We start from the raw sequence: 57,671 nt of genomic DNA, 5'->3' as shown, positions 1-57,671 counted from the left end.
GGGGGACGCTGGACGCCGAAGTGCGGCGGGTACTGGTCCGGCTGCTGCAACGCCGGTTCCTGTCGGCGGACAAGCACCCCGCGCAATGGCGGACGCTGCTGGAGAATCAGCAGCTCGTCGAGTCGCGCCTACACGATCTTTTCGTCCGGCTGGTGGTCGACCACGAACGCGGTATCGCCTACAAACAGCAGGTGCGTTCGGCGGAACTGGATGTGCCGATCCTGTTGCGGGACGACCCGTACAACCGGGCCGAGACGCTGGTGCTGGTGCATCTGCGCACAGTGTTCCAGCAGGAACGGGTCGCGGGTGAGGTCTCGGCGCGGGTCGATATCGAAGAGCTGGAGCAGACGGTACTGACCTACTTCGACCCCGACGACACCAATATGGCCCGGGGACAGCAGGAGATCCGGAGCGCGGTGACTCGGCTGGCCAAGGAAGGGCTGATGGAGGAGGAGACCACCGGCCGGTACCGGATCACGCCGCTGGTGGAGGTCGTGATGAGTACGGAGAAACTGAGTGAATTGAGCCGCTGGCTGCGGGAACGAAACGACGGCCCGGACCGCGGTGCCCGCGAGGAGGTCGCGCCGTGACCATGATCGACACGCTGTTCGGGCTGGTTCCCGAGGCGTCCCGCGGGCAACAGTGGGTGGCGCAGGATCTGCAATTGGTGAACTGGGGCGGATACGACGGTCACCACCGGGTGCGGTTCGCGCCCGGGGCGACCCTGCTGTGCGGAGAGTCCGGCTCGGGCAAATCGACCCTGATGGACTCCTATATCGCGTTGATCATGCCGCATACGATGCCGTTCAACGGTGCTTCCAACGGCGGTGTCGTGGGCCGTCCGCGTGGCAAGGACCAGCGCAACATCCTGTCGTATGCGCGGGGCAAACTCGACGAATCGCGCACCGGGGGTGAGACGAAAGCCCGGGTGCTGCGCGGCGACGGCCGCGACACCTGGTCGGCGATCGCGATGACCTGGGCCGACCCGTCCGGCGCGCGATTCACCGCAGTCCGCGCCTGGTACGTGCCGTCGGCGGCACGCTCCCTCGAAGACCTCGTCCAGGTCCGCGCCACCTGCGACGAGCCGTTCGACCTGCGCACACTCGCGGGACCGGCGAACAAACGACTCGCCGAACCCGCGGTGAAAGCACTCGGGCTGACCTGCTACCCCACCGACCGCGAATACACCGCCCGGTTGCATACCGCGCTCGGAATCGGCGCCGCCGGTGACGGGAACAAAGCGGTCGCGCTGCTGGGCCGGATTCAGGCAGGTCAGCAGATCACCACCGTCGACGCCCTGTACAAGACCATGGTCCTCGAGGAACCGTCCACGCTGGCCACCGCGGACGAGGTGGTCAAACAATTCGACGAACTCGCCGGGACGCGCACCCAGATGACCACCGCACGCCGTCAGGTCAGGGCACTGACGCCGATCCGGGAGCACCGCCGCATCATCGTCGACGCGATCGAACGCGCGGAGCTGATCGACGGCCTCGGTTCGTTCACCGACTCGGCCTCGCCCGCCGGGTTGTGGCGGCACGAACGCCGTGCCGAATTGCTGCGAGCGGCCGAGGAAGAGCTGGGGCGACGGCGCAAACAAGCCGAGGAAGCCGTCGCCGCGGCCTCGGCACTGGCCAAGGGCGCCGAGGCCGAACTGGGCGGGATCACCGAGACATTGCGCGCTTCCGGCGGCGACAGGCTGGAAAGGGCCCGCGGTGCGCTGCGGGACGTGGACAAACGGTTCGATGAGGTCGAGCAGGCGCGGCACCGGCTCGACAAAGCACTGGACACCATCGGCGCCACGGTTTCCGACGGCGAGGACTTCGCCGCCCTGGTCACGCAGGCACACCGGCTGCTCGGCGACAAGAAGGCCCGGGAGACCGCACAGAACCATTTCGCCGAAGCGAAGACGCACCAGACGAGCGTGACTCGTGAACTACAGGAGCTACGGAGCGAACGTAAGGCTGTCGCCGCCCGCCGGGACAATATCCCCAGCGAGTTGCATCGTGCGCGTGCAGTCCTCGCGGAGGCCGCCGGCCTCACCCCCGAACAGCTTCCGTTCGTCGGCGAACTGATAGAGGTACGCACCGAATTCGAGCCGTGGCGCGAAGCGTTCAACCTCGCGCTGGGCGGATTCGCCACCAAGATGCTGATCGATATCGCCCACCTCAACACATTCCGCGAAAAGATCAACACCGTGCGCACCGCCCGGCGTATCCAGTTCGAAGGCGTCCGGACCGGGCTCCGCGACCAGATCGGGCTCGACGATCGCCGGCTGCCCGGCCGCCTCGACTACCGGCCCTCCCCGTTCACCGCATGGCTGAAGAACGAACTCGTCGATCGGTTCGACTATGTCTGTGTCGAGACGCCGCGTCTGCTGCCACAGCACCGCAAAGCGCTCACGATCACCGGCCAGATCTCGGACGGAGCGCGCGGCGCCCACGGTGGGCAGGGGCGGGCCAATGTCCTCGGCTTCACCAACGACCGGTTGCTGACCCGCCTCGACGAACAGATCCGTGCCGCCGAGGACCGCAAATCCGCCGCCGACGCACAGGTCGAGCAGACCCAGGCCGATCTCGATTCCTTCGAAGATCGCCGCGGCGCCTACCGGGCCCTGACCGAACTGACCTGGGACCGAGTCGATATCGACTCCGTCGCGGCCGAACGGGACCGATGGACACAGATCATCGACGAAGTCCACTCCGGCAACCCGGAGATCGACCGGTTGCAGAAGCAGGTAGACGAACTGACGGACAAGGTCGAACGTCTCAATGAGAGAGCGGTGCGGGCCAAGCTCGAGCAGGAGGACCTGGAGACGGCCTGGGAGCGCACCACCACCGAGGCCGAACGCGCCCGGCGGGAACTCGATACCGCCCGCCGCTCCGGGCGCGAGGTCACCGCCGATCACCGCGACTACCTCGAGGGACTGTTCGACAACGCCGACACCGGCACGCTCCCGGCCGCCGAAGCCCTGAAGGCATTCGACGCCGCGACCCACCGGGTAGCCGACCGGCTCACCACCGATCGCCAGGCCGCGGAGAGCGCAATCGGCAACGCGCGGATCAGACTCTCCGAAACGTTCTCCACCTTCGTCGAACGCTGGCCGAACCCGAACCTCGGCACCGACCCCGACGATTCCTACCACGATTTCGAACGCCTGCTCACCGACCTGGAAACCAGCCGCCTGCACGAACTGGAAAACCAATGGCGCGACAGCCTGCTGAAACTGTCCGGTAACGATCTCACCAGCCTCGACAGCGAACTGGCCTCGGCCATCCGGGAAATCCGCGACCGCATCGAACCGGTCAACCGTATCCTCGCCGAACTGCCCTTCGCCGACGACGACCATCGGCTGCAGATCGACCCGCAGGAAAGCCATTCCACGGTCCGCGCTCGCTTCCGCAAGGAACTCCGCGACGTCCGCCGCCTGATCGACCAGGCGAACACCGATACCGACCGGGAACGTGCCTACAGCCGGATGGCCAAGGTCATCGACCGTATCCGCCGCACGGCCCCCGACTTCGCCGACCTGATCGACGTCCGCAACCACATCCGAATCAGCGCCGAAAAACGAAACGCCGCAGGCGAACACGTCGCGCTCTACGACCACATCGGCGAGAAATCCGGCGGCGAATCCCAGGAACTCGTCGCCTTCATCGTCGGCTCGGCGCTGCGCTACCAACTGGGCGACGCCGGCGCCGAACGTCCCCGCTACGCCCCCGTCTTCCTCGACGAAGCACTCATCAAAGCCGACGCCCGCTACACCGGTCGCGCCATCGGCGCCTGGCGCGGCCTGGGCTTCCAGCTCATCATCGGCGCCCCCAACGACAAGAACAGCGCCATCGAACCCCACGTCGACGCCGAATACCTGGTACTCAAGAACGCCCAGAGCCGCTCCTGGGCGAAACCGATCATCGGTATCCCCCCGGAGGGTGAATGAGCCCTGGACTTGTGACATCGAAGGCAGCTCTCGAGGTGCTCCGGAACAGGATCGAACAGAAGTGGGCGGAAGCGATCTGCGCCGACTACGGCGTCGCCAGACCGGCAATCTTCTCGGTCCCGCTGCGTCCGGGCCTGTCGAGCGGGAAAGCAGTCGAACGAGCAAACGGCGGCTCCTGGCACGAATGGCGCACCACGTGGCGCAACTTCGAACTCCGAACGATCAGCAAATTCGCAGGCGTCGGAATCATCCTCGAGCCGGTGACCATCCGCGGTGTGACCTACGACCTCCCGGCCACACTCGTCGCCGAGAACGTCGGTGCCGCCGTCGAACTCATCTCCCGAGCCGAAGAGAAACCTCAGGCAGTCGACCTCGGTCGCGCCCGATCGCTGGCGAAGTCGCTCGATACTGCCGGAGTGACGCCCACCCCGGCTACCTTGAAGGCCACCTACCGGCTCACCGATGCAGACACCGAGATCCTGTTCACCGCCATCGCTTGGCTCTCCGCTCACCCGGACGTCAGCGCTTGGACCGCCCGCCAGCTCCCCGTCCCGGGCATGCACTCGAAATGGCTCGAAACCCACGGCGGGCTCCTGCAGACAGTGACGGGACGTGATGTACGCGCCGAAGTCCGGCCACGACTCGCCGTCGTTCACCTGACCTACGTCGATCCCGATTACACCGCCTCGGGAAAACGCAGGCACGACGCCTGGACCACCGGCGACACACACGACTTGGCCTACACCCCACGCGTGGTCCTCATTGTCGAGAACCGTGACTGCCGCCTCTGGTTCCCGCACGTCCAGAACACAGTCGTCGTCGAAGGGAACGGCAAAGCCGCCGCCTCCCTGCTCGCCGAAATCACATGGATTCGTACGGCCGAACACGTCGTCTACTGGGGTGATATCGACGCAGACGGCTACGCGATCCTCGACCGCCTCCGCGCCACCATGGCCGTTCCCACCTCCGACGGTCTACCCGCCAAAACCGTCCATTCGATCCTCATGGAGGCCACCGACCTGCACCACCACGCCAACCACGGCGTAAACCGCGACAAGGCCGGCTGCCCGATCAAACCGTCCTCGACGAGGCTCGTGCATCTCACCAGCGCCGAATCGACCGCCTACGATGCCGTCGCCACGGCAGGGCCCGCCCAGTTCCGGCGAATCGAGCAGGAAGTGATCCCACTCGCCCAGGCGGCTGCCCGGTTGGAAGCACTGATCAACACCCACGGGTGACCACATTCCGACGCTGCATCGGTCCCAGCGCGTCACAGCTCACGCTGATATCGGTGCCGATGTGTCGCCGCGGCGGATCAGGCGAGCGCGGCCGCGAGGCGGCGCCACTGTTCGCGGGGAAACACCTGCGGGTCGGCTTCGAGAACCTGCACGCAGACGTGGTCGGCGCCGGCCGCTCGATGTTCGGCGACACGACGCAGGACCGCTTCCTCGTCACCCCAGGCGATGATTGCGTCGAAGAGCCGGTCGCTCACGGTGTCGATATCCTCCTGCGTGAAACCCGACCGCAGGATGTTGTTCGCGTAGTTCGGCAACTGGAGATAGTTGCGCAACCAGTCGGTGCCGATCGACCGCGCCTTCTCGGCATCGGTGGTGAGGATGGCCGTCTGCTCCGGCAGCAGCAGCGGCCCGTCGCCGAGGGCGGCCCGGGCGGTGGCGGTGTGCTCGGGCGTCACCAGGTAGGGGTGGGCGCCGCCGGCGCGTGTCGCCGAAAGGTGCAGCATCTTGGGTCCCAGCGCGGCCAGGACCCGGGACTCTGCGGGGACGGGCCGGTCGAGGACGTCCAGCGCGTCGAGATAGGCCCGGGTCGCTGCCAACGGCTTCTGGTACCGACCGGGGTCACCCGCATCGATCAACGGTGCGTGGCTCACGCCGATACCGAGCAGGAACCGGTCGCCGTAGGTATCGGTCAGGGATGCATACCGCGCCGCGACGTCCGACGGTTCGTGCATCCACAGGTTCAGGATCCCGGTCGCGACAACGATGCGCTCCGTCGCCTGCAGCAGGTTGTCCACGGCATCGAATACCGGTCCGCCGACGTCGGGGATCCACACCGCGGCGAAGCCCAGCTGCTCGAGTTCGGCCGCCGCCTCCGCAGCTACGGCCGGATCTCCGTAGCGCAACTGCGAACTCCAAATTCCCACGCCCGAAAGCTGCACAAAACCCTCCTGGAGCCGTGATACGTACGCCGATACCGGAATCCGGCCTTGCGGAAAGGATGCTACTGCACGACAGGTCGAGCGATCAGTTCCTCTGGACGGTGCGACAGCACCATGTCCGGTCCCGACCTGCGGCCATTGCCGCGGTGTCGGTGATCGCCCTCGGTACGGTGAACCCATGCTCGACAACTCCGCCGGCCCCCGCACCGGCCGTCCCCGCGACAGCCGAGTGGACGCCGCGCTGCTCGAGGCTGCCGCGCAACTGATCGCCGAACGCGGTTACGGCGCACTCACCCTCCAGGCTGTCGCCGACACGGCAGGGACGAGCAGGCCCGCACTCTACCGCCGGTACAGCTCCCGGGCCGATCTCGTGGTCTCGGTACTGATCGATCGGTACGGTCTGCAACCCGGCGCCGAGGATTTGGGTGGGATCGAGGCAGAGTTGCTCGCGATTCAGCAACACCAGCGGGACCTGTTCAACGACCCGGTGCTGCGCCGGGCCGTGCCGGGCCTGTTGGAAGAACTCGGTCGTACTCCGGAGGTCGCGCAACGGTTCCAAGAGCAGTTCCTACGACCGCGCCGACGTTCCACGGCCACAATCCTGGAACGCGCGACCGCCCGGGGCGAGATCGAGCCCGGTGTCGATTCCGAATGGGTATGTGACCTCATCACCGGGCCGATGCTCATGCGTGCGTTGTTACCCGAACTCGGGCCGATCGACGAGGAGTTCGTGCGGCGCACGGTGCAGTCCGCGCTCGACGCCGTGGGGCTACACCAGCACTGATCATTCTGTAGTCGATGCCTGCCGCGCTACGAAGGGGCGGCGAGCTCCCACGCGGCCGGAATGGTTCGCAGATCCACCGCCGCGAGACCGAACGCGTCCCTCACGAAACGAACTCGACTCACTCGACGGCTGGATCGTATGCCGCGATCTGCTTCTCGATGTCGCCGGCGACGACGAGATAGCAGCAATCGGAATCGCTTGCCTCGATCCGGGCACCGGCCCGCTCGCCGACCCCATACCGGGTTCGACCGCGCCCTGGCCGACCGGCAGCGAGCTGAAGAACGCGGTGCAGCGCACTTTCCGGCCGCAGTGATCTACACGGCTCCATATCGCATATGTGTATCGCTCGCCGAATCCCATTGCGGCGGGCTGCCTCCAGAGGAATTAGCACTGGTAGGGGCCGGCCTTCTCACTCAACTCGCAGCTGAGCGCCGACTCGTCGCCATCATGCGGCGCCCGGGGGCCGGTACTGCCGGCACCGTGGAAGGTTGACAGGTCCACTCCAGGGCCTGCCCCCATCCGAGTATTCGACGGCGTTATCAGGATCGGGGATACCCATGATGGACAACGCTGTGCAGGAGACCACGCGACACCGCGGTCCAGGGCGAGATGGCCCCGGACCGCGGCGTTCGATCACCCACCGGCCCGCGTCGAGGCGGGCCCGGCCGTGATCAGGATCTGTGCAACGGCGACGACGCCGGGAACTCCACCCGCAACGCGGTCAGCGACCGGTGGAACGGCCCAGGTCGCCAGGTCGGGGGTTCGGTCGACCGGATCTCGGGTAGAGCGTCGAGCAGTTGGTCGATGGCGTCTTGCGCGATGAGATATGCCATGGACTGGGCTGGACACGTGCGTGGACCGGCTCCCCACGCCAGATGGGAGCGGTTGCCGGTGCGATCACCACCACTGACCGTCGGATCATTGTTGCATGCCGCGATACTGACGACGATCGGTTGATGGGCGGGCAGCCAGGCGTCGTCGATCAGGATCGGCTGCCGCGGATAGGTGAGCAGGTAGTTCGCCAAGGGCGGGTCGTTGAAGAGCACATGATCGAGTGCTTCCCGGGTGGACAGGCTCCCGCCCAGGACACCGCCACCCAACCGGTCGTCGGTGAGGATGAACAGCAGCGTGTTGACGATGAAATTCTGCTGGAATTCGATCCCCGCGCCGTACTGACTGGCCAGCTGGTGGACCATCTCCAGATCGTCGAGCTCGGCCGGATGCCGCAACAGCGCCGAGGTTATATCGTCGCCGGGTTCGGCCCGCTTCAGGGCCACCAGTTCGAGCATCGCCTCGCTGATCATCGTATTCCCGTGATCGGCATCGATACCCTCGACGATCGCCGCCATCCCGGCCGCCATCTTCTGCCCCACCTCCGGCGGGCAGCCGAACAGCACATTGAGCACTCCGAAGATCAGCGGAAAGGTGTACTGGCCGATCAGATCGGCGCTGCCGTCCTCGCAGAAGGCGTTGATCAGCGAGATGGCGATCTCTTCCACCGTGGTGTGCAATGCGTAGAGATCGACCTCATCGACACTCTCGGTGGTGGCCCGGCGAAAGCGGGCCGCCTCCGGCCCGGCGCTGCGGGTCGCCATCGGACGCCATTCCATCATCGGCAGGACCGGGCAATCGGCGGGCATACCCTGCTGCCAGGTGCGTGGATCGGCCGGGAAATGCTCGGGATCGTTCAGGATCCGCACCGCGGTCCGGTAATCGATCACGAGCGTCGCGGGTACGCCGGGCGCCAGTTCCACCGGCATCAACGAGGCGTACTGCTGCCGCATTTCGTGGTAGTGGGCGTGTGGGGCGGCGGCGAATTCCGGTGCGAACAGCGGCATCCGAGGATCGTCGGAGTCGAACGGGGAGATCGGACGGGCGGGGCAGGAAGGGGCAGGCGTACCGGGTGGGACGTTGCTCAAGAACTGAACTCCAGACAGCGGTTGCGGACAGCGAACGAGGGGACGAGATCTGCGGTGGGGTTCCTGCGCGCGGCGTAACCCCGGCGAGACTGCTTCCGGACCACGGCAAACCGGACAGCTACACTCTGTCCGGTGCTGTCCGTGCGGAAGATGTGCCCGCCGCGAGCTGTCGCTCCAGGGGGCCGGCCGGGGCGGTATGCCTGGCGGAGACAGCACTTGGGAAGCAGCCGACGAGAGGTAGCGCGGTGATGACCGGCTCGGCAGCGCGACCCCGCCGTGGCCGCGGGCGGCCGCCCGGATCGGACGGAGCGCAAACCCGCGACTCCATCTTGCGGGCAGCGCGTGAATTGTTCAGCGAAGTCGGCTACGACCGGGCGACATTCTCCGGTATCGCGACCCGTGCCGGGGTGACCCGCACCAATATCAACCATTACTTCCGGAGCAAGGACGAGCTCTACCGCACATTGTTCGAAGCCGATAAAGACAGTGTGATCACCGCCGGTATCGCCGACGCAGGGTCGGCGACCGACCTCGCCGACCGGATGGCCGCATTCCTGCGCATCACCATGCAAGCTGATTCCGAGAACCGTACCTACGTCAGGTTTCTCGCGGCCTCGCTGTTCGATGCGCTGCGCAATCCGGAGCTGGCCGACTGGGCCGAGGAACAGATCGATAATGTGCGCGGCTTCATCCGGCCGGCACTCATGGCCGCCGCGGCCGACGGGACCATCGGACCGGAGGTCGATATCGCGACCGCCACCGAGGTGCTCATCGCCGTGGTGTGGGGAATGAGCATGTACGCGGGGTTCGTCGGAGACGAGGACAGGCTCGAGCCGATGATCGACCAACTCACCGCGCTGCTGCGCGGCGCTCTCTGGTAGCCGCCGGTGCGTATCGGATCCGCCCCACCGGCCGGCGGGCCGGATCCGATACCGCACAGTCGGGCTCATCCGATGAGGGTGACAGTGCCCGCATCGCCGTCCAGACGGATGTGCTGGCCGTCGCGGATCCGGTAGCTGCCGTTCTCGGTGCCACAGACACAGGGGATTCCGAGTTCGCGGGCCACGATCGGCCCGTGGCTGAGCAGGCCGCCGTAGTCGGTGACGACGCCGGCCGCGACGAGGAACAGCGACACCCAGCTCGGGTCGGTCGCCTCGCAGACGAGGATGTCGCCGTCGTCGAGTTCGGTGGTCGAGGGGTCGCGGACCACCCGGGCCCGGCCCTCCACCACACCACCACTGGCCGCCACCCCGGTCACGACGCCGGAGACATCCAGGGCGGGGGAATCGGTCTCACCGGACTTGATCAGCTGCGGTACACCGGCCCAGGCCTGCGGCAGCCGGTACTCGCCACGCTGGTCGTACTGTGCCTGTCGCGCCGCGACCAGCCCGCGTTGATCACCGGTGACCCCTGCGCACACATCGTCGTAGGACAGGTGGAAGACGTCATCGATATCGTCGATCACGCCCGCTGCGACCAGCAGGGCGCCCTGCCGCCGCATGACGGCCCGGGCGATATCGAAGGTCAGCAGATACCCGGCCTTGCCCTGCTCCCGCAGTGCGATCCAGCGAGCGGCCCACCGCACATACCTGGCCGCGCCGCCACGCTTGTGCCGGGGCAGCGCCGCCTGAACCTCTGCCAGCGCCCGCTGCCGGATCTCGATCTGTTCCCGGCTCCGATTGCGCGGTGCCCGTGGGCTGTCCGCGGCGATGGCCCGGTAGTCGGCGAGCCGGTTGAGTACCGGGGCGGGGTCCTCGCGCCAGGTGACACCGGACAGCTGGCCCTCGTTGTTGCCGTGGTAGCCGTGCCGGTCGGTGAACTCGCGCAGCGAAATCTCGTTATGTGCCAGCGCCCACAGATCGTTCGCGATCTCGCTCTCGTCCGATCCGACCCCGGACAGCAGCGCCGGCGCGAGGTGGTCCAGGTCGAGCCCGGCCAGCATATCGGTGACCCGGTCCGCGAGCCCGGAACTGACGAACGCGACGAGCATATGCGCGGTCAGCATGCGCTGGAAACGCTGTCGCGCGTCGTCGAGCAGTTCGACGCACCCCGCGTGGTCCAGCGTGTCGATACCGTCCAGATGAGCCAGCCGCCAGCGGCGCAGCCCGGCGAATTCGGCATCGTGGCGCTTGGGCAGCCGGAGCACCGCCGACGGCGCTTTCATCATGATGACGGGATAGCGCCGGGCGCTGTTCGCGTCGACCGTCTCCGGCCGCACATAACCGAAGAGCTGCTGTTCCACCGCCGTCGCCGAGGTGCCGGGGGTGATGTTCGCGATCTCCCGGAACTTGTCGATATTGGCCGCCGCCCGCCCGGCGAACAATGTCCAGAACATATCCTCCGGCTGATCGGGAACATAGACCTGTTTCCCGGTGAGGACACCGAGGTTCCGGAATGTGGTGCGGGTCGCCAATTCCACCGACGCGTTGATGAAGGTGAACCCCAATGTGGTGAACACACCCGGAAACGCCTCCGCGACATTGCCGGTGGTCCAGGTGACCGCGGGATCGATCGTCGTGTTGTCGAGCGTTTCCTCGACCATTTCGCGGGTGCTCATCGAACTCTCTCCATTTTGCGTCGCAGGAGCAGATCGGGTAGCGAACCCGTTGCGCCGTAGGGGTTTTCCGCACGTGCCCATCGGGTGAGCAGCGCGATATCGGGATCGTCGGCCGGGGCTCCGGAGACAACGGTGAGCTCGCCGGGATACACCGCTCCGGCCGTCGCGTCGACGGTGACCGTTTGCCCGGTGAGCGCGGTGAGCGATCCGGTACCGCAACCGACCACGCACGGTACGGCCATCTCCCGGCAGACCACCGCCGCGTGCGAGGTCGACCCGCCGAGTTCGGTGATCACCGCCGCGGCCACCGACATGGCCATCACATCGTCGGGGTCGGTGGTCGGCCGGGCCAGTATCACCACTTCCCCCCGGTCCGCGCGTTCCTCGGCCTCGGCGGAGTCGCTGACGACGCGACCGGTGGCAATACCCGGACACGCCGGTTTGCCGGTGGCGACCGCAGCGGTCGCGGCCAACTCGGCGCGGTCGAGTCGCGGATCCAGGACAGCGCGAACCTGCTCGGATGTCACCCGGTCGAGCGCTTCGCCCTCGCTGATGAGCCCTGCCTGCCGAAGCAGTACCGCATGTCGGACCGTGGCCTCCGGAGTACGTTTGGCGACCCGTGACTGCAGCAGCCACAGCGCGCCGTTCTCCACTGTGAACTCGATATCCTGCACGTCGCGGGCGTCGGCCTCCAGCCGGTTCGCCGCGGCGAGCAGATCGGTGTAAACCGCCGGCATCGTGTCGGCCAGCTCCGCGACCGCCAACGCGTCCGCGCGGCCGGACACCACATCCTCGCCCTGGCCACGTGGCAGCCACTCACCGTAAGGTTCGGCAGCGCCGGAGAGCGGGTTGCGGGTGAACAGCACGCCGGTCCCCGAGCGGTCGTCGAGATTGCCGAAGACCATCGCCTGCACGGTGACCGCAGTTCCGGCGTCGTGGGACAGGCCGCGACTCTCGCGATATCCGACAGCACGCGGCGAACGCCAGGAACCGATCACCGCCTCGATCGCACGACGCAACTGCTCCCACGGGTCCGCGACCGGCGTCCGCCCGACCACCTTTTCGTACTGTGCGCGGAATCGGCGATGGGTGTCGGCGGCGAATGCGGTATCCCCGAACTGATCGGCCAGTGCCCGTTCGACCTCGTCGTTCGTGCCCAGGTTGAGCACGGTGTCCATCATTCCGGGCATGCTGGTCGCCGCGCCCGAGCGGACCGAGACGAGCAGCGGCCTCGGTCCGGCGCCGAACCGGCGGCCGGTGGCCGATTCCAGCTCCGCCACCGCGGCGGGCACCGAATCCCACACTTCTCCGGGAAGTACCGACTCCCCGGCGCTGTGCATCCATCGGCACACCTCGGTGGTGATGACGAATGCCGGCGGAACCGGGATTCCGAGCGCCGACATCCGCTGCAGGCTCCATGCTTTACCGCCCAGCAGCTCAGGGCCCGCGGTAGTCGCGGGACCGAGCGGGAGAACCGACGGGTGTGCGCCCGCGCTCACTCGGCCCTCCCCGCTGCCTCTTCCCGTGCCCGGGACACCCCGCCCAGACCGATCAATTCCTCGTGCAGTTCGAACCACACGGTGTGATAGCTGTCGACCAGCGGCCGCGCCAGCCAGGCCGGATCACCGGAACGAATCTTTGCCAAGGCCCCGGCGAACCGGTCCGGGTACTGTGCCAGACGCGGCACCAGCTCGACGAATTCCGCGAGCAGCGGTGCGAACCGTTCGTGCAGCTCGCCCAGCCGCGCCACGATCCGCGCATCGTATTCGACGTCGGTGTGATCGTTCGGGCGCGCACCGTCGATCAACTGCCAATCAGTGACCAGCTGTTTGAAGTCCTCGTTCACCGCGCCGAAGCCGAGATACCGCTGCCGCAGCAACGCCTGGTCGACGGTGCTCCGCTCGATGGCCAGCAGTTCGTCGAGCCGTGCCCGGCCCACGGGAGTGATCTTGACGCGCACACCCACACGCTCCAGCTCCCCTGCGTGCAGCAGCGGCTCCAACACGGCCGTCAACGCGGTATCGGTGAGACCTGCCGCGGCCGCGAGATCGGGCTCGGTGGGACGGCCTTTGAATCGCGCAGCCTGGAGAACGCGCAGGACATAGGACATGGTGTATCCGCTCCTTCTCGTCGCCGCCGGTCAGGCGACCCGGTGCAGGATCGCCTGCTCGAAAATGCCCTCACCGGCATCGAACGACAGGAAGTCGTCGTAGACCCCCAGCGCCGGCCCGTCGGTCTCGGCCGGCCCCGCCGGTACCCGGAACCCACCGAGTCGAGCGCCCAGCGATACCATCCTGGTCGTACCGTCCTCGAGTTCGAGCCGCGCCCAGCGGAATTGGGCGGCCGCGTCCCGGGCGAAGGTGACGGCAGTGATCGCCCTCGAACCCGTGCTGTCGATGACGAAACCATCCGCCGTCAGCGAATCGTCGGCGTTCCGGAACTTCATCGCCGTGACGAACGCCGAATCCTGCACCACGAACAGGGCCGCGAATTCGACCCACTGCGACGATTCGTCCCGGAATCCCCACGTCCGGTCCCGCATACCGCGCCCGGAGACAGCCACCGTCTCCCCCTCCAGCGTGATACTGCCCGCGACGGTGCACGCCTGCTGAAAATGCTGTAGTGGCGCGGCGGCTCCCAGCGACGGGATAGCGTTGTTGCCGGCGTAATCGGCGGCGGCGAACAGTGGCGCGTTGACGAGTTCGGCGGAGACGAGCGGGTGTTCGACACGTACCCGGCCGTCCAAGCCGAAATGAACACTCTCACCGCTGAAGGTCCCCACCTCGAGCGTTTCGACCACTTCGGTCACCCGCCCCGCTACAGACACGCTGAACCGGGCCCGCCGGGTGTCCGGCGCGTTCGGCGAAGTCGACACGTGCACCGTACCGAAAACCGCTGCGGCGGAATCCCAGAACGAAAGGTAGGCGTTGTCCTTCCACACCGGGTCGTCGGCGCCTGCGGCGTCGGAACGAACCGGCTCGGACAGCTTGCCCCAACTCTGTTCGGTCGGGGTGGCGGTAACCATCGGGGGTCCCTTCTGATCAGGATGCGCGGGATACGGATCAGGCCCGCGGCCGGCCCGACCGAACGTACATCGGCGCCCACCGGCCCTTTGCCGACGCGATCTGCGGTGTGCGGACGTCGACAGTGAACGACCACACAGGACCGCAGCCGCGACGCCCGATCACACCAGCGCCCGGGCGCTGTGCAGATGATGAGGCTATACGAAATGACGGTCGTGTCAATTTATGTGGGGGCGTCCGGTCGACAAACAGACGCAGCCGAATGCAGCGAAATCCGGTCCGATGAGCCCAGGCCAGCGCACGACGGCTCCCGGCTGACCACAGATGTGCGGAACCTCTGCCGCACACTGACGTTCGACGTAATCCTGAGGCAGAGCCAGGAGGCCGGCACCACTTGTCCGACAGCACGCCGGACTGCGCCGGTCCGCAGGCAGTTCCTCATCACCCATCGGCGAGGCCGGGCCGAGGATGCCGCGACCGCATCAGCCCCGACACCATGAGGTAGAGCGACGGCCTGGCTACACCTGGACCCGATCCGCACCGAAGGCATCCCACCCCCTGCTCTTCCGCACGCACCGGCGGACGGCGGAAACTCCACGCCGCGACGAGGACAAGGTCGTGCACCCTCGTCGCGACACTCTCATTGCCGTGACGGCTCCGGATCGAACATCCGACGGCGCCGAGACGATGAACATTCACGGCAACCACGGACCGGACAGCGCACAACCGTGCGCTTGCGGCTTGCCTGCCCTCCTTCCGGCGAAACACACCCGCTGCGGTCATCGACCTACTCCACGATCCGCGACCACCCGATCCCACCCCTGCCGCGGTCCGACACCCCTCGACATCCTCCAGGCGCCGGTACGGCGAGCAGCAATCCACCCCTTCCATACCGCGTACCCCGTGTCGACATTTCCGCAGGTGAGGCCCACGATTTTGCCTTGCCCGCGCGATCAGATACTCTTGCTGGGCACACCGGTCCGGGTGGCGGAATGGCAGACGCGCTAGCTTGAGGTGCTAGTGCCCGTTATAGGGCGTGGGGGTTCAAGTCCCCCTCCGGACACAACCAATAGGCTCACCGATGCGGCGATCACCCTGCTGGCCGAAGACCGCCAATGGCTCCATCAGCACCTCGACGACCTCCGAAACGCATGGTCGCACCGCATAGCCGGACGGCAGTGGGGACCGTCCACGGAGATGCATGGGAAGGGAACGTCGTCACCGCCGACGACGGCACGACCCTCTTCCTCGACCTGGCGGCGCACATCCATCGGCCCGCCCGAATGGGATCTGACCTCGACTGCCATCGATTCAGCTCATTCGGATGGATTCACGCGCAGCAGTACACCGAATTCGTGGCCGCCTACGGCTACGACGTCACGGAACAGCCGGGGTTCGCGCTGCTGCGGGACATCCGCGAAATGCGGATGACCTGCATGGCTGCGCAGGCTGCCGCGCAGGAACCTTCGCGGCTCGCCCAGGCGCAGCTGCGCGTGGATTCCCTGCGTGGCCGCCGCGGTCAGCGGCCTTGGGACGGATGGGAAGCTATTCCGTAACCCGACGGCAACAGGTCAACGCTGAAACTCGCGAAATGTGCAGACCACTTCGAAGTACCGACACGAGACGAAGGCCCGCTTATCGTCGTCTCCGGAATGACGGTGGCGGAAATCCCGCAGTGGCCATGAGTGAGAGGACACTCTCGAGCGCGTCGTGAGTGCTGGATCAGAGTCCCAGGAATCTTTCCGCGTTACGGTGGGTGATCAGGTCGCGAGTTGTGTCACCCAAGAATTCGCTCTTGCGCACCACCTCACCGACGGGCCGCTCACCCAGTGGGTACGGGTAGTCGCTGCCGACCATGACCCGTTCGGCGCCGACGGTGTCGACCAGCACCCGCAGGGCGCGCTCGTCGAACACCACGGAGTCCACGTAGAAGCGACCGATGTAGTGAGACGGCGGAAACTCCGAGGTTCCGATGATGTCGTTGCGGCCGTGCCAGGCGTTCTCCGTGCGACCGAGCCAGAACGCGAACGAGCCGCCGCCATGGGCGAAGGCGATCTTCAGGCGTTCGTCGACGCGGTCGAAGACGCCGCCGAGGATCAGCGCCAGGATCGACAGGTGGGTCTCCGCCGGCATCGAGGTGAGCCAGCGCGACATCCACCGTTCCAGACGCGGGGAGCTGGGCATGTCCCACGGGTGTACGAAGACGGGGACATCGCGGTCTGCGCAGTGCTGTAGGAACGTAACGATGCCCTCGTCGTCCAGGTCCCGGTCACCCACGTGGTTTCCGATCTCCACGCCGCGATGCCCGTTCTCCAGACAGCGGTCGAGTTCCGCGCACGCCAGGTCGGTGTCCTGCAATGGAACCTGGCAGAACGGGATCATCCGGTCGCCCGCGGGCGCGGTGATTTCGAGGGCAATGTCATTGAAGATGCGGGCGATCTTTGCCGCCTGTTCCCCGGTGCGCCCGTAATTGAAGAAGGCCGGCGTCGGCGAGACTACCTGAGTGCGCACCCCGTCTGTGTCCATATCGCGTAGGCGCACCGCCGCATCCCAGCAGTCCGACTGGATCCGCCGGAACTCCCTGGTGCCCATCATGATCATGGCGTCGTGTTCGGATTCGATCCGCAGCCACGGGGCGTCGGCGCCGGCCTCTGCACTGATATCCGGCCACCCTCGGGGGACATAGTGGGTGTGGACGTCGATGATGTTGTTCACCTTCAGCCTTTCCCGGGGTGGATGGCACCGCAGTTCGGGCACTTGTGCGCCGCCTCGTCGGCATAGAACTGCGTAAATACCGGAGGAAGGTCGTCGACGATGCTGCGCACCTGCAGCTCGATCTCGTGGACCAGTGCGTCGCATTCGAGGCAGTACCATTGGAACTTCTCGAGGGTGCCCTCCCGGCGTACCCGTTCGATCACGAGGCCGACCGAGTCCGGGTCGGGCCGCTGCGGCGAATGCGGCACGTTACCGGGCAGCAGCCAGCACTCACCTTCGCGGATGTCGATCCTGCGCGGTCCCTCGTCCGTCATGATGTTGACGTGGATATCTCCCTTGATCTGGAAGAACCACTCCTCGTAGGGTTCTCGGTGGTAGTCGGTGCGCTCGTTCGGTCCTCCGACGATCTGGACGATGAAGTCCTCGCCCAGCGCCATGGTCCTGTTGTTGACCGGTGGTTGCAGCAGGTGCTCGTGCTCGGCGATCCAACCATGGAAATTGATGACCTCCGGAATGCGGGTCATGGCGTCTACTCCAAATCGCTTGTGGGGGTGGGGCAGTGAGTCGGTGCCGAATCGACTCAGGTGGTCGTACGCCGATGCGCGATCGCCTGGATCTCGATCAACAGGTGCGGATGTGGCAGCTGGTGCACGGCCACGGTTGTCCGGGTCGGCCCGGATTCGTCGAAGTACTCGCTGTACGCCTCGTTGTAACCACCGAAATCGTTCATCGAAACCAGGTAGGTCGTGATCTGCGCGACGTCTTCGAGTCCTGCGCCGACCTCGCGGAGAATCCCGCGGATATTCTCGATGACAGCGCGGGTCTGTGCGCGGATGTCGAGGTCGGTGGTACCCATCTCGTCGACCTCGACACCGACGAACGTGTTGTCGGGCCGGCGCGAGCTGGTACCGGAGACGAAGATGAGATCCCCGACGACCTTGACGTGAGGGAATCGTCCGCGGGGCGCGGCGTGGCCGGTGAGGACTGCGCTACCGGAATCGGCTCCCTGCCCCGGTAGACCGCCGGCGGATACATCGGCGTTGTTCGTCACGATACGTTCTCCCTCATCGTTCTGCGTCATCGTCGAACACCGGTCAGGCTCACGGTCCCGATCCCGGCGATCTCGCACTCCACGGTCGCTTCGGTCAGCGGCATCGCCGCGGTCGCCGCGCCGGCGAGTACCACGTATCCGGCATGTAGGGGGATCCGCCGCCGGCGGCACATATCCAGTAGCGCGCGGAGCGCTTCTTCCGGGTCACCGAGGATCGCCGCTGTCGTTCCGGTGATCTGCTCGTCGCCGACCCGCAGTCGCACCGCACGGTCGGCGGCCTCGCGCATAGGGAGCCACGTGCCCACGGCGAAGCCGGATGCCGAGGTGTTGTCGGCGACGACGTCGGCGTAGGTGAATCGGAAGTCGCGGTAGCGCGAGTCGATGATCTCGAGGGCGGGCGCGATCGCGTCGACACAGGCCACGATGTCGGTGTCCGGGTTGTCGAGGTCGGCCAGCGGGATATCGCGCCCGATCCGGTAGGCCACCTCGGGTTCCACCTTCGGATGGATATAGCCCCGCAGATCGGTGTCACCGCCGTCGGCCACCTGCATCGCATCGGTGATGCGCCCGACGATCACGTCGGACACTCCCATCTGCGCCATCTTCGCCTTGCTGGTGAAGCCCAGCTTCACGCCGACGACCCGCTCACCGCGCATGGTCCGCAACCCGAGCAGCGCCTCCTGCACCAGGTACGCGGTGTCGACGTCGAGGTCGATGCCCAGCGAGGTGTCCTCTTCGAGGCTGCGGGTGTCGGTCCTCGACGTCTGCGCGTTGTCGAGTCGGCGCGCCAGCGTCTCGATATCGCCGGGGCCCGCTGTTTGGGACTTCGTCATCTCCTGCTCCAGGTATTTCGTGGATGGTCCGGCGCCGTCACAGCTGTACGCACACGTTGGTCGACTCGGTGTAGAAATGCAGCGACGACTGGCCACCTTCGCGCCCGAGGCCCGAGAGCCCGACGCCGCCGAACGGGGACCGCAGGTCGCGGAGGAACCAGGTGTTGACCCACGACATGCCGACGTTCATGGCTTGCGCGACGCGGTGTCCGCGTCGCAGGTCGTTGGTCCACACCGCGGCGGCCAGCCCATAGTCGGTGTCGTTGGCGAGCGCGATGGCCTCGGCCTCGGTGTCGAACGGGATGAGCGCGGCGACGGGGCCGAAGATCTCCTCGCGCAGCACCCGGTCGCGGTTGGTGAGGCCCGTCCACAGCGTGGGCTCGATCCACGAGCCGCCGTCGAGGTCGGGGCCCATCGCCGGGATGCCACCGCCGGTGCGGATCTCGGCACCCGCTGCCTCGGCGAGTTCGAGGTAGGCCTGCACTTTCTGCCGGTGCTTGTGCGAGATCAGCGGACCGGTGGTGGTTGCCGCGTCGGTGGGCCGGCCCAGGCAGAGCCGCCCGGCGCGTTCGACGAGGCCCGCCGCTATGTCGTCGAAGACCGCGCGCTGGATGTAGACGCGCTCGGTACACAGGCACACCTGCCCGGTGTTGGTGAAGATGGACCGGCTCAGGCCGTCGATCGCCTCGTCCAGGCAGACATCGTCGAAAACGACGGCCGCGTTCTTTCCGCCCAGTTCGAAGGACACCGGCCGCACCCGGGGTGCCACCGTCTTCATGACCTGTGAGCCGGTCGACGATGATCCGGTGAACGTCACGCCGTCGATGTGCGGGTGCTCGGTGAGGAACGCGCCGGCGGAGCCGGCACCGAACCCGTGTACGACGTTGTAGACGCCGCGCGGGAATCCGACCTCGGCCAGGACCTCCGCGAGGAGGGTCGCCGTGGACGGGGTGTCCTCGCTGGGTTTGACGACAACCGCGTTGCCGCATGCGAGGGCCGGTGCGACCTTCCAGGTGAGCAGCAGCAGTGGGAGGTTCCACGGCACGATGACGGCGACGACTCCCAGCGGCTTGCGGACCGCGTAGTTGAGGGCCCGGCGGCCCCCGACCATTTCGGTGAGGAACGACTCCTGCCCGGCGGCGGAGACGACATCGGCGAAGGTACGGAAATTGGCAGGCGCCCGAGCGATATCGAGTTCGCGCGCCTGTGTGATCGGCTTGCCGGTGTCGGCGATCTCGGCGGCGACGAACTCGTCGAAACGCTCCTCGATACGGTCCGCCGCGCGCCGCAACAGGTCGGCCCGCTCGCGGACCGGCCGATCGGCCCAGCCTGCGGCGAGTGCGGCGCGGGCCGACGCGACAGCGCGGTCGACGAGGCCGCGGTCCGCCTCGTGGACCTGCGCGAAGGTGGCACCGGTGGCGGGATCGACAGCGGCGAACGCCCGGTGGGGATCGGGGTCGACGAACGCGCCGTCGACGAAGTTCCGGATCCACTCTTGCGGCTGTGCGGTCATACCTCCACTGTGATCGAGATCGTCATGTCGGGGAAATGCAAATTCGAACGCTACCTATGCCCGAATGGTCATGACGTCGGGGGTATTTCTCGGGACGGCGGCGTGCTGTATACCCGAATACATCCCCCGCATCGTGCTGTGCGATATCCGCCGGCCTATTGCCACCGAACTCCCCGAAGGAACACCAGTGTCCGACCCACGAATCGATGCCGATTACAACGTTCGCAACTCCGTCGCCCCCGAGGTCTTCGACAGGGTGATCGCCGACTACCGCGTGCGCTCGGACGAGGCCGTGCGGGGCCTGTCCGGGCACGAGGGCATCACCTACGACGAGGCCGGCGGCCAGCAGTTGGACATTTGGGGGGTGGGCACCGAGCCCCGGCCCGTTTTCCTCGCCGTTCACGGCGGCTACTGGCGGATGCTCTCTCGCCACGACACCGCATTCATGGCACGGGTGCTCGACGACGCGGGCATCGCCACTGTCACCGTCGACTACGGCCTGGCGCCCGCCACCCCGCTGGAAGAGATCGTCAGGCAGGTGCGGGCGGCCGTTGCCTGGATATTCCATCACGGCAGGGGATACGGACTGGCCCCGAACCGGATCGTCGTCGGGGGCAGCTCCGCGGGCGGGCATCTGACCGGTACGACGATGATGCCCGGCTGGCAGGCAGAGTTCGGCCTACCGGCCGACGTGGTCCGCGCCGCGATGCCGATCAGCGGCCTCTTCGATCTGCGTCCACTGGTCGATTTCACCTCCGAGTGGCTGAACCTGGACCTCGGGCGGGCCGCCGCGCTGAGCCCAGCGCTCGCTCCGCCGCGCCCGGAGGGCGTGGCGGAGCCGGTTTCGGTGATCGCTGTCGCCGAGAACGACGGCGCCGGATTCCTCGAACAGAGCCGGCACTTCCACGAGCTCTGGTCGGCACGGTCGTCGAGCCGACTGCTCACCGTCCCCGGTCGTAACCACTACGATGTCTTTCTCGACCTGGCCGACCCCGATTCGGAACTGACCGGCGCGCTGCTCGAACTCATCGCGGCAACCGGGAGCCAGCGGGGCCGGCGGCCGTAAAACACCACTGAGCCCGGCCCCCGCAGAAGGGGCCGGGCTTCGTCATCGTGTCAGAGCCTCGCTGCGACAGACTCCTCGCCGAGGGCTGCGGCCGGCTCGGCACCACCTGACGTCGGCGACTCGTCGTGCTGTAGTCCACGCGACGAATCCGGCACCACCCGGAACAGCGCGATGGCTCCGCACAGACTGATCGCGCACATGACGGCGAGGTACCACGTGACCCCCGCAGACGATTCGGTGGCATCGAGCAGTGCGGTGGCGATCATCGGCGCCAGGCCGCCGCCGAGGATGGCGCCGCTCTGCAGGATCAGGGACGACCCCGAATACCGCACCCTGGCGGGGAAGGTGTCGGCGATAATGCTGCCCTGTACACAGTGGGTTATGGGAATGATCAGCCCCATGCCGACGAACGCGATCGCGGATACGGCCGTGTTCGCCGTGTCGAGCATCGGGAAGAATGCCACACACCAGATCAGGATCGCCGCCGAGCCGCCGATGAACATCGTGCGCCGCCCGTATTTGTCGGCCACCATGGTCCACACCGGAATCGACGCGAACCACAGGGCAGCAGCCGCCATGACCCCCAGGATCAGGAACTGCTTGTCGTAGCCGAGTTCTTGCGTTCCGTAGGACAGCGCGAAGACCATGAACACGTAGGCCACCGCGGAGTTGGCGACCACCGCGGCAAGCGTCAGTGCCAGGCGAACGAAACCGACGTCGAGGGCCTCGCGGATCGGCAGTTTCGCGACCGCATGGTTCTGGACGACCCCGGTGAAAGAGGGTGACTCGGTGATGCGCAGGCGGATGGCCAGCCCGATGGCGACCAGAACGAAGCTGAGCAGGAACGGGATTCGCCAACCCCAGGCCTGGAACGCACTATCCGGTAGGACATTGCCGACGAGGAGGAAGATGCCGTTGGCGAGCACGAGCCCCGCGGGTGTTCCCATCTGGGGAAACCCCGCATACAGGTTCTTCTTCCCCGCGGGGGCATGCTCCATCGACATCAGCGTCGCGCCGGCTCCCTCACCGCCCAATCCGATGCCCTGGACAACACGCAGGACCACCAGGAGAACAGGCGCCCAGACGCCGATCGCGTCGTAGTTGGGGACAAGACCGATCAGCGTCGATCCGACGCCCATCATCACGAGCGAGACGACCAGCGTCGCCTTGCGCCCGATACGGTCACCGAAGTGCCCGAATACCAGACCTCCGAGCGGCCGGGCGATGAATCCCACCGCGAACGTGCTGAACGCGGCGAGGGTGCCGGCCGTGGGACTCAGATCGGGGAAGAACTGTTTGTTGAAGATGAGTGCGGCCGCCGTGCCGTACAGGAAGAAGTCGTACCACTCGAGTGTGGTGCCGGCCAGAGTCGCTCTGGCGACGCGGCCGCGCGCAGCGGCCCCGGGGATGGCACCTCGGTCTCGGGTCGTGTGGTCGGTCATGGAAGCCGCCTATCAAGTCTCGGGTCTCCGGTCGGATTCCCGTGAACCGTTCGTCGTCGTGAGAATCCGGCGGATCAGTCGGCCGCTGCCGCGGCTTGGTGTGCGTATCGGATCGTGTGCATCGAATTCACTGCTGAACGTTTCACGTGTACGCAATGAGCGTGATCTGGCTCTCCATGCAAGGCAAATGTGAATACTCGCCGTAGACATGCCTCGATGGCTATACCTCGAGGTCGCGCCGCCGCTGCGACCGGAATGACTACGCCCGAACGCGTCGCGCCGCTATACCCTCGAGGCCCGTTCTCCGTCGCCTACTATGGTTATCCGTTCATAGCCCTGTCCGCGGAATCGCCATACGACCGCACCCTGGGAGTCCGATGTGGATCAACCACGATTACTCGATGGTCGCTTGAAGGTCCGGCATCTGGTCCTGATCGAAGCCCTCACCCGGCAAGGCAGTGTTATCGGTGCCGCCGCGGAGCTGCACATCACCCAGCCCGTCGCCACCCGCAGCCTGCGGGATATCGAGACGATTCTCGGCGTCGAGCTCTATGAACGCGGGCCGCGCGGAATCACCCCGACGATCTTCGGTACAGCGTTCACCGAACACGCCCGCGCGGTGCTCGCGCAACTGAACCAGGCGAGCCGCCACGTCGTCGAACTCGCCGAGGCCGATCGGGGAACCGTCCTCGTCGGCACCCATCTCGCCGGATCGAATGTGCTGCTCCCCCAGGCAATCGCCCGGCTGAAGCAGGCGCACCCATTGCTCACGGTCGCGGTCCGCGAGGGGTCGCCGGAATCGCTGCTGGTCGAACTCGAGGCGGGCCGCATCGATGTGATCGTGGGCCGCCTGACCTCACCGACGACAGCGAGCACGCTCCGCACCCCACTCTACGAGGAGCAGATCGAGGTGTTCGCCGGTGCACACCATCCGCTCACCGACCGGACCGGCCTGGCGCTGCGAGATCTCGAGCAGTACCCGTGGATTCTGCCCGGCACAGAGACCGCACTACGGCGGGAACTCGAGGAAGCATTCGCCCGCGCCGGAATGGCGTTGCCGGTCAATCGCGTAGAGGCGACCTCGTTCCTCACCGTCCGGCAGCTGCTGCTGGATACCGATATGATCGCCGTGTTACCGGGCCTGATCGGCCGCAGCGACGCCCGGATCGCCGCACTGCCGGTCGCGCTGGGTCCCATCGGCCACAGCGTCGGGCTCACCCTGGCCGCCGGTCGAACGTTGAGCCCGTCGGCGATGGCCCTCGTGGAGAACCTGCGGTTCATCGCCGGCGAACGCCTCCGTTGATCGACCGCGCTCGTCCTCCGGCTCTCAACAGCTGCGCCGTAATCCTACGAACCCCAGCACAAACTCCCGTGCTGGATCCGATGAACGCGCCCTGACTTCGGTGGTGACGTGTCCGGGCGTGTGCATTACGACCTGCCGAGTGGATAAATCGCCACGATGACCAGGCGTTTTCCGGTTGCCCATGTTTTGCGTATTCTGCCGAGGGCACCGACCTTCGACAGCGAGCGACGCCTTCCCATTCGCTCACGCGAGGTGAATAATCAGCGAAGCGGCGCGGGGCAAGTCGCACACACCAGCGGCACCGCCGATACCGCCGAACGTATCTATCGAAAAGTCGCGATCGCATCAGATCCGCGGCGAGCGCCGGCCCAGCAGCATCGGCTGCTTCGTCGAAGAGTGCGCTTCTGCTTCGTCGAAATCCGTGGCGGCCGGTGAGTTCCACGAAGATCCGCAGGAGGTACTCGATAAGCGCTTCGCCGTAACAGGTATGGGCCGCCCATGCGAACAGTGCGTTCGGCCGGCGGTCACTCGCGTGCACCGCGGAGATTCCCGCAGCAAACGCCTCGGGCAGGTCGCCCCGCGCAGTTTCGATCCAGCAAGCAACTGCCGTGGCTGCATCCAATCTGGTCGACGATTGGAGGAGAAAGCCATGGTTCACCATCGAATTGATCCACGACACCATCGAGGAATACCGACACCTACCACGCCTGCCGTGGGAACGATTGTTCGTCGGGCCATGACGAGCAATCGAACGGTTGATCGAGATCATGGTGGACGCAGACCGCGTCGATGACCTGCGGCTCCTGGCACGCGACGGTGACGACCGGGCTTCCACGACACTCATGGAATACCTGGTCCGCACCAACAGCATCGACCGACTGCGCGCGGAGGCATCCCGGGACGCAAGCGCCCGATTATGGCTGGCACACCTGCACTTCCGCCGCGGGGAGGACAAGGCCGGGCTCGCCGAGCTCGAAGCCATGGAAAGCGATCCCGTCAACGGTTTCTACGCACACTCCGAACGAATAGCGCAGTTGATCCGGCTCGGCCGGATCGCCGAAGTCCGTGTGATGGCCCAGGCCGGCGACCGGACGGCCACCCGACATCTGAAGCAGATACCCGCCAGCCCGGACTGACCAGAAGCCGATCATGCGTCTCCATCACCACGCGGCCCGCGACCAGACAACACGGTCCATACCCCGTGGCACACCAGTGGTCGCATCACTCTGGCAAGCGACACACGGTCACCCGCGGGGGCCTCAACGCCCACCGCCACGAAACCGCCGGCGGTGGCCGGTGCGGGCACGACAAGCGCGACCAGGGTTCTGGAGCATCTACGAGAAGAGTCACGCCAAGCCTCGAGCCCGGGAACCGGCTGCAGCCGCCCTGCATCCGGCGGATCGCTCTGAGCTGCTACAAGAAACTGTCCACGTTGGACACCTGATTCGATGACATCGGTGCGATACGACCGCTACCAGCTGCCGGCGCTCGTGGCCACTCGCCACCGCACTGCCGGCGCGGTCGAGCCGACTGTGCCGACCGACCGATGTGCGGCCGGTGGCGCGGCGGTCAGCGGCAGCCACGATCGGCCGATCGATGAAAATCGTTGCCGAAAAGGTGCATCGGCCCGCCGCGACATGCAGAATATACCGGTCGAAGCGCTCCCTGGTCGTCGCCGAGCAAGGCTGTCCGGCAGCTCGAGACGTGAGGGTGAGCTGTGAACCGCGCGCGGAGGAGAATGTGGGCGAGTCGTTTCATATCGATCCGGACGCCGCGCGCCTGCTGACCGATGAACTGCGCGGTATCGCGGAGAGCGCGGGCCGGACAGCCCGCGATCTGCAGGACGCGCTCACGGCCGCCGGAATGACCGAAGCCGCCGCAAGCTGGGGCGATGACGAGATGGGTCAAGCGTTCGCGGAGTACTATCTGCCGGGCGCCGAGGAGGGTGTCAGTGCATTGGAAAGTAGTGCCGGCGCCCTCCACGAACTGGGTTCGATCCTCGACCAGTCGATTTCGGCGTTCGAAACAGTGGACAGCGACGGCGGCCGGCGCTTGCGAGCCGATGCCGCGAGATTGCAGTCTCCCCTCCCGGGGTCGGGGGCATTACGGTCGGCCGACCTGGTTATCGGGGAGGTCTCCTCTGCTCGTACTCCCGCACCGGCCGACGTACCCGATCCCGGTCTGGGCGCGCCGGTGCCGGCCGGAGCCGCGCCGGGGACAGGCGACCCGGTGGGTTCCAGTACTTCCGAACCAGGAACGCGGACCTCGGGTGAGGCGAATGATCCGTCGACCGGTACTTCCGCACAGCCGGAAGCGGGCCACCCCAACGAGGGTGACGGTCCGACCGGCCCGTCGGCGCCCGCCCGGCCCGCGAATGACCCCGCCCGCCCGGAAACCCCACCGGCGCAAACCGGCCGCGGCGCCGCGCCCGGTGACCGCGGTACAGCCCGTTCTCCGTGGTCCGGGCCGGCGCCGGCCGTTCAACCGATCGCCGAAGGCCGCGGTGCTCCGGCCGCCGTCACTCCGCGCGTCTCCGCACCTCCCCAACACGGCGGCCCGCCTCGGGACGTTCCACCGACCCCGCAGCGCGGTGTCTCCGCGGACACCCCACCGAATCAGCCGGGCAGCAGACCCTGGACCAGCTCACCGGGCCGCCGAGACGACCGCAGGCAAGAGCAACCGCCCGCCGCAGCTATACCGAAGTCGCCCAAGGCAAGCCGCGAGCCGGTCCGGCCTCCGCCGCCCGTCACAGAGCCCGCCGCACTACGCGTCATCGAGGAACTGGCCGCCCGGCACGGACTCCAGATCATCGGATTCGACACCGCCGGGCTGGACGAACCCGCAGCACGCGAGATAGCCGCCGCCGTCGATCAGGTACTCGAACAACACCGCACCATCGACCTGCGTGTTCTGGAGATCGCCGACTCGGCGGACGGGCTGCCTGCCCGCCTGGAGCGGGCGGCTGTTTCCGACGCTGATCAACTGGAACTCCGGGCAACGCATATCGTTCTCGACCGGGCCGCGGCCACCGATCCCGGCCTGCGTGCCGCGGCGATCCAACGGGCGATCGGCGACCGCCGGCCGGCTCCCGGCGCCATGGACCGGTCGCTCTACGCGATGGTGGTTCGTGAGCTCGGCCGCGCCTTGTCCGCTGCGGGAGATCACGCCGCACACCGGCCGGCCCAACGCACCCTGATCGCCGAATATCTGCGAATAGCCGGCCCCGAACATGCCGGCGATCCGCTGGGCCGGATCGTCAGCGGTTACCGGCACTGGCGCGATCGGCTCAGTGGATGTTCGCCCACCACGCGCTTCGACCCGGGCGCCGCGCTGGTGGAAGCGTTCACCGAGGTCGAGCTGCACTCGGACCGGGCAAGCCCACCGGCCACGGCGCTACATCGATTGCTGGTGGACACCGCGAAGCAACGAACCTGACCGGGCTCCTACTCCCCGGTCCACGCGGGTGTGCCAGTTACTCGCCGTCCCGGATACGGCGTGTCGTCTCGATCCGACGCGCCAGATCCTCCCGTCGGCGTCCGGTATTACTACCGTCGAGCTGACCGGCGAAGGCCACCTTCGCTGCCGCCACCAGTTCGTCGGAGACGCCAAAACCTGCTGGTTTCGACCGCGGTGTCGCCGGAAAAACAGTCCGGCATCGACAAGGCCATGTTCTCGAGGCCGTCGGCTTCGGAAACCAGCCGTGCCACTCTCGGGAAGGTTGTGCAATCAATACAAGAAATATTCGCGCAATGCGCACTGCGCACTATATGTAGATGTTCGACTACCTCGTTCAGCCGAGCCCCAATTGTTTCGAGTTCTTTCCCGTCATGACAATCCTGCAGACCGGATGAGCGTTCCGATACAGGATCGGCCGACCGAAGCGCCCCGGAATGTGCGTTTTACGGGCTCCCGGGCGGCTGAGTAATCATCGAGGGCTACGGTGAGTATCGGGGATATCGGCGCATTCGACACTGAGCACCATCCGCTTCTGCCCGGGGGCGTACAGTTGCCACCTACCGGAATGGATCGCATATGCAAATTCAGATCAACACCGATAGCAACATCGACAGCGGCGACAAGCTGATCCGGCACGTCGAGGAGGAGATCGCTTCGACGCTCGAACGCTTCAGCGACCAGATCGTCAGCGTCGAAGCCCACCTCAGTGATCAGCACGCGGGCAGAGGCGGACCGGGCGACAAGCGATGCGTGTTGCAGGCCCGTCCCACCGGTCAGCAACCGGTCGCGGTGACTCACAACGCCGCGACGATCGACGACGCCTGCCGGGGTGCGGCCGAGAGCATGGCGCATCTGCTCGCCAGCCGTTTCGGTCGGCTGCACGATACGAAGGGTGGCGATTCCATCCGGCACCCGCACAAGGACCACCAGCACCCGAACTGAGTCGGCAGCATCGGGTCTCCGGCACGGTACCGAGCAGGCCGGTGGCCCATTCCGAACCGGCCTTCCAAAGCTGTCGAAGAATGGCCCCGTACAAAAAAGGCTGCGAGGGGACATAGCACCGACCGGCTGCTCCGTACCAATTCGGGCCGGTAACGGGCACTATCTCCAGCTTGTAGGCGATAGACCGCGGGCATACCCGAAAGACCTCGGAAACGTACGACCCGCACTCCTGCCCAACCTTAACTCCGTTCGTCTCGGCGGTCTTCAGCATGACCGTACTCGGGATGCCCCTGTCACGGTGACTGTAATGGACCTTATTACCCATCCACCGCCTGAGCGGGGGCCGCAGCCATGAGGCCGGTGAAGGCAATGGAGGCGATCAGACAAATGGAAGTCAGAATTACCCCGCAACAGAAACACTCGACCGTCTTGCCTTCGCACCTCGACGACCACCCGATGTGGCCGCGGCTACGGCATCTCCTGCTCCCGAACCCGTCAACCCGACCAGGACGTGCAGTGGATCGAGGTGGCATCCGTGGTCATCTCTCGGCGATCGGTAGTAGTAGAAGAAATCGCGGTCCGCACGAACAGTCCGGCACTCAACGCACACCCTCGATGAACTGGTGGTCGAACCTGATGCGGCCGTCGGCGTCGAGGCCGATGACCTCGTAGCCGCCGCCGGCAACAGCGCCGTCGGCGCGCGCGACCATTGACCACGGCAGGCCGATCAGACCGGCGGGCAGTTCGGCGGCCTCGCCCACCTCGAAGAGGTACTCGCCGGGTGCGACGAACATCTCGTAGGCACGAGTCACCCGCGCCTGCATCGCGTCGTGGCCGCGCACTTCGAGCGCGGGCACGACGAAGCTCAGTTGCGCGGCAGCCTGCCGGATCTCCACCGGCGGATCGACCAGGGTCTGCGCACCCGACGGCGCCCAGATCTCCTGGATCAGTTCGCGGCGCAGCTGCGGGTCGGCTTCGTTCCACTGGGCCATGTAGCGTTCGGCGAAGGCGGTCAGGTCGTTGTCATCGAATCGCTTGCTCATGGCTCAGAGCTTGACGAGAACAACCCGGCAGCGCGATTCCCTTCAGGGAATGACCCCGCTGCCGTGCCGATGCGGTTCGGTCATTCCCAGCGGGGAATGGCGCGGATGCGGCGGGTCGGATATCACTGGATTCATGACCACGGTGGTAGAGCCGAGTCCGTTCGCGCGGCAGTTGCGGCATTGGCGAACCCAACGGCACGTGAGCCAGCTCGACCTGGCCATTCGCGCCGACACCAGCCAACGCTATCTGAGCTTCCTGGAGCAGGGACGCTCCCGACCGGGTCGCACCATGGTGGTGCGACTGGCCGAATCGCTCGAACTGTCGCTCCGCGAGCGCAACGCATTACTGCTTGCGGCGGGATATGCCCCGATCTTCCCCGAATCCGATCTGGACACGCCGGAACTGGGTCCGGTCCGCACCGCGCTGGAGCGCATTCTCGACGGACATCTGCCCTACCCCGCGGTCGTCACCCGTCCTTACGGCCGGCTGGTAGCCGCCAATGCGGCGATCGACATCCTCACCGAAGGGGGCGCGGCGGAGCTGATCACCCCGCCGATCAATGTGCTCCGCTTGGCCCTGCATCCCGATGGGCTGGCCCGGCGCGTGCAGAACCTGCCCGAATGGGGCCGCCACGTCACCGAAAGCCTGCGCGGTAAGGCGCTGCGCAGCCCCGACAGCCGCCTCGACGAGTTCATCGCCGAACTCGAGAGCTACCTCCCCGAGGCAAACCTGGGCCCCGACCACCTCGGCTTCGCCGTCCCTCTGCGCCTGAGCAGCCCCGACGGCGAAATCCGACTGATCACCACGATCACCAGCTTCGCCACCGCCGTCGACATCACCCTCTCCGAACTCAACCTCGAGGCCTTCCTCCCCGCCGACGACCGAACCGCCGAAATCCTGCGCCGCCGCGCCGAGCAGCGCCGAACACAGTCCACGAAGCGTTAGTGTTCGTGAACGACGAGAGCGACTGCGCCGCCAGGCGAGTAGCCGGCCGGCGAGCCGGCACATCGCGGCTGACGGTGACACCGGCGGCTTCGCCCACGGGACCTCGACGAGGTTATCCGCCGTCACGATGTTCAGACCCTCCCTGATCGATCCGGACCCCGTCAGGTCGCCGTCGCTACCCGCGCCGGGGACACCAGGCACCTCGTCGCGGAGTTCGTCGAGTCCGCGAAGAAGCTCCTGATCCGTCCCTGGTACTGGTGCTGCCCGGCGCACGATCTGCTGCAGCTTCCGTCCCCCTCGGCCGGTGAGCCTGCGCATACGGACGGCTCGGCCACCGCACCTACAGCGATCGGATCGGACGCACCGCATATCCAACCCCACGACCGTCGACCCGGCGAACCTGTGCGGTCACAGCACCAGCCGCCGGCGCGTGCGTTATGCGACTCCCGCATGACGGGTTGCGAAACAGGTCTTGGACGAGGGCACCGACAGACCCGTTTGCTGGTTACATGACCGTCGACTACCACGCACAGACCGTTCTGCTCACCGGGGCCAGTTCCGGGATCGGAGCCGCCTTCGCCACAGCCCTGGCCGCCCGCGGTTCCAACCTCGTCATCGTCGCGCGCCGCGCCGAGCGGCTGGAATCGATGGCCGACGAGCTGCGCCGCACCACCGATTCCCGGATCGAGGTGATCCCGGCCGACCTCTGTCACCCGACCGCCGCACACGATCTTCACCAGGCAGTCGCTGATCGGGGCATCCAGGTCACGAGCCTGATCAACAATGCCGGATTCGGCTCGTTCGCCACGTTTCCCGGCGCGGATCCTGGACAGCTCACCGCCGAGATCGCCGTCCACACGACCGCGCCGGTGCAGCTGACCGCGGCGTTCCTGCCCCAGATGGTTGACGCCGGAAACGGCTTCATCATCAACCTCGCCAGCGTCTCCGCCTACCTTCCGTCTCCCCGGATGGCTGTTTACAGCGCTACCAAGGCATTCGTGCTCAGCTTCACCGAATCACTGTGGACGGAGCTGCGCGGCACCGGCCTCACCGTATTCGCCGTCGCGCCCGGCGCTACCGCCTCGAACTTCACCACCGGGATGGGATCGGACGCCCGGGTGCTGACTGCCGGGAAGCTGCGCACGCCCGAGGATGTCGTCACCACCGCGCTACGCCACCTCGAGCGTCGCAGTCCCGGCCCGACCGTCATCGACGGGCCCCTCAACCAGCTCAGCGTATTCATGAGCCGATTCATGAGCCGACGCCGGAATGCCCTGATGATGGCGCGCGTCTTCGACCCCGGCAGGCTGCCGGCTTCGCAGCCTGCCGGGTAACTCATGCCGTGCCGGCGGCTCACTGGATACCGGGAACCTCAGAGGCCTGAGCACCTGGTTGCCGCCGGGGATGGGCTACCGCAAGCGCTGCCGACGGCGCCCTTTGGGCCTTCCCCGCAGTGCTGGCCTCACGTGCGCAGGGCCCGTTCATCGGGAGATACCGCTCATGGCAGACGTGGCGGGTGGAGCCGGATGGGTCGATGTCCGGCTCTTGGATGAGGCCGGCATCGGCCTTGTATCCTGCGCCGTCGAACGCGGAGAGGATCGGCGCAACCTGAACCAGGGTGATCGCCGATCAGACCGGTTCCGGACTGCGAACCGGTCATCGATTATGCGGCCCTCACCAATTCGAAGTCACAAACATCTCGGGCGAGTCACCGATCTGGGTGGCAGGGGAAGTGTGAATTATTCTGACTGACACGCATAACTGCGGCTCGGTCGCGATATTTGCCACCATGGGAACCTAGGTTGGCATGTGGCTCGCCGTTGCGCCGGGCCGGCCGTCATTGACCGGGGCTGCTGCGAACTGGACCTGTGTGGCCAGGTGGAAGCAGTCGACGGGTTCGGTGGTGTCGATGATCAGGGTCGACGTGAGTTCCAATGGTGCGGCGTGCTCGGCCCATGTGTCCCAGTCTTCGGCAAGCCGTTGTCGGTCTTGGTAGAGAGGCAGGCGGTGGCGGCCCGCGTAACGCGCTTTGGCCAGCTCTGCGGGGACCTCACACCAGATCTCCACTGCGCGTGTAGCTCCGGTTCTGCCGATTCCAGTTCGAGCGAAGTGCAGGTCACGCGGTTTGAACCACCACGAGTCGACAACGACGGTGCCCGAAATGGCTTGTGCCAGGTCCCATACTGCGTCCATCGCGATGCCGCCCAGGAGGGGAAGTTCTTCGGCGTTGTCGATGCATGCTGCGAGGGCTTCTTTGATGAGGTCCTTCGACAGGAACTGGGCGTTCAGCGCCTGGGCCAACGAGCGGCCCACCGTCGACTTGCCCGAGCCTGGCAGTCCGTTCACCAGTACCAGGAGTTCGGCCATCGAGTCATCATGCCGCATGGATCGACGTCACCACGGAGGGTGCTCCGCCGAGCCGACAGTAGCTGCGCGGCGGACCTGGGCTGCGCTCATCGCCGCCTCGAAGGTGTCGCGCCCGATGGGCTCCGGGCCGTCCTCGCCATCCGGCGAGGGGCGGGATTCCGCCATCTCGGACGGTTCGGCCGCGCTTGATCCTCTTTGTGGGTCTCGATACAGTCATCGGCTTCGAGCGCAGGTTCGTGAGCACTCGTACGAAGACGGCAGACCTGATCGGGTACTGATATGTTTGGGTCATGTCAGCGTCCGACGCCTCCGACCACGCCCAGGACGCCGTACCGCCCCGCCGTACCGCCGGGCGCATCACCGGTGGCATCGTCCTGATCCTTTGTGCGATCGCCTTGTTGGCCGCCGGGATCCAGGCGATTGTCGATCCGGCCGCTGTCATCGCCGGTTCCTCGAACTCCGCGCGCAGCCCGGACACCGACGCCGAGGCACAGATCGGTGGCCTGCTGCTTTGTCTCTTCGGGATCACGGTGCTGGGCTTCGGCATCGGTCTGCTCGCGAAGAAGTCCGCACCGGGCACACCGTCCAGCACACCCTGACGCGGCCGCCGGCGCTGCCGATGGCGGCCGTTCAGCAACCCGCGCTGTCGATGAACCAACCAGCCACACGCGGCCCGAACGTAGCGTCGAGCCGCCGCGCGCGCTTGGCCCCCAAAGGCCAATAGATGCTGTAGTAGAGCCGCCATAGGCCAGAAAGCACGGGGCGGTTGCGGATATCGTGGTCGATCATCGCAGCCACGACCTGTCGCCCCATCACCTCGGCCACTCTTCGGTCGACGCGGTAACCGATGCGCCGGAAGCGCAGCCCGAAAGTAAGCAGGTGGCCGAGCACGTAGAGCGCTATGAACACGGACAGGTCGCCCATACCGGATTGCCGTAAAAGATGGAGAGGAAGAGCAACGGGTAGCCGACGGCTACGAAAGGTATGGCGTAGGCGAGGGCGGTCTCGAGCTGTCCGGTCCGCACGAGGTTTGTCACCACGAGTGTGTTTGCGAGCGCACCGTCCTGCTCGATCGCCGGGAGGTCTTCGAATCCGGCGCCGACAGTGAGAACCTGGCGACACCTATGGAGCGAGTGCCGCAACCGCTCGGTTGCGTGTGCCGGCACTTTTCCCGCCACGACGCATGGCGGCCGCACTCCGAAGCTCTCCGCAAGTTCTGCAGCTCGGGTGCTGATTCGAGCCAGATTCACGCATGGATGATCTCTCACCGAACCCGAGACAAAGAGACCGGGTGGTACTTTCTCGGCCTGGCCCGCGTTCCGTCAACTCCGGTCGGCAGCTCTACACAGCCGCGGAGGAACCCTTCGAGTTCTACGCCCGGCCTTCCCACACTCGGCAACGCGAGCGGTGGCAGTGGGGGGAGTTTTGCGCGAGTCTGATGCGGCACTCACCGGCAATGACAGTGCCCGGCCGGCAGTGCCGCAGACAGGAGTCGCACGTGAATACGAGCCGAGAACAGACGGTCGCCGACTCGGCGGAATTCCTGGCTGCTCACCCGGACTACGAGACCACCGGCGCCTTGGATCTGCTGCGCAGCACCGAGTACCGGTACTTGGACGACGGTGGTGTGGTGTATCTCGACTTCGCCGGCGCCGGGCTCGCCGCGACCGCTCAGCACCGGGCCCACGAAGCCAGGCTGGCCGAACAGTGCTTCGGCAACCCGCATTCGGAGAATCCGACCTCCCGGGCGGCCACCGATTCGGTCGAGCAGGCGCGCCGCGCGGTGCTGGCGTATCTCAATGCCGACCCGGCGGAATATTGTGCGATTTTCACCGCCAACGCCTCCGCGGCCTGCCGGCTGGTGGGCGAGGCGTATCCGTTCGCCCGCGGTTCGCGATACGTCGTGGCCGCCGATAATCACAACTCCGTGATCGGGATCCGCGAATTCGCCCGGGCACGCGGTGCGCGGGTGGTGTACGCGCCTATCGACACACCCGACTTGCGCACCACCGACGAGGCGGTCGACGCGGCGCTGCGCCCTCGCCGCCTCACCACCACCGGACGTCGTGGACTGTTCGCGTATCCGGCACAGAGCAATTTCACGGGCGTGCAGCACCCCCTGGACTGGGTGGAACTCGCGCACCGGCGCGGCTACGACGTACTACTGGACGCCGCCGCCTACCTCCCCGCCAACGCACTCGACCTGAACGTGGTGAAGCCGGATTTCGTCCCGATCAGCTGGTACAAGCTGTTCGGCTACCCCACCGGCGTCGGATGTCTCGTCGCGCGCCGGTCCGCGCTGGCCGGGCTGCGCCGGCCGTGGTTCGCGGGCGGAACCATCGCCGCGGCGAGCCTGCAGGGCAATTGGCACGTCGGGGCCGACGACGAGTCGGCCTTCGAGGACGGGACACTGAACTTCCTGTCCATCCCGGACGTGACCTTCGGTCTCGATTGGCTGCGCGAGATCGGCCTCGATACGGTGCGCCGTCGCGTCACCTGCCTCACCGGCCGGCTGCTGAACCGGCTGAGCTCGCTGCACCACGACAACGGGGCGCCGATGATCCGCATCTACGGTCCGGTGGATACCGCGCGCCGCGGGGGCACCGTCACGTTCAACTTCCTCGACCCGGAAGGCGTCGTCGTCGATGAGCGCCTGATCGCCACCGAGTCGGCAGCAGCCGGTATCTCCCTGCGTACCGGCTGTTTCTGTAATCCAGGGGCAGGTGAGGCCGCTTTCGGGATCAGCCTGCCGGTCCTGAGCCGCCTGTTCCGGACGCGTATGGCGACAATGGAGGAATACATCGCGGCGCTGGGTCTGCCCAGCGGCGGTGCGATCCGGGTCTCCTTCGGTCCTGTCTCCGACATCGCGGATCTGCAGTACTTTCTGCGGTTCGCGGAGAACACCTACCGAAACCGCCCCGCCACACAGCACGGACTGCGGCCACGGGAACGCTGCTGACCGGGTAGTACGGTCGGCCCGCTCGGGCGATCGGCCGGTTGTTCCGCGCGGAAACAGGAAGGTACCGACTCCGCCGGGTCGGCTGGTTCGCCTGGCCGGGATGATCGGGTCCGGCGCCGCGACGCCCGGCCCGGGTCTTCCACCGTGGCGAGGCGGGAAGACAACCCCTGGACCGACAGTTACACGCTGTGTGCCGAAACCATTCACAGAAGCCGAGCGCCAAGAGTTCCTCGCGGGTAAGCATATTGCGGTGCTGTCGGTCGCGGCGACCGACGGCCGACCGCCCGCGTCGGTTCCCATCTGGTACGACTACATGCCCGGTGGCGACATCAGGATCAATACCGGTGCGAACCGGCGCAAGGCCAGGCTCATCCGGGAAGCCGGCGTGGTGACGTTGGTCGTCCAGCGCGAAGAGTTGCCGTATCAGTACATCGTCGTCGAGGGCACCGTGGTCGGCGCCGTGACACCTTCGCCACGGGAAGTCCGAGCAGCCATCGCTACCCGCTACCTCGGTCCCGAAGCCGGGCGAGCGTTCGCCGACCGGATGGACGGCAACGAATCGGTCCTGTTCACGATCCGCCCCGACCGCTGGATCACCCAGGACTACTCGGGCGACTTCTGAATGTGACTAAGCAACAGACACGGCCGGACAGCGTGCGGCGGCAGTGGTACGTGGACACACTTTCGGCGAGCCTGCGAAGTGCCGGCCGGGCACAGGCCGTGCACCGAGGCATGATCGGGAACGGGGCGTCTTCGACGGAACAGTTGTCGTGGTCCGCTGATAGCGTGCCGCTGTCCCGAGCCAGGCCGAGTGTTGTCCGGGTTCCGCTGAGGTTCAGTCGAATGCGCAGGAGGAAAGAAATGTTCGACTTACCGTCGATGCCACCGAGCGCTGTGGCGCTTGTCGAGTCGGGAAGGCTGCCCGAGCCGTTGGTCGAGTACTTCGATCCCTCCCATCGATCATCGACCGCGCCGAACCGGTGGAACGACGTCGCCCGGGTCAGCTACATCCATATCGACAATCCGGCACTCGGTCCCGAGGTGCGCGGCCCGCTGGCGCTGCTGGGCGCCTATGCCTTCCTCGAAACCTGCGATTACGAGTTCCAGGAGTTGGTGAAGCGCTCGGGACTGGCGATGGAGCTGCTGACTCGGGCGGAGGAGTACGGCATCAGCGAAGAGGAGATCGACCCCTTGAACAAATGGGCCTACGACACATACGAGGCCGCCGCCGGTCTCAGATGAGGAAACCGGCGCGCTCGCAGGGCCCGCGCATCCCCGCTGTTCAGGTGTTCAGGTGTTCAGCGCATACAACGGCCGGCCTGGCCGACGCTTTTCGCCCGATCGTCGAAGGCTCGACGTGACCGACTATTGCCCGACGGCTCGGACCGAGTCATGTTGAGTAGATTGGGGCGGTGTCTGCCGAACTGATCGTCCATATGGTGCGTTTGTCGAGACTACAGGCAGCAGACCGGGTGATTTCCGGTGCGCCTCCGGACACCGAGGATTTTGTGCAGTGCGCGCCGGACGAGGCGGCCATGGTGCAGTTGGCGAACGCGTCCTATCGGGATGAGGCCGAACCGATGGTGGCGTTGCTACTCGATCCGGCGAAGATCGGCGCACCGATCCGATTCGAGAGGCCGGGCTTCGCGGTGCCGGGCATCGGGAATCAGCTGTTCCCGCGCGTGTACGGGCCCGTCGAGCGCTCCGCGATCGCCGGAATCCGCTATGCGCGCCGAGACGTCACCGGAACGTATATCGGCCTCGACCGTCGCTCGCCGTTGGTCGAATCGCTGGACCTGCTGCCGCATCCCGAAGGTGGATGGTTCCGCGAAACCTGGCGCAGTACACATACATTCATTCCCACGGGCTATTCCGGCCCCCGGGCTGCCGGGACGGCGATCTACTACGTGCTGGGTCCCGGCGAGCGGTCGGTGTGGCATCGAGTGCGGTCCGACGAAATATGGCTGTGGCATGCCGGTGTCCCTCTCCGCCTGACCCTCGGCGGAGACGGGCCGCAACCGGAGGCCGCCGAGCACCATGTACTCGGCGGCGACGTGCTCGCCGGCGAGCGGCCGCAAGTGCTTGTCCCGGCGGGTTCGTGGCAGTGTGCCGAACCGGCGGCCGGGGCAGCGGGCGAGGTTCTGGTCAGTTGTGTCGTCTCGCCGGGTTTCGATTTCGCCGATTTCGATCCGGACGCAACGTTGTGATCGAGCGGCGGTGGGCGTCGACGGCTACCGTCCGGACTGTCATGATCATCGAGAACCTGTGGGATGCGGGCGAGATGCCCTACCGTGACGGCCTCTACCGCCCCGGTGATACCGCCGTCGAGTTGCACGTGGAAGGGCCGGGTGCCTACCACCCCGATGCGGGACAACCGATCCTGTTCCGGCTCGGCGGGCCACTGGACGTGGCCCTCGCGGTGGAGGAGGACGGTGTCACCGAGGCGTATCCGAACTTCGATGCCTGCCTGCCCGACGGCACCGGCCGGATGACCGGAGGCGGCAGCGGGGTGGGGAACGTCGGCTGGCTCGCCCGGCTCGGCGCCGACGGTTCGCTGTGCTGGATCGCGCCGATGTTTTCCGCCAATCCGTTCATCGGTGTGCGCTACGAGGGGACCTCGGCGATTTTCGTCAACGATTGGCGCAACCTGCTGACCCTCGACCTCGCCGACGCCGACCTGATCTGACACCGGGATCTGTCCGACTCTCGTCGCTCTCCACTCACACTGCCACGGGCCGCCGCCGATTGCCCGGCGAAGGTCGCCCCGACGCCGTCGGGGGGCACCGGCGACTGCCTGTTGCCCGAGTGGGGGCGTTCGCGTGCGCCCGCCACCGCGCCGGCCGCCGTCCTCGCCGGGCGATCGTCGCGCCGGCGCATCCTGCCCGCCTCATATCTGCTGAACAGACCTACTGGGCGGGCACCTTCGTCGCCGACGTCTCATAGGAGGACGGCGGGCCGATCGGCGCGTCGATATCCGCGCACAGCTGTGCGACCAGCTCGCCGATCCGGGCGGCCATCGCCTCGATGGTCGAATGCTCGAAGAGTTCGGACGCATAGACCAGTTCACCGCCGATTCCGGTGGGGCGCCGGTCGGCACCGTACCCCTCACGAAGCTGTAACAGTAGGTCGAACTCGGTGTGCCGCGGCGGGATCCGCAGTTGCCGGATCGTGGCCCCGCCGAACGGGTGTTCCACGGCGATATCACGATGAAAGGTCGAGGCGATCTGGAACAGCGGGTAGTGGTGCGGGGTACGCGGCGGGTTGAGCAGGGCGACGAGCCGGTCGAAGGGAAATTCCTTGTGTTCGGTCGCGCCGAGCAGGCTGTCACGCACCTGGCGCACCAGGTCCCGGAATCTCGGGGCCTGCGCGATATGCGACCGGACCACGACGGTGTGCACGGCGCAGCCGACCATGGCGTCGAGCGATTCGTGATCGCGACCGCTCACCGCGACGCCGACCGGGATATCCTGGCCGGCACCGAATCCGGCGAGTGCACAGACGAGCGCGGTGTGCAGTACCACGTAGGTGCTCGCCGAGCATTCCTGTGCGGTCCGGACGATCGCACGATGTGTCGCGGCGTCGAAGTCCAGCGGCACCGTACCCGCCCGGTTCTCCACGCGTCGTATGCGCGGGTGGTCGGTGGGCAGGACAGGAGACTCGGGAATTCCGGCGAGTTCGGTCAGCCAGTAGCGCGCCTGGGTGGCCGAACGGCTGCCCGGCTCCGCCTCCGCCCCCATCCGGTCGCGTAGCCACAGCGTGTAGTCCGCGAACTGCACCGCAGTCGCAGGCCATTCGGGGATGTGCCCCGTCGCGCGGGCGGTGTAGGCGAACCCCAGCTCCCAGGCCAGCCGAACCAGGGATTCGACGTCGCCGGCGATATGGTGCAGGACGAACAGGAAGATATGCCGGGATTCACCGAGCCGGAACAGCCGGGCACGTAGGGGCAACTCGGTGCGCAGGTCGTAGCCGCGGGTGAGTTCGGTGGTCAGCGCCGCCTCGAATTCGGCCGGGGTGCAGGGCTCCACCTCGAGCCGGAGCCCTGCACCGAGGTCATCGCCCGTGTCCGCCGGTGCGGGCAGGATGCGTTGCACCGGGCCTGCCTCGGTATGCGGCAGCACGGTCCGCAGGATCTCGTGCCGCGCGATCACATCCATGACGGCCGCCCGCAGCGCCGGCACATCCAATGGCCCGGTGATCTCCACGGCCTGCGGGAGCAGGTATCCGGGTGCTCCGTCGGAGAGGTAGTCGACGGTCCACAGCCGCTGCTGGGCGGGGGTGAGCGGAATCGGTTCGGATGTCCGCGGCGTATCGGGCATCGGTCCGGGGCCTGCCGGTCGCGCTGTGCCGGGCGGCCGGTCCGCGCCGGCGTGGGATGCCAGGCGTTCGGCCAGTTCGGTGACCGTGGGCGCATCGAATACGTCCCGCACGGAAATCTCCGTGTCGAAAGCGGTGTTCACGGCGTCGACCAGCCGGATGGCGGACAGCGAGTCACCGCCGAGTTCGAAGAAGTCGTCGGCGATACCCACCTCCTCCAGCGCCAGCACGTCGCCCACCACTCCCGCGAGCATCCGCTGGTTCCGGGTCGCGGGGCCACCGGCCGGGGCACGGCGCGGCTGCGGCAGGGCCGCGATATCGATCTTGCCGTTCGCCGTGAGCGGCAGTTCATCGATCGCCACGATCGTGGCCGGCACCAGATAGGAGGGCAGAGTCCGGGCGAGCCGGGACCGCAACTCCACCGGATCGGCAGCGTCGCCGCGCGACACCACATGGGCGACCAGTGTTTTCCCGTTTCGGCCCGGCCGTACTGTAACAACCGCCGCCGCGATATCGGACTCCCGCAGCAGGGCCGCCTCGACCTCGCCCGGTTCCACGCGATAGCCGTTGATCTTCTGTTGCCGATCGGCCCGCCCCAGGAAATGGAGCCGGCCGGCGCGATCCCAGGTGCCGATATCGCCGGTGCGGTACATGATCGCGCCGGGACGGCCGTACGGATCGGCGACGAACCGCGTCGAGGTGAGGCCGGGCCGGTGCAGGTAACCCGCGGCGACACCGGTGCCGGACAGATAGATCTCACCGCTCACCCCGGGTGGGACCGGGCGCAACGCCGTGTCCAGCACGGCGACTCCGGTGTTGTCCACCGGTACGCCGATCGGCAGCGGACGGTCGTCCGGGACGCCGGGCGGGATCCGGTGCGCGAGCGCGAAAGCGGTGGCCTCGACCGGACCGTAGAGGTTGGTCACCGTGAGATCGGGCCGGACGGCGCGTAGCCGGGCCACGGCCGCGGGGGCCAGTACATCGCCGATCGCGGCGATATCCGTGGTTCGGGCGAGATCTGCCGGAATGGTTTCGGCGAGCACGTGCAGGAGCCCGGTGGAGATCAACGGCGAGGTCACCCCGGCCGCGTCGAGCACTCGGCGATAGTCTGCCGAATCGAGCCGGCCGGGCGGGGCGATAGCCACACTGCGTCCGGTGAGCAGCGGTAGCCACAGCTCGTAGACGACCATGTCCCAGGTGTACGCGGAGTGGAACAGAAAACGTGCGTGCTCGTCGCGGGCTCCGATCGAGTCCAGTGCCCGCGCCACGATATTGCGATGGGTGATGCGCACCCCTTTCGGGGCGCCCGTGGACCCGGAGGTGAACATCAGCCAGGCGGTGGCCCCTGGGGATACGGGGCTTCCGGGTTTCGTCCCGGCCGGTCCGGGTTCGGCCGTATCGGCGAACCGCGTGTCCCGCAATACCAGTTCCGCCCCGGTGTACCGCAGGAGCCGGTCGACGCGCTCGGGCGGATAATCGTCGTGGATCGGCAGGCATATCGCACCCAGTTTCAGCACGGCCAGGAATGCGATGACCAGTTCCGGGGAACGCGGCAACGCTATCCCGACCGGAGTCCCCGGTCCGGCGCCCTGGTCCGCCAGCCACCGGGCGGCCCGGTCGGCGCGAGTATCGAGTTCACCGTAGGTGATCTCGGTTCCGTCCCACCAGAGCGCGACCCGATCGCTGTGCGCGGCGGCGACGGATTCGAATATTTCGGTCACGGAGCGGTCGGGGATATCGCGTGTGCTACCCCGGCCCTGTTCGAGCACACCGGCGACCGGCAGCCGCAGCCGCCCCACCGGCCGATCGGGCTGTGCCGCCACGGCGCTGCACAGTTGCGTCAGCACCGACCGGATATCGGCGGCCGTCCCGAACCAGTCCAGGAGTTGCGGACGCACCGCCAGCCGGAAGGTCAGCACGGGCTGTGGGAACACTGTCACCGCCAGCGGGTAGTGCGTGAGGTCGCGGTGTTCGGCCGCCGATACGGAGAATTCCGCCGACGGATCGGTGAATGTGGCGGTGTCGATCGGGTAGTTCTCGAAGATCAGTGCGGTATCGAACAATTCACCGGTGCCGGGGACGGTGCGCAGGATATCGCTCAGTCCGAGGTGATCGTGTTCGAGCATGCCGGTGCGCTGGGTCTGGATGCGGGCGGCCAGTTCGAGCACGGAGATACCCTGCTCGATCCGGACCCGCAGCGGGACGGTGTTCATGAGCATTCCGATCACGTGCTCGGTATCGAAACCCGCGTCGCGACCGGAGACCGTGACACCGAAAACCACTTCGCGGCTACCGGTCATATGCTCGAGCACCAGGGTCCACAGGGCCTGTACCAGCGAGTTCAGCGTCAGCCCGCGGGCCGCGGCGGTTTCGGCGAGCGCGGCGGATACCGCGGGTTCCAGGGTGAACAGTTGCAGTTCGGCGGGTTCCGCGCGTTCGCCACGGGTACGGCCGACCCGCGTGGGTTCCGCGTCGCGTAGCAGCGCACCCCACGACCGGCACGCGGCCGCGCGATCCAGTGTCGCGGTGCGGGCGAGTACATCCCGGTACGAGGGCGCCGGAGCCAGTGGTACACCGTGGTAGAGCTGGAACAGTTCTCGCAGGAACACCTGGGTGGACCAGCCGTCGAGCAGTGCGTGATGGAAGCTGAACACCAGGCGCGGGTCGCCGGTGGCGGGGCTGACGAGCGTGACCCGGAACACCGGCGCGGTCCGCGGATCCAGTGGCCGCAGATCTTCCCGGGCCACTCGCTCCACCGTGTTCTCGATCTCCGCACCACCGGACTCGACCACCCGGACGGGAAGCGGCAGGTCGGCCGGCACCACGAGCAGCGGCCGGTCGACGCCGCGCACGGCGAAAGCGCCGGTGAGCTGCGGGTGCCGGGACAGGACCGCCGCGGCCGCGCGGCGCAGCCGTCCAGGGTCGACGTCGCCGTGCAACGTGAGCAGGATCTGCACGGCATACGGATCCGATTCGGCCTCGTAGAGCGTGTGGAACAGCATTCCCGCCTGCATCGGGGTCGCGGGCAGTAGATCGCGGAAAGCGCCGTGCTCTCGGCCGATCTGTTCGAGCGTGTCCGGATCGACGTCCACCAGGGGGAAATCGGAGGGTTCGTATGTAGGTTCCGCAGGGCCGCCGTGGTGGGTGACGAAGGCCGTCAGCACGGTCGCCCACAGATCGGCGAGCTGCTCCACCGCGGCCCGGTCGAACAGTTCCTCCGGCCACGCCCATTGGGTGACGAGGGCACCCGATTGCTCGATGTGCACCTGGATATCCAGTTCGTGCAGTACAGCCGCTTCCGGACCACGGGCGCTGCCGAACGCTTCCAGTTCCGCCGAGCCCGGCACATCGAACCGGCCGAGATAGTTGAACCCGATCGGGGCCCGGGCCGTGAGCCGGCCGGTTCGATACAGCGTTCCGTAACCGAGGCCGCCGTTCGGAACCGCACGCAACCGCTGCCGTACCTGCCGCACGGCATCCGCCAGTCCCGCGCCGCCGGCCACCATCTCCGCCCAGTTCGCGACGGCCGAATCCATCGGCACCGGGTAGACCACCGTGAACCAGCCCACTGTGCGCGACATGTCCAGGTCCGCGACGCTATCGCGTCCGTGCCCCTCGACATCGACCAGTACCGCCCCCGCGCCGCGCCATTTCGCGAGGGCGATCGACAGCGCGGTGAGCAGGATTTCGGTGGTGCCGACCCGGTAGCGGTCCGGTACCACGGTGAGCAGTGCCCGGGTCGGCTCCGGCTCGAGCCTGCCGACGACGGCCACGGCATCGGCCATCAGGTCGAGCACCGGGTCGAGTGGCCGCCGGCCGATCGTCGTCGCCGCGGCGGCCGTGGTCTGCAACCACCACTGTTCCTCGGAATCCGGAAGTTCCTGACGGGCGAGAGTATTCGACCAGGTGCGCAGGGAGGTGGGCACCGGGTGCAGCCGCTCGCCGGCGAGTGCACGCGCGAGATCGGGCAACAGGACCTGCCAGGAGACGTGGTCGACGACCAGATGATGGATCGCCAGCAGCAGTACCGCACCGTCGGGCTCGTCGAGCACGACGACCTGCACCATCACGCCTTCGCGCGGCAGCAACCGGCGATGAGCCGCCAGCCGCTCGATCTCGCGTTGCCCGGTACCACCCGCGGACCGGACCCGGCGGAAAATCGTCTCCGCCTGCACCGCACCCGGTTCGGGGATCACCACCTGCCACCGGTCCTGTGGTGTCCACTCCGCCCGCATCCGCAGCGCATCGTGGTGGTCGAGCAGTGTTTGCAGCGCGGTGAGGAGCTGCGGTTCGGTGACCGCGGCGGGGAGCCGGGCCATGGCGAACTGCGCGAAATCGTCGGTGACCACCCCGGCACGGCCGTACCTGTCCATGATGGGGGTGGCGGTCATCGCGCCGTAGGCGGCGCCGATGTCCTCCGCCGGGGTGGTTTCGGCGACCGGGACCGCTATCGCGGCCACCGCCCGGACGGACTGGTGTTCGAAGATATCCTTCGCGCTGATCGCCAGTCCGGCGGTGCGCGCGAGGTTCACCAGCCGGATCGCGAGAATGCTGTCACCGCCGATGGCGAAGAATCGATCCTCGAAACCGAAATCGCTACGGCCGAGCACCTCGGCGTACAACCGGTACACGGTCGTCTCGCGCTCGGTGCCGGTCGGGTCGGGTCCGGCCGCCGGACCCTCGGATTCGAGAGCGAGCAGGCGCCGTTCGTCCAATTTCCCGTTCCCGGTCAGCGGCAACTCCGCGAGGCCGATGACCACGGACGGCACCGCATGCGCCGGCAGGCTCGCCGCGATCCGCTCCCGGATCACCTCCGGGTCCAGGTCCGACACCACATACGCCGCCAGTCGGCCCCGCCCGTCCACCAGGACGGCTGCGGTGGCGACCTCCGGCAGCGCGCACAATGCCGCTTCCACCTCGCCGCGTTCGATCCGGTATCCGCGAACCTTCACCTGGCGGTCGGCGCGGCCGAGGTATTCGAGTTCGCCGTCGACCCGGCGGGCGATATCGCCGCTGCGGTACATGACCGCACCGGCCGGACCGGCAGGGTCGGCGACGAATCGGGCGGCGGTCAGGGCGCGCCGGTTCAGATACCGGGCAGCCACGCCCGGACCGCCGACGTAGATCTCCCCCGGTACGCCCGGCGGAACCGGCCGCAACGCGGCATCCAGCACATACACCCACAGACCGGGCATGGCCCGGCCGATCAGGTTCGCGTCCGCGTGCGGGCCCAGGAGGTATCCGGTGGTGAGCACCGTGGTCTCGGTGGCACCGTACATATCGACCACCGCACGACCGGGATGGCGCGTGTACCAGGCCTGTACCCGGTGCGGCTCGATCGGCTCGCCGCCGAGGATCACCCAGCGCACCGCGAGATCGGAGTCACCGCGGCCGGTATCGGCCTCGACCAGCATGCCGAAGGCCGAGGGTGTCTGGTTCAGCACGGTGACCTGCTCGGTGGCGAGCAACTGCCGGAAATCCTCGGGTGAGCGTGCGGTATCGCGATCGACCACGACCAGGCGGCCGCCGAAGAGCAGGGCGCCCCAGATCTCCCATACCGAGAAGTCGAACGCTACGGAATGGAACAGCGTCCACACATCGCCGGGGCCGAACCCGAACCATTGCTCGGCCGCGGTGAACAATCGGGCGACGTTCGCATGCGTGACCACGACGCCCTTGGGTTTCCCGGTGGAGCCCGAGGTGTAGATGACATAGGCGGTGTCCTCCGGCCGCGCAGCGCGAGCGGGGACCGGTGGGAGCTCGGCCGCCGGTTCTTCGTCGAAGCACAGGACCGCTACGTCGACGCTCGGCACGCTCACCTGCGTGGTCGTGAGGATCAGGGCCGGGGCACAGTCTTCGAGTATCGACCGGACCCGTTCGGCCGGGTCGGCCGGGTCGACGGGGACGTAGGCGGCACCGGTTTTGAGCACCGCCAGTACGGCGATCACCAGTTCCGCCGACCGCGGCAGTGCAATGGCCACGTGGTCGCCGCGTCCGGCCCCGGCCGCACCGATGCGCCGGGCCAGCAGGTCCGAGCGCCGGTCGAGTTCGCGGTAGCCGATCGTTTCGTCGCCGAAGGTGAGCGCCGGATCGGCGCCGTGGGCTCGCGTGGTGCGGGCGAACCAGGTGACGAGAGTTTCCGGGGCGGCGGGTTCGACCGGCCGCGCCGCGGGGACGACATCGGGGGGCGGGACCGCCGAGGCGTTTCGCGGGAGGGTTCCGGTGCCTTCCGCTGCGGCGGTGGCCGTATCGAAGCGCAGCGCAGCGATGGTGAGGTCGTCGGGGGCGTGGGCCAGGGCGCGCAGGGCGGAGCGGAACCGGTCGTGCTGGGCGGCGAGATCACCGGCGCGGAACCGGGCCGTCGTGCTGTCCAGCGCGATTCGCAGCCGCGGCTCCCCCTCGTACACACTGAGGGTGAAATCGTCGGTACGGCCGGCCGACATATCGTGCAGGGAAGCGGGGTACGGGCCGAATTCCACATATCGCTGCCGCGGCAGGATATTGACCACCGGGCCCACGAGGCGCCGTTGTCCGCCGGCCGCGGCGACATCGGCGTGCATATCGGCGAGCCGGTAGCGCTGGTGGCGCAGTGCGATCAGCGAGTCCGTGCGCACCGTGCGGGCCAGTTCGGCGAGCCGGGCGGCCGGATCGATCTCCAGCCGCAGGGGTACGACATTGGCGGTCATCCCCAGCGCATTGCGGGACCGTTTCGCCGGGACGGTGAGCCCCAGTCCCACTGTGCGGCAGCCGGTGTCCGCGTGCAGCAGGACGGCGGCCGCCGTCAGTACCAGCGCGGGCCAGCCGGCCGACCACCGGTCCCCCCGCGCGCGGAGCGCCTGCCAGTCGGGGGCGGCGAGATCGCCGGTATGGCGCGGGTAGCCGGCCGCCGCTCCCGCGGGGCCTTCGGCGAACATCGGCGCGTCGGGCATATCCCGGAGCCGGGCGGACCAGAATTCCCGGTCCGCGCGGAACCGTTCCGACGCGCGATACCGCGTGTCCTCCTCGACCAGATCGTCCACCCGGTCGAAGACGTGCTCGGGAAGGGTGCTGCCCGTGTCCCCCGCGGTGTATGCCGCCGCGACCCGCCGCAGCAGCGCCATGAACGCGGCACCGTCCAGCACGATGTGGTGCGCTTTCACGAACCACAGGTACCCGGCCTCACCGACATCCACCAATTGGTGTTCGAACAGCGGGGCAGTGTCGAGAGCGAAGGGACGGTCCAGTTCGTCGTACAGGGCGTTCTCGGCGGCCGCCACCGACTCGAACTGCCGGCGGGGCAACGGCCAGTCGGCCGATTCGGTCACAATCTGCGCATCACCCTCGATACGCACCCGTAGGGTTTCCGAGCCGGCGACCACGGCGCGCAGCGCTCGTTCGAACAACTCGGGATCGATCCGCCCGTGGATGTGGACATACCCTCCGACGACCTGCCGTGCTCCGGTGGCATCGAGTTCGTGCGCCAGCCAGATCTCCTGCTGGGCGGCGGTCAACGGCCGAGTCGTCACTGCGGATTCCTCCGGTTCTCTTGCGGCACCATATGATCCGCGGTCCGGGCGCCGGGCGCCGCGGCCCACTCCCCCACGGCGGCCGCCGGTTCCGCACCGAGGGCGGCCAAGGCGTCACCGAACCGGGCGAGCAACGCGTCCACCACCCCGGGGGCGAACTCGTCCGGACGGTGACCTGCGACGATGCGCAGCCGGTTATCGGCACCGGCCCGGGGAACAGGACCCGTTCCCGACCACACCGAGAGCGCGAGCGGGAAGTGGGTGGCCTCGTGCGATTCGAAGCCGGTCACCGACAGACCGTCGAGGGTGGCGGCGGTGGCGAGGCCGGGATCGAACGGGTAGGACTCGAACACCAGTAGCGTGTCGAACAATTCCTGCCGGGCACCGGTGGCGCAGGCCTGGATCTCCGCCAGTCCGAGATGATGATGCGGGGTGAGCACGGCCTGCTCCGCTTGGAGCCGGGTGAGCAGCGCCGCCACCGGTTCGTCGGGGCGCAGCCGGACACGCACCGCCACGGTGTTGATGAACAGGCCGACCATCGCCTCGACCCCCGGCAGTTCGGGTGGGCGGCCGGAGACGGTGGCGCCGAACACGATATCGGCGCCGCCGGTGTGCTCGCTCAGAACCAGTGCCCAGGCGGCCTGCACCACGGTGTTCACCGTGACACCGAGCCCGGCCGCGGTATCGGCGATCCGGCGGCTGACCCCCTCGGACAGCACGATCGTCTGCTCGAGCGGTGGCACTCCGGACGGTGCGGAGGCGTCCGGTCCGGCGACGAATGTCGGCACCGCCTCCGCCAGTGCGGTTCGCCAGGCTGTTTCCGCGGCACTGCGGTCCCATCGGGTCAACCAGCGCAGGTAATCACGGTAGGTCGGCCGTGGCGGGCCGGGTTCGTGTCCGGGCGCGGCGTAGTGGATGAGCAGATCCTGCATGAGCAGCGGGACGGACCAGCCGTCGAAGACGATGTGATGACTGGTCACCACGAGTTTCGCGCGTTCGGATCCGAATTGAACCAGCGTGAAGCGGATCAGCGGCGGCCGGGCGAGGTCGAACCGGGCACTGCGATCGGCCGCGAGCAGCGCGCCGATATCGCTGTCGGGCTCCACCTCGATCTCGGACCACGGCAGCGATACCGCCGCGGGAACCACAGCCACCGGGATACCGGTACCGGCCGCGTGGAACGCGGTGCGCAGGCTCGGATGCGCCGCGAGAACAGCGCGGGCCGCGGCGCGCAGCCGTCGCGTATCGACAGCGCCGGTGAGCGTGATGACCAGTTGCAGGACATAGGGATCCAGCGCCCGGCCGGAGTGCACCGCATGGTAGAACAGCCCGGCCTGCATCGGCCCCAAGGGCCAGATATCGATCGCCCCGGGATACCGGTTCTCCCATCGCTCGATATCGGACTGCCCGACCCCCACCAGCGGAAAATCGGAGGGCGTATATCCGCCGCGCGCCGTCTCGGCGTGATCGGCCAGGAGCCCGAGCATGGTCTCGTACTGTGCGGCGAACTCCGCGCCGGCAGCCGCGTCGAACAGGGTCTCCGAATATCCGATGGTGGCGTGCAGGCGTCCGGCGACCACGATCACATCCAGTTCCAGCGCGCCCGCGGCCGGCATATCGGGATCCGGACTGCGCGGTAGCGGTACCGGATCCGCTGTCGGAATCCAGCCGAGACCCGAGAGATCCTCGGGCACAGCGGTGGCCGCGACGGATCCCAGATAGTTGAAGACGATCTGGCCCGGCTCCGCCTGCGGTAGGGCCGGCGCCGTCTCCGGGTTGAGATATCGCAGCAATCCGTATCCGATCCCGTGACCGGGCACCGACCGCATCTGCTCCTTGACCGCTTTGATCGCGTGCCCGAGACTTTCGCCGCCGGCCGACGCCTCGGCGATATCGATTCCGTCGAGGCCGAACCGGACCGGATACAGGGCCGTGAACCAGCCCACGGTGCGTGAGATATCGGCGCCGGGAGCGATATCGGGGTCCCGGCCGTGACCTTCCAGGCGAACCAGGACCGCATTTCGTGGCCGCCACCGCGCGACCGCGAGTACCAGAGCGGTCAGCAGTATCTCGTTCGCGCCCGCGTGATACCGCTCGGCCACTGTGGATATCACTGCATTGGTGCGTCTCTCGTCCAACTCGACGGTGACGTAACGCGTGGCGGCGGCGAGATCACGGGCCGGATCGAACGGCCGGCCGGCCAAGGGCGGATCGTCCGCAGCGGCAACAGCACGCCAGTATTCGAGTTCGGCGATACGGCCGGGGCGCTGCGATTCCGCGGCCAGCGCATGGGTCCAGCGCCGCATGGAGGTCGCCACGGCGGGCAGGGCGGGCGCCCGTCCCGCCGCGACCTGTACCCAGGCGGCGATCAGATCCGGGATCAGGATTCGCCAGGAGACGCCGTCCACGGCTATATGGTGGGCGACCACGATCAGGCGGCCCGCCGGCTCCGCACCGTCGCCCGCCGGGTCGAGCCAGACGAACCGCACCACCGCGCCGGTGGCGGGGTCGAGACTGCTCAGCGCACTCTCGTACGCCGCGATCGTCAGCTGGTCGCGTGTCCGGGTATCGAGGCCCGGGGAGAGCGGTACCCGGTGCACCAGCTCCTCGACCCGGTCCGCGGCGATCGGATCGGCGAACAGCCGCCACCGCCCACCCGCATCCCGGTACAGGCGGGAGCGGAGCATATCGTGCTTTTCCATGACCGCCGACAGTGTGGCGGTCAATTGTGTAGCGGTGATCCCCGCGGGCAGATCCAGTACGAGGGCTTGGACGAAACGCCGCCAGCCGCCGCCACGCTGCACCAGGTAGGACGCGACCGGCGGCAGGGGCATTTCGCCGACACCGCCACCGGGCAGCTCCGCAAGCACGGGGGCGACCGAGGTCCCCGCCGCGGCGGCCAGCGCAGCCGGTGTCCGGTGCTCGAACACCTGTTGGGCGGTGATCGCGATGCCGTGTGTTTTGGCGCGCGCCACCAGCAAGATGGACATGATGCTGTCGCCGCCGAGCGCGAAGAAGGAGTCGTCGGCGCCGATACGTTCGCGTCCCAGCACCTCACCGTAGACACCGGCCAGGGTTGCCGCCACGGGGTCCGCCGGCGCGCGATAGGCCGAATCCGGCACGTCCGGCTTCGGGAGGGCACTCCGGTCGACCTTCCCGGCCGAGGTCACCGGCAGGGAGTCGAGCACGGTGAGCGTATGCGGGCGCAGTGATTCGGGGAGGCGCTGCGCCAACCCGGCCTGTACGACGCCGCGATCGATTCGCCGGCCCTGCGCCGCGACGAGATACCCGTGCAGCCGGCCGGAGACGGCGACGACGACCGCGGCGGACACCGCATCATCGGCCAGCAGCGCCGTCTCGATCTCGGCCGGCTCGATCCGCAGTCCGTGGATCTTCACCTGGAAATCGTTGCGCCCCAAGTATTCCAATCCGTCGGCACACCGGCGCACGATATCGCCGGTGCGGTACATCCGGTTCCCGTCCCGGTCGTACGGGTCGGCGACGAACCCGGCGGCGGTCTCCGCCGGGCGGTGCAGATATCCCCGGGCCAACTGAACCCCGGTCAGGTACAACTCCCCGGCCACCCCGTCGGGAACCTGCCGCAGGGTGGCGTCGAGTACCCGGCAGCCGACGCGGTGTATCGGTGTGCCGATCGGGACCGTGCCCGGTGCCCCGGCGACCACCCGATGTCCGGTCACCGCGATACACGCCTCGGTGGGCCCGTAGAGGTTGACGATTTCGGCCGGGCCGGTGGCACACCGCTCGGCCAGTTCACGCGGAAAGGCCTCGCCGGCCACCAGTATCCGCCGCACGGTGGCCGGTAACTGTTCGGCCTCGCGGAACACGCGGAGCAGGGTGGGTACGAAATGCACCGTGGTGACGGCGAACCGGCGAATCGACTCGGCGAGCTCGGCGGGCCCGAGGTGGCCGCCGTCCGGCGGCGGAACAACCAGCTGTGCCCCGTACTGCAACGGCCACAACAGTTCCCAGAGGGAAACGTCGAAGGTCGCCGGCGTCTTCTGCAGCACCGTATCGTTTGCGTCCAGGCCGAACCGGTCCTGCATCCAGGCGAGCTGGTTGCCCAGCGCACGGTACGTGACGCCGACGCCTTTGGGATGGCCGGACGAACCGGAGGTGAACAGGACATAGGCGAGGTTGTCACCCCGGACGGCGACTTGCGGGTCCGTTGTCTGCTCGCCGGACGAGATGCGGTCCAGCAGATCCAGATGTCCACGCTCCAGTACCTGGACGGGTTCCTCGCCCGGGCGGGCGAGCCCCGGCAGCGCGATCGGCCGGGCGGTGGCGAGCATCCGCGCACGCCGGTGGGTGGGCAGGCCGGGGTCCAGCTGGAGAAAAGCCGCGCCGGCCTTCAGGACCGCGTAGACGGCCACGATCGCCGCCACCGAACGCGGTACGGCCAGGGCGATCACACAGTCGGGTCCGGCGCCGGCGCGCACGAGCCGGCGCGCCCAGCGGTTGGCCCGGGCATCGAGTTCGGCATAGGTCAGCGTATCGCCGGTGGTCGTGCGCACAGCGATTGCCGCCGGAGTGCGCCGCACCGTTTCACGGAACGTGTCGAGCAGCGTGGCCGGCTCGCCGGGATCGCCGTCGTCTTGTCCGGCCACCGATACGCTCTCGCCCGGCACAGTGGTGGATACGCCCACGCCACCCACAGCGCGCGCCGGCTCGGCGACCAGCTGTTCGAATACGCGCACGAACTCGCCGCCGGGTCCGGGCACCGTGATACGCCATTGCCCACCCGCGTATTCGGCCGACAACGCCCACCGCCGGTCCGCGCGACCCGGCCAAGGATCGTCGGCCTCCGCACGGAACCGATGCCGGCGCGCGCGGCGCAGGCCGATACCGATCTCCCGCACCAGCGCCGCGAAGTGCGTGTACGGGCTCACGCGCACCCGGACAGGAACGAGCACCGACTCCGCGCGATAGGCGATCATCAGATCCCCGGCGCCGCCCAACCGCTGCCCGTAGACCGCCAGCCCGGCCAGAACCACCCCGGCGGCACCGCCTCCCGAGCGGGCCAGCCGCGCGAACTCGCCCGATTCCGGGAGACGGAGGACAGCGTGGCCGGTCGTCGCGACCGCAGGTTCCTCGGGGCGCGGGGCGTGCTCGAGCACGCCGGCCCAGTAGGCGCGGTCCGCGGATTCACCGGCGGTACGCGCGCCACCGGTCCGGTCAACGGTAGTCATGAAAACCCTGTCCTGTCTTCCGGCCGTACCGTCCCGCCGCCACCAATGCGGTCAGCGCGGGCGGCGCGATATACCGGTCGTCACCCAGCTCTGCGCGCAGCACCGCCAGTGTGTCGATCACGTTGTCGAGTCCGATGAGGTCCGCGGTGCGCAGCGGGCCGGTGGTGTGCCCGAGGCAGCCCTCGAACAGCGCGTCGACGGTCGCCGCGGTCACGCCGTCCGCGAGTGCGGTCACGGCTTCGACGATCGACAGCATGAGCACCCGATTGATCACGAAACCCGGCCGGTCGGGAACCACGATCCCGTTCTTGCCCATCTCGGCGACCACGGCCAGGGCCGTATCGAGGACCTCGGCGCCGGTCTGTGCGCCGCGCACGACCTCCACGGTGCCGGTGAGGGGTGCCGGATTCATGATGTGCAGGCCGAGAACGCGCTCGGGGTGTGCCGTGACGGCGGCGAGCCCGGCGATGGGGATCGCGGAGGTACAGGAGGCCAGTACGGTGGCGGGCCCGCAGACCCGGCCGAGTTCGGCGAATACGCTGGTCTTCACCGCCGGCACCTCGGTCACGCATTCGATGACGAACTCCGTATCGCGCAGTGCGGCATTATCTGTCGTCCACTCGATACGCTCCGGCGCCCGGGTGAGCGCCGCCCGGTCACCGCGGCCGAGCAGCAGCGCCAGCCGCAGCGCGTCGCGCAGCGCCTGTTGTGCGCGGACGAGCGAATCGGCGTCGGTGTCGACCACCACCACCCGGTAGCCCGCGGTCGCCAGGCATTGTGCGATACCGGTGCCCATCGTGCCCGCGCCGACAACAGCGGTGGATCTCATCACGACATCACCTCGAACACCGATGCCGTCGGATCGGCGGACCACGCCGTGAGCAGCCGGCACAGATCGGCGGCCATCTCATCGGCCGTATGCCGGTCGAACAGTTCCGGGGCGTATCCGAGGCTGAATTCCGTGTGGTCGCCGGCTTCCGGTGACCATGCGAGCGCGAGCTCGGCCGCGGTTCCGGCGCCGGGCAGCGCTCCGAACCACACAGAATGTACCGCTGTGTCCCGGCCACCCGGTTCCGCCGACCAGACAGTTCGGGTCCTGGCGACGAGATCCGTGCGGCCGGGTTCGTCGGCGATATCGATCAGCACGGCTTCGGGCCGGATCCGGCCGGGACGGACAACCCCCACCGACACCTCGTCGCGACCGGAGTACCAGGCGAGCAGACTCGACCAGGCGGCGAGCAGGATGGCGCCGTCCGTGCCTGCCGGGAGCCGGCCGGTCACCCGGTCCATCCCGTATCCGCCCGGCCGCCGCGGCCGGTCGGTCGGGATGCCGGTCTCCGGCGGATTCTCCGAGTGCGCGGCCGGTGTCCCCGTGCCGGTGGCCTCGGCCCCGATCTGTCCGTCCGGAGATCGCGCCGCCCGTACCAGCGTTCCCACTGTCGGCGCGGTGGCCTCCACCATCAGGGTCAGCACCGCGAGATAGGACGCGGCCAGTTCTTCGGCGGTTCGCCGGGTGAACAACTCGGTACTGAACTCGACACAGGCACCGATATCGTGGGCCGGTCCCTGCGTGTTCGCATAGGTCACCAGGGTGAGGTCGAATTTCGCGGTGCCCGCGGGCAATCCGCCGAAGGCATTGGCCGGGCTGTGTTCGGTATCGAAACCGGAACCGGCGGTATCGGCCAGCGGTGCGATCTCGGGGATCTCCTGGTGCACGTACATGACGTCGAATACCGGTGTCCGGCTCAGTTCGCGGTGCTCGCCGAGCGCGTTCACCACCCGCTCGAACGGGATCTCCTGGTTTTCCAGGGCGCCCAGCACCACCGCACGTACCTGCGTCAGCAGCTCCGGCAACGGCGCCTCGTCGGCCAACCGGGCGCGGAGGGCCACCGTACTGTTGAAGAAGCCGAGCATCCCTTCGAGTTCGCGCCGGTTCCGGCCCGAGGTCGGGGTGCCGACGACGATATCGCGCTGCCCGCTGTAACGGGCGAGGGTCAGATACAGTCCGGTCAACAGCGCCACGAACAGGGAGACCGATTCCCGGCGAGCGAGCGCCCGCAGGTCGGTCAGCAAGGCCGCGGGCAGCGTGAACGGCAACAGGTCGCCGGTGAATCCCTTACGTGGTGGCCGTGGGAAATCGGTGGGCAACTCCAGCCGGGGCGCACCGGCCAATGTGCGGGTCCAGTAGTCCAGTTCGTGGTCGAGCGCCGAACTCGCCAGCAGTTGCCGCTGCCACCACGCGTAGTCGCGGTAGCGGAAGGGCAGGGGAGCCAGCTGATGTGGGCGCCCTTCGGTGCGGGCCGCGTACAGTTCGGGCAGCTCCCGGGCCAGGATGACCGGCGTCGCACCGTCGGTGACCATATGGTGGCAGGTGATCTGGAGAACGTGGTCGTCGGGCCCGAGGGTGATCAGCGAGACGCGCAGCAGCGGATCGGTGGCCAGATCGAACGGTGTCCCGGCGGCGGCCCGGACCAGTTCCCGGGCGGCGGCCACCGGATCCTGGGCCGCGGACACATCGGTCGCGCGGAAGAAATCACCGAGGTCGGGGCGGATACGCAGCTCGGGCAGGCCGTCGGGGGCCTCGATGTTGTAGCGCAAGGACTCGTGCCGTTCGGCGAGGTCGGCGAAGACACCGCGCAGCACGTCGATATCGATATGTCCGCGTATGCGGTTCACGTACGGATAGTTGTAGAGCGTTGTCCCGGGGTCGAACTGGTGGTGGAACCACATTCGTTCCTGGCCGAACGACAGTGCGGGTTCCGCGTGCGCCACGAGCTCGGGAACGTCGGAGCGGGATGCGGGACGCGGCCCGTCCACGAGCAGTTCGGCGAAATCGGCCACCTTCGGTCGTTCGTAGACGTCCAGCAGTTTCGGGCGGAAGCCGTATGCCTCCTCGACACGGTCCACGAGCTGCACGGCGATGAGTGAATTACCACCCAGCTCGAAATAATCGTCCTGGGAGTCGATTTCGGTATCGGTGTGCAGCAGCTCGCGCAAGGTGGCCCGCAGCCAGTTCCGCGGATCCGTGACGGCGGGGGCCGTGGCCGGTCGGGACGCCGGTACAGGGTGCGCGATATCGGGGAGATCGATCCAGCAGCGGGTCCGCCGCAGGGGGTGTCCGGGTAGCCGGAGCCGGCGGCCACCGCGGGGACCCACGGCCGCCCAATCGATATCGACACCGCGCTCGTACAGAGCGGCGAGCAGGTGCAGCGGCTCCGGCGCGCTGACGATATCGATCTCGCCGCCGGACTGTTCGCGCAGCAGCGCGGCCAGCCGGCCGCCCGCACCCGGTTCACAGAACACGACGGGACCGGCGGTGCGCAGTGAACCCGCCGCCGCGGACAGACGTACCGCATCGACGGTGAATTCGGTCGCGGCGAGTTCGGCCGCGGTGACCTCCGGCGGGGCGCCCAGCAGATACCGCGCGGCGTACCGCGAAGTCCCCGCGCTGAGCACGGCCGCGATCTCGATACCGCACCGGGTCAGCTCCCGGTGTACCGCGAGCTGAGCGGCGAGCACCTCGGCGGTGGCGCCCGCGGCGGGCAGGGCATCCGGCAGCGGATCCGGCGCCTGCACCGCCGGCACCGTATCGGGTGCGAGGAGCAGGGCCACCCGAGGCGCCGGGCCGGGAACGCGCACGTCCGCTGTCCGGCCCGCCCGCGCGGCGAGTTCGACCACCAGTTCACCGGTGGTGCGGACCACGGCCGCGAATCGGTGCTCATATCGGGAACGCCCCTGATTCAGGGTGAAAGCCACATCGTCGAGCGGATATTCGCTCCCGCGCAATGTTTCGGCCAATTCGCCGCAGAGCTCGGCCAGCGCGGTGGCGCTGCGGGCCGAGACACGAACCAGCCGTTCCGGTGAATCCGTTTCCCCGGCGGGGGCGGTGGCGTCGGCCGGGGGTCCGGCCAGGACGCAGTGCGCGTTGGCGCCGCCGAGGCTGAACGAGCTGACACCCGCCAGGCGCGGTGCCGTCCCCGCCGGCCAGGGCCGGGATGCCGTCACCACTTCGATATCGGCCGCTGTCAGGTCGAGGGCGTCGGTCGGCCGCTCGAAATGCAGAGATCGATACAGCCGGCCGTGGGCCAGGCCCAGCACCGCTTTCACCAGGCCGGCGACTCCGGCCGCGTGATCGAGGTGCCCGATATTCGTCTTCACCGACCCGATCGGCAGTGGATCGGCCCGCCCGGCGCCGAATACCGCCGCGATACCCTCCAATTCCACCGCGTCGCCGAGCCGGGTTCCGGAACCGTGCGCTTCCAGGTATCCCGCGGTATGCGGGGCCACCGCGGCCTGTCGCCATGCGCGCTCGATCACCCTTTGCTGCGCGGTCGCGCTCGGTGCACTGATGGTCGCAGCGGTCTGCCCGCTGTGCAGCGTGGCGCTGCCCGCGATCACCGCGTAGATCGCGGCGCCGTCGGCGCGCGCCCGGGCCAGGGTCGTCAGCAGCAGGGCCGCACCGCCTTCCCCACCGGCCGCGCCGTCGGCCGCGGCGGCGAAGGCCCGGCCGCGGCCGGGCGGCGCGGCGCTCTCGGAGGACAGGCCCGGGCCGTCGGCGCGGGCCCCGGAGGGCCCCCCCCCCGCGCCCCCCGGGGGGGGGGATTGCGCCA

At 67.6% G+C, this 57,671-nt stretch carries 39 protein-coding genes, 1 tRNA gene and 1 pseudogene (1 of these 41 running past the window's edge); 22 read left to right on the top strand and 19 right to left on the bottom strand.

Features of this window, described 5'->3' with window-relative positions; translation table 11 throughout:
- The 3 genes in view from QH195_RS23415 to QH195_RS23405 are tightly spaced (at most 2 nt apart) and all read left to right on the top strand, a layout consistent with a single transcriptional unit that may run on beyond the window.
- Nucleotides 1–590: the 3' portion of a DUF4194 domain-containing protein gene (locus tag QH195_RS23415; protein WP_280437021.1), read on the top strand. 103 nt of this gene lie to the left of the window's left edge; the window shows 590 of its 693 coding nt (coding positions 104–693); the start codon falls outside the window, past its left edge; its stop codon occupies nucleotides 588–590.
- 2 nt (nucleotides 591–592) lie between these two features.
- Nucleotides 593–3,940, top strand: a complete 3,348-nt coding sequence (locus tag QH195_RS23410; RefSeq protein ID WP_280437055.1) for an ATP-binding protein — start codon at nucleotides 593–595, stop codon at nucleotides 3,938–3,940.
- Nucleotides 3,937–5,178 (top strand): Wadjet anti-phage system protein JetD domain-containing protein, encoded by a 1,242-nt coding sequence (locus QH195_RS23405; protein WP_280437020.1) that lies wholly within the window; start codon nucleotides 3,937–3,939, stop codon nucleotides 5,176–5,178. The genes QH195_RS23410 and QH195_RS23405 overlap by 4 nt, the downstream gene beginning before the upstream one ends.
- A gap of 77 nt (nucleotides 5,179–5,255) precedes the next feature.
- Here the strand turns inward: QH195_RS23405 and QH195_RS23400 are convergent, their stop codons facing one another.
- A complete protein-coding gene (locus QH195_RS23400; protein ID WP_280437019.1) occupies nucleotides 5,256–6,116 on the bottom strand; it encodes an LLM class F420-dependent oxidoreductase in 861 nt (286 codons plus the stop codon).
- A gap of 178 nt (nucleotides 6,117–6,294) precedes the next feature.
- On the opposite strand from QH195_RS23400, the gene QH195_RS23395 reads away from it, so the two are divergent.
- Complete coding sequence (locus tag QH195_RS23395; RefSeq protein WP_280423728.1) at nucleotides 6,295–6,900, top strand: TetR/AcrR family transcriptional regulator; 606 nt, start codon at nucleotides 6,295–6,297, stop codon at nucleotides 6,898–6,900.
- Between the two features lie 671 nt (nucleotides 6,901–7,571).
- Here QH195_RS23395 and QH195_RS23390 read toward each other — a convergent pair.
- Nucleotides 7,572–8,738: a cytochrome P450 gene (locus QH195_RS23390; protein ID WP_280437018.1), complete on the bottom strand. Its 1,167-nt coding sequence runs from the start codon at nucleotides 8,736–8,738 to the stop codon at nucleotides 7,572–7,574.
- 329 nt (nucleotides 8,739–9,067) lie between these two features.
- On the opposite strand from QH195_RS23390, the gene QH195_RS23385 reads away from it, so the two are divergent.
- The gene (locus QH195_RS23385; RefSeq protein WP_280437017.1) at nucleotides 9,068–9,700 is read left to right on the top strand and encodes a TetR/AcrR family transcriptional regulator; all 633 of its coding nucleotides are present in this window, start codon (nucleotides 9,068–9,070) and stop codon (nucleotides 9,698–9,700) included.
- Between the two features lie 65 nt (nucleotides 9,701–9,765).
- On the opposite strand, the gene QH195_RS23380 is transcribed toward QH195_RS23385, so the two are convergent.
- The 4 genes from QH195_RS23380 to QH195_RS23365 are packed head-to-tail and all read right to left on the bottom strand — an operon-like array spanning nucleotide 9,766 to nucleotide 14,401.
- The gene (locus QH195_RS23380) at nucleotides 9,766–11,376 is read right to left on the bottom strand and encodes a PEP-utilizing enzyme (protein ID WP_280437016.1); all 1,611 of its coding nucleotides are present in this window, start codon (nucleotides 11,374–11,376) and stop codon (nucleotides 9,766–9,768) included.
- Nucleotides 11,373–12,875, bottom strand: coding sequence for a pyruvate, phosphate dikinase (locus tag QH195_RS23375; RefSeq protein ID WP_280423724.1), 1,503 nt, complete (start codon nucleotides 12,873–12,875; stop codon nucleotides 11,373–11,375). Before QH195_RS23375 ends, QH195_RS23380 begins: the two co-directional genes overlap by 4 nt.
- Nucleotides 12,872–13,486 carry a MarR family winged helix-turn-helix transcriptional regulator gene (locus QH195_RS23370; RefSeq protein ID WP_280423723.1) on the bottom strand — a complete coding sequence of 205 codons (615 nt, stop codon included), beginning with the start codon at nucleotides 13,484–13,486 and terminating at the stop codon, nucleotides 12,872–12,874. Before QH195_RS23370 ends, QH195_RS23375 begins: the two co-directional genes overlap by 4 nt.
- 30 nt (nucleotides 13,487–13,516) lie before the next feature.
- Nucleotides 13,517–14,401, bottom strand: coding sequence for a DUF7065 domain-containing protein (locus tag QH195_RS23365; protein WP_280437015.1), 885 nt, complete (start codon nucleotides 14,399–14,401; stop codon nucleotides 13,517–13,519).
- 976 nt (nucleotides 14,402–15,377) lie between these two features.
- Between QH195_RS23365 and QH195_RS23360 the strand changes: the two genes are divergently transcribed.
- Both QH195_RS23360 and QH195_RS23355 read left to right on the top strand, forming a co-directional pair.
- Nucleotides 15,378–15,462 (top strand) — tRNA-Leu (locus tag QH195_RS23360).
- An 88-nt stretch (nucleotides 15,463–15,550) separates the two neighbouring features.
- Complete coding sequence (locus QH195_RS23355) at nucleotides 15,551–15,955, top strand: hypothetical protein (RefSeq protein ID WP_280437014.1); 405 nt, start codon at nucleotides 15,551–15,553, stop codon at nucleotides 15,953–15,955.
- Between the two features lie 166 nt (nucleotides 15,956–16,121).
- Here QH195_RS23355 and QH195_RS23350 read toward each other — a convergent pair whose 3' ends face one another.
- The 5 genes from QH195_RS23350 to QH195_RS23330 are packed head-to-tail and all read right to left on the bottom strand — an operon-like array spanning nucleotide 16,122 to nucleotide 20,511.
- Entirely contained in the window at nucleotides 16,122–17,114 is a 993-nt protein-coding gene (locus tag QH195_RS23350; protein ID WP_280437054.1) for an amidohydrolase family protein, read from the bottom strand.
- A gap of 2 nt (nucleotides 17,115–17,116) precedes the next feature.
- Entirely contained in the window at nucleotides 17,117–17,638 is a 522-nt protein-coding gene (locus tag QH195_RS23345; RefSeq protein WP_280437013.1) for a 3-hydroxyanthranilate 3,4-dioxygenase, read from the bottom strand.
- Between the two features lie 56 nt (nucleotides 17,639–17,694).
- Entirely contained in the window at nucleotides 17,695–18,195 is a 501-nt protein-coding gene (locus tag QH195_RS23340; RefSeq protein WP_348536845.1) for a RidA family protein, read from the bottom strand.
- Nucleotides 18,192–18,998, bottom strand: coding sequence for a 2-keto-4-pentenoate hydratase (locus QH195_RS23335; RefSeq protein WP_280437012.1), 807 nt, complete (start codon nucleotides 18,996–18,998; stop codon nucleotides 18,192–18,194). Before QH195_RS23335 ends, QH195_RS23340 begins: the two co-directional genes overlap by 4 nt.
- Nucleotides 18,999–19,035: 37 nt before the next feature.
- The gene (locus QH195_RS23330; RefSeq protein ID WP_280437011.1) at nucleotides 19,036–20,511 is read right to left on the bottom strand and encodes a 2-hydroxymuconic semialdehyde dehydrogenase; all 1,476 of its coding nucleotides are present in this window, start codon (nucleotides 20,509–20,511) and stop codon (nucleotides 19,036–19,038) included.
- A gap of 187 nt (nucleotides 20,512–20,698) precedes the next feature.
- Here QH195_RS23330 and QH195_RS23325 point away from each other — a divergent pair, with 187 nt between their 5' ends.
- Nucleotides 20,699–21,577, top strand: a complete 879-nt coding sequence (locus QH195_RS23325) for an alpha/beta hydrolase (protein WP_280437010.1) — start codon at nucleotides 20,699–20,701, stop codon at nucleotides 21,575–21,577.
- 50 nt (nucleotides 21,578–21,627) lie between these two features.
- Here the strand turns inward: QH195_RS23325 and QH195_RS23320 are convergent, their stop codons facing one another.
- Nucleotides 21,628–23,019, bottom strand: a complete 1,392-nt coding sequence (locus QH195_RS23320) for an MFS transporter (RefSeq protein ID WP_280437009.1) — start codon at nucleotides 23,017–23,019, stop codon at nucleotides 21,628–21,630.
- Nucleotides 23,020–23,398: 379 nt separating this feature from the next.
- Between QH195_RS23320 and QH195_RS23315 the strand changes: the two genes are divergently transcribed.
- The 5 genes from QH195_RS23315 to QH195_RS23295 all read left to right on the top strand — a co-directional run bounded on the left by QH195_RS23315 (nucleotide 23,399) and on the right by QH195_RS23295 (nucleotide 28,720).
- The gene (locus QH195_RS23315; RefSeq protein WP_280437008.1) at nucleotides 23,399–24,322 is read left to right on the top strand and encodes a LysR substrate-binding domain-containing protein; all 924 of its coding nucleotides are present in this window, start codon (nucleotides 23,399–23,401) and stop codon (nucleotides 24,320–24,322) included.
- 608 nt (nucleotides 24,323–24,930) lie between these two features.
- Entirely contained in the window at nucleotides 24,931–25,062 is a 132-nt protein-coding gene (locus QH195_RS23310) for a hypothetical protein (protein WP_280437007.1), read from the top strand.
- Nucleotides 25,063–25,089: 27 nt separating this feature from the next.
- A complete protein-coding gene (locus QH195_RS23305; RefSeq protein ID WP_280437006.1) occupies nucleotides 25,090–25,458 on the top strand; it encodes a hypothetical protein in 369 nt (122 codons plus the stop codon).
- Between the two features lie 604 nt (nucleotides 25,459–26,062).
- Nucleotides 26,063–27,757: a hypothetical protein gene (locus QH195_RS23300; RefSeq protein ID WP_280437005.1), complete on the top strand. Its 1,695-nt coding sequence runs from the start codon at nucleotides 26,063–26,065 to the stop codon at nucleotides 27,755–27,757.
- A 597-nt stretch (nucleotides 27,758–28,354) separates the two neighbouring features.
- Nucleotides 28,355–28,720, top strand: a complete 366-nt coding sequence (locus QH195_RS23295; protein WP_280437004.1) for an HPF/RaiA family ribosome-associated protein — start codon at nucleotides 28,355–28,357, stop codon at nucleotides 28,718–28,720.
- Nucleotides 28,721–29,319: 599 nt separating this feature from the next.
- On the opposite strand, the gene QH195_RS23290 is transcribed toward QH195_RS23295, so the two are convergent.
- Nucleotides 29,320–29,763, bottom strand: a complete 444-nt coding sequence (locus QH195_RS23290; protein WP_280437003.1) for a hypothetical protein — start codon at nucleotides 29,761–29,763, stop codon at nucleotides 29,320–29,322.
- A gap of 133 nt (nucleotides 29,764–29,896) precedes the next feature.
- Between QH195_RS23290 and QH195_RS23285 the strand changes: the two genes are divergently transcribed.
- The gene (locus QH195_RS23285) at nucleotides 29,897–30,709 is read left to right on the top strand and encodes a helix-turn-helix domain-containing protein (RefSeq protein WP_280437002.1); all 813 of its coding nucleotides are present in this window, start codon (nucleotides 29,897–29,899) and stop codon (nucleotides 30,707–30,709) included.
- 509 nt (nucleotides 30,710–31,218) lie between these two features.
- Nucleotides 31,219–32,043: an SDR family NAD(P)-dependent oxidoreductase gene (locus QH195_RS23280; RefSeq protein ID WP_280437001.1), complete on the top strand. Its 825-nt coding sequence runs from the start codon at nucleotides 31,219–31,221 to the stop codon at nucleotides 32,041–32,043.
- Nucleotides 32,044–32,506: 463 nt separating this feature from the next.
- On the opposite strand, the gene QH195_RS23275 is transcribed toward QH195_RS23280, so the two are convergent.
- Nucleotides 32,507–33,076: an AAA family ATPase gene (locus QH195_RS23275; RefSeq protein WP_280437000.1), complete on the bottom strand. Its 570-nt coding sequence runs from the start codon at nucleotides 33,074–33,076 to the stop codon at nucleotides 32,507–32,509.
- A 290-nt stretch (nucleotides 33,077–33,366) separates the two neighbouring features.
- Between QH195_RS23275 and QH195_RS23270 the strand changes: the two genes are divergently transcribed.
- A complete protein-coding gene (locus QH195_RS23270; protein ID WP_280436999.1) occupies nucleotides 33,367–33,675 on the top strand; it encodes a hypothetical protein in 309 nt (102 codons plus the stop codon).
- A 31-nt stretch (nucleotides 33,676–33,706) separates the two neighbouring features.
- On the opposite strand, the gene QH195_RS23265 is transcribed toward QH195_RS23270, so the two are convergent.
- Nucleotides 33,707–34,000 carry a hypothetical protein gene (locus tag QH195_RS23265; protein WP_280436998.1) on the bottom strand — a complete coding sequence of 98 codons (294 nt, stop codon included), beginning with the start codon at nucleotides 33,998–34,000 and terminating at the stop codon, nucleotides 33,707–33,709.
- 574 nt (nucleotides 34,001–34,574) lie between these two features.
- On the opposite strand from QH195_RS23265, the gene QH195_RS23260 reads away from it, so the two are divergent.
- From QH195_RS23260 to QH195_RS23235, 6 genes and pseudogenes are all read left to right on the top strand, one after another.
- Nucleotides 34,575–36,035 (top strand): aminotransferase class V-fold PLP-dependent enzyme, encoded by a 1,461-nt coding sequence (locus QH195_RS23260; RefSeq protein ID WP_280436997.1) that lies wholly within the window; start codon nucleotides 34,575–34,577, stop codon nucleotides 36,033–36,035.
- Between the two features lie 190 nt (nucleotides 36,036–36,225).
- A complete protein-coding gene (locus QH195_RS23255) occupies nucleotides 36,226–36,657 on the top strand; it encodes a pyridoxamine 5'-phosphate oxidase family protein (protein ID WP_280436996.1) in 432 nt (143 codons plus the stop codon).
- Between the two features lie 239 nt (nucleotides 36,658–36,896).
- The gene (locus tag QH195_RS23250) at nucleotides 36,897–37,277 is read left to right on the top strand and encodes a hypothetical protein (protein ID WP_280436995.1); all 381 of its coding nucleotides are present in this window, start codon (nucleotides 36,897–36,899) and stop codon (nucleotides 37,275–37,277) included.
- 194 nt (nucleotides 37,278–37,471) lie between these two features.
- Nucleotides 37,472–37,690 (top strand): annotated as a pseudogene (locus QH195_RS23245) (hypothetical protein); the annotation flags it as partial.
- 99 nt (nucleotides 37,691–37,789) lie between these two features.
- A complete protein-coding gene (locus tag QH195_RS23240) occupies nucleotides 37,790–38,242 on the top strand; it encodes a cupin domain-containing protein (protein ID WP_280437052.1) in 453 nt (150 codons plus the stop codon).
- Between the two features lie 41 nt (nucleotides 38,243–38,283).
- Entirely contained in the window at nucleotides 38,284–38,721 is a 438-nt protein-coding gene (locus QH195_RS23235; protein WP_280436994.1) for a hypothetical protein, read from the top strand.
- A gap of 220 nt (nucleotides 38,722–38,941) precedes the next feature.
- On the opposite strand, the gene QH195_RS23230 is transcribed toward QH195_RS23235, so the two are convergent.
- From QH195_RS23230 to QH195_RS23215, 4 genes are all read right to left on the bottom strand, one after another.
- Nucleotides 38,942–47,854 (bottom strand): non-ribosomal peptide synthetase, encoded by an 8,913-nt coding sequence (locus QH195_RS23230; protein ID WP_280436993.1) that lies wholly within the window; start codon nucleotides 47,852–47,854, stop codon nucleotides 38,942–38,944.
- Nucleotides 47,851–53,061 (bottom strand): non-ribosomal peptide synthetase, encoded by a 5,211-nt coding sequence (locus QH195_RS23225; RefSeq protein ID WP_280436992.1) that lies wholly within the window; start codon nucleotides 53,059–53,061, stop codon nucleotides 47,851–47,853. The genes QH195_RS23230 and QH195_RS23225 overlap by 4 nt, the downstream gene beginning before the upstream one ends.
- Nucleotides 53,048–53,890: a 3-hydroxyacyl-CoA dehydrogenase family protein gene (locus tag QH195_RS23220; protein ID WP_280436991.1), complete on the bottom strand. Its 843-nt coding sequence runs from the start codon at nucleotides 53,888–53,890 to the stop codon at nucleotides 53,048–53,050. Before QH195_RS23220 ends, QH195_RS23225 begins: the two co-directional genes overlap by 14 nt.
- On the bottom strand, nucleotides 53,890–57,671 hold a 3,782-nt coding region (locus QH195_RS23215), incomplete at its 5' end, for a condensation domain-containing protein (protein ID WP_280436990.1). The genes QH195_RS23220 and QH195_RS23215, both read right to left, overlap by 1 nt.

This window comes from Nocardia carnea, from assembly GCF_029868855.1.
Classification (GTDB): Bacteria; Actinomycetota; Actinomycetes; order Mycobacteriales; family Mycobacteriaceae; genus Nocardia; species Nocardia carnea_A.
Note: the sequence above shows the minus strand (reverse complement) of the source record. Positions and strands in the feature narration are given on the sequence as shown.

Excerpts from the sequence above, each read along its gene's own strand:
- QH195_RS23275 (WP_280437000.1), bottom strand. The coding sequence starts at position 33,076 with ATGGCCGAACTCCTGGTACTGGTGAACGGACTGCCAGGCTCGGGCAAG.
- QH195_RS23395 (WP_280423728.1), top strand. The coding sequence starts at position 6,295 with ATGCTCGACAACTCCGCCGGCCCCCGCACCGGCCGTCCCCGCGACAGC.
- QH195_RS23270 (WP_280436999.1), top strand. The coding sequence starts at position 33,367 with ATGTCAGCGTCCGACGCCTCCGACCACGCCCAGGACGCCGTACCGCCC.
- QH195_RS23335 (WP_280437012.1), bottom strand. The coding sequence starts at position 18,998 with ATGACGAAGTCCCAAACAGCGGGCCCCGGCGATATCGAGACGCTGGCG.
- QH195_RS23320 (WP_280437009.1), bottom strand. The coding sequence starts at position 23,019 with ATGACCGACCACACGACCCGAGACCGAGGTGCCATCCCCGGGGCCGCT.
- QH195_RS23290 (WP_280437003.1), bottom strand. The coding sequence starts at position 29,763 with ATGAGCAAGCGATTCGATGACAACGACCTGACCGCCTTCGCCGAACGC.
- QH195_RS23330 (WP_280437011.1), bottom strand. The coding sequence starts at position 20,511 with ATGACCGCACAGCCGCAAGAGTGGATCCGGAACTTCGTCGACGGCGCG.
- QH195_RS23355 (WP_280437014.1), top strand. The coding sequence starts at position 15,551 with ATGGTCGCACCGCATAGCCGGACGGCAGTGGGGACCGTCCACGGAGAT.
- QH195_RS23410 (WP_280437055.1), top strand. The coding sequence starts at position 593 with ATGATCGACACGCTGTTCGGGCTGGTTCCCGAGGCGTCCCGCGGGCAA.
- QH195_RS23285 (WP_280437002.1), top strand. The coding sequence starts at position 29,897 with ATGACCACGGTGGTAGAGCCGAGTCCGTTCGCGCGGCAGTTGCGGCAT.
- QH195_RS23380 (WP_280437016.1), bottom strand. The coding sequence starts at position 11,376 with ATGAGCACCCGCGAAATGGTCGAGGAAACGCTCGACAACACGACGATC.
- QH195_RS23235 (WP_280436994.1), top strand. The coding sequence starts at position 38,284 with ATGATCATCGAGAACCTGTGGGATGCGGGCGAGATGCCCTACCGTGAC.
- QH195_RS23305 (WP_280437006.1), top strand. The coding sequence starts at position 25,090 with ATGGTGGACGCAGACCGCGTCGATGACCTGCGGCTCCTGGCACGCGAC.
- QH195_RS23280 (WP_280437001.1), top strand. The coding sequence starts at position 31,219 with ATGACCGTCGACTACCACGCACAGACCGTTCTGCTCACCGGGGCCAGT.
- QH195_RS23295 (WP_280437004.1), top strand. The coding sequence starts at position 28,355 with ATGCAAATTCAGATCAACACCGATAGCAACATCGACAGCGGCGACAAG.
- QH195_RS23225 (WP_280436992.1), bottom strand. The coding sequence starts at position 53,061 with ATGACTACCGTTGACCGGACCGGTGGCGCGCGTACCGCCGGTGAATCC.
- QH195_RS23405 (WP_280437020.1), top strand. The coding sequence starts at position 3,937 with ATGAGCCCTGGACTTGTGACATCGAAGGCAGCTCTCGAGGTGCTCCGG.
- QH195_RS23365 (WP_280437015.1), bottom strand. The coding sequence starts at position 14,401 with ATGGTTACCGCCACCCCGACCGAACAGAGTTGGGGCAAGCTGTCCGAG.
- QH195_RS23340 (WP_348536845.1), bottom strand. The coding sequence starts at position 18,195 with ATGACGCAGAACGATGAGGGAGAACGTATCGTGACGAACAACGCCGAT.
- QH195_RS23390 (WP_280437018.1), bottom strand. The coding sequence starts at position 8,738 with ATGCCGCTGTTCGCACCGGAATTCGCCGCCGCCCCACACGCCCACTAC.
- QH195_RS23265 (WP_280436998.1), bottom strand. The coding sequence starts at position 34,000 with ATGGGCGACCTGTCCGTGTTCATAGCGCTCTACGTGCTCGGCCACCTG.
- QH195_RS23250 (WP_280436995.1), top strand. The coding sequence starts at position 36,897 with ATGTTCGACTTACCGTCGATGCCACCGAGCGCTGTGGCGCTTGTCGAG.
- QH195_RS23345 (WP_280437013.1), bottom strand. The coding sequence starts at position 17,638 with ATGACCCGCATTCCGGAGGTCATCAATTTCCATGGTTGGATCGCCGAG.
- QH195_RS23385 (WP_280437017.1), top strand. The coding sequence starts at position 9,068 with ATGACCGGCTCGGCAGCGCGACCCCGCCGTGGCCGCGGGCGGCCGCCC.
- QH195_RS23220 (WP_280436991.1), bottom strand. The coding sequence starts at position 53,890 with ATGAGATCCACCGCTGTTGTCGGCGCGGGCACGATGGGCACCGGTATC.
- QH195_RS23370 (WP_280423723.1), bottom strand. The coding sequence starts at position 13,486 with ATGTCCTATGTCCTGCGCGTTCTCCAGGCTGCGCGATTCAAAGGCCGT.